This is a genomic window from Gemmata sp., from assembly GCF_051859125.1.
Lineage (GTDB): Bacteria > Planctomycetota > Planctomycetia > Gemmatales > Gemmataceae > Gemmata.
On sequence record NZ_JBHYGG010000024.1, the window covers coordinates 1 to 57,671 of the forward strand.

Annotated in this window: 43 protein-coding genes and 1 pseudogene; 21 read left to right on the forward strand and 23 right to left on the reverse strand. The window is 68.7% G+C overall.

Annotated features, from left to right (window positions below):
- Window positions 1–143: 143 nt before the first annotated feature.
- The 6 genes from ACTIGN_RS03565 to ACTIGN_RS03590 form a co-directional block, all read right to left on the reverse strand.
- The gene (locus ACTIGN_RS03565) at window positions 144–1,472 is read right to left on the reverse strand and encodes a UDP-glucose dehydrogenase family protein (RefSeq protein WP_439621383.1); all 1,329 of its coding nucleotides are present in this window, start codon (window positions 1,470–1,472) and stop codon (window positions 144–146) included.
- Window positions 1,473–1,509: 37 nt separating this feature from the next.
- Window positions 1,510–2,475 (reverse strand): GDP-mannose 4,6-dehydratase, encoded by a 966-nt coding sequence (locus ACTIGN_RS03570; RefSeq protein WP_439621385.1) that lies wholly within the window; start codon window positions 2,473–2,475, stop codon window positions 1,510–1,512.
- 78 nt (window positions 2,476–2,553) lie between these two features.
- Complete coding sequence (gene gmd / locus ACTIGN_RS03575; protein WP_439621387.1) at window positions 2,554–3,549, reverse strand: GDP-mannose 4,6-dehydratase; 996 nt, start codon at window positions 3,547–3,549, stop codon at window positions 2,554–2,556.
- 200 nt (window positions 3,550–3,749) lie between these two features.
- Window positions 3,750–4,931 (reverse strand): hypothetical protein, encoded by a 1,182-nt coding sequence (locus tag ACTIGN_RS03580; protein WP_439621389.1) that lies wholly within the window; start codon window positions 4,929–4,931, stop codon window positions 3,750–3,752.
- A 156-nt stretch (window positions 4,932–5,087) separates the two neighbouring features.
- Window positions 5,088–6,389, reverse strand: coding sequence for a hypothetical protein (locus ACTIGN_RS03585; RefSeq protein WP_439621391.1), 1,302 nt, complete (start codon window positions 6,387–6,389; stop codon window positions 5,088–5,090).
- Window positions 6,390–6,442: 53 nt separating this feature from the next.
- Window positions 6,443–7,444, reverse strand: coding sequence for an NADPH:quinone reductase (locus ACTIGN_RS03590; protein ID WP_439621393.1), 1,002 nt, complete (start codon window positions 7,442–7,444; stop codon window positions 6,443–6,445).
- Between the two features lie 119 nt (window positions 7,445–7,563).
- Here ACTIGN_RS03590 and ACTIGN_RS03595 point away from each other — a divergent pair, with 119 nt between their 5' ends.
- The 11 genes and pseudogenes from ACTIGN_RS03595 to aspS all read left to right on the forward strand — a co-directional run bounded on the left by ACTIGN_RS03595 (window position 7,564) and on the right by aspS (window position 18,331).
- Window positions 7,564–8,460 (forward strand): phenylalanine 4-monooxygenase, encoded by an 897-nt coding sequence (locus ACTIGN_RS03595; RefSeq protein ID WP_439621395.1) that lies wholly within the window; start codon window positions 7,564–7,566, stop codon window positions 8,458–8,460.
- 84 nt (window positions 8,461–8,544) lie between these two features.
- Window positions 8,545–9,645, forward strand: a complete 1,101-nt coding sequence (hppD, locus tag ACTIGN_RS03600) for a 4-hydroxyphenylpyruvate dioxygenase (RefSeq protein WP_439621397.1) — start codon at window positions 8,545–8,547, stop codon at window positions 9,643–9,645.
- Window positions 9,646–9,781: 136 nt separating this feature from the next.
- Window positions 9,782–10,474: pseudogene (locus ACTIGN_RS03605) on the forward strand (fumarylacetoacetate hydrolase family protein); the annotation flags it as partial.
- The gene (locus tag ACTIGN_RS03610; RefSeq protein WP_439621399.1) at window positions 10,471–10,686 is read left to right on the forward strand and encodes a hypothetical protein; all 216 of its coding nucleotides are present in this window, start codon (window positions 10,471–10,473) and stop codon (window positions 10,684–10,686) included. The pseudogene ACTIGN_RS03605 and the gene ACTIGN_RS03610, both read left to right, overlap by 4 nt.
- Before the next feature lie 163 nt (window positions 10,687–10,849).
- A complete protein-coding gene (locus ACTIGN_RS03615) occupies window positions 10,850–12,025 on the forward strand; it encodes a homogentisate 1,2-dioxygenase (RefSeq protein WP_439621401.1) in 1,176 nt (391 codons plus the stop codon).
- A 5-nt stretch (window positions 12,026–12,030) separates the two neighbouring features.
- Window positions 12,031–12,636, forward strand: a complete 606-nt coding sequence (locus ACTIGN_RS03620; protein ID WP_439621403.1) for a flavin reductase family protein — start codon at window positions 12,031–12,033, stop codon at window positions 12,634–12,636.
- 31 nt (window positions 12,637–12,667) lie between these two features.
- Window positions 12,668–13,282, forward strand: a complete 615-nt coding sequence (locus ACTIGN_RS03625; RefSeq protein WP_439621405.1) for a Uma2 family endonuclease — start codon at window positions 12,668–12,670, stop codon at window positions 13,280–13,282.
- A gap of 537 nt (window positions 13,283–13,819) precedes the next feature.
- Window positions 13,820–14,317 carry a GNAT family N-acetyltransferase gene (locus tag ACTIGN_RS03630; RefSeq protein ID WP_439621407.1) on the forward strand — a complete coding sequence of 166 codons (498 nt, stop codon included), beginning with the start codon at window positions 13,820–13,822 and terminating at the stop codon, window positions 14,315–14,317.
- 618 nt (window positions 14,318–14,935) lie between these two features.
- Window positions 14,936–15,511, forward strand: coding sequence for a helix-turn-helix domain-containing protein (locus ACTIGN_RS03635; RefSeq protein ID WP_439621409.1), 576 nt, complete (start codon window positions 14,936–14,938; stop codon window positions 15,509–15,511).
- Between the two features lie 117 nt (window positions 15,512–15,628).
- Window positions 15,629–16,336, forward strand: a complete 708-nt coding sequence (locus tag ACTIGN_RS03640; RefSeq protein WP_439621411.1) for a HEAT repeat domain-containing protein — start codon at window positions 15,629–15,631, stop codon at window positions 16,334–16,336.
- 99 nt (window positions 16,337–16,435) lie between these two features.
- A complete protein-coding gene (gene aspS, locus ACTIGN_RS03645; protein WP_439621413.1) occupies window positions 16,436–18,331 on the forward strand; it encodes an aspartate--tRNA ligase in 1,896 nt (631 codons plus the stop codon).
- A 167-nt stretch (window positions 18,332–18,498) separates the two neighbouring features.
- On the opposite strand, the gene ACTIGN_RS03650 is transcribed toward aspS, so the two are convergent.
- From ACTIGN_RS03650 to ACTIGN_RS03660, 3 genes are all read right to left on the reverse strand, one after another.
- Window positions 18,499–20,277: a multiheme c-type cytochrome gene (locus tag ACTIGN_RS03650; protein ID WP_439621415.1), complete on the reverse strand. Its 1,779-nt coding sequence runs from the start codon at window positions 20,275–20,277 to the stop codon at window positions 18,499–18,501.
- 149 nt (window positions 20,278–20,426) lie between these two features.
- The gene (locus tag ACTIGN_RS03655; RefSeq protein WP_439621417.1) at window positions 20,427–21,938 is read right to left on the reverse strand and encodes a hypothetical protein; all 1,512 of its coding nucleotides are present in this window, start codon (window positions 21,936–21,938) and stop codon (window positions 20,427–20,429) included.
- A gap of 96 nt (window positions 21,939–22,034) precedes the next feature.
- The gene (locus ACTIGN_RS03660) at window positions 22,035–24,800 is read right to left on the reverse strand and encodes a M16 family metallopeptidase (protein WP_439621419.1); all 2,766 of its coding nucleotides are present in this window, start codon (window positions 24,798–24,800) and stop codon (window positions 22,035–22,037) included.
- A gap of 174 nt (window positions 24,801–24,974) precedes the next feature.
- On the opposite strand from ACTIGN_RS03660, the gene ACTIGN_RS03665 reads away from it, so the two are divergent.
- Window positions 24,975–26,561 carry a glycosyltransferase family 39 protein gene (locus ACTIGN_RS03665; RefSeq protein ID WP_439621421.1) on the forward strand — a complete coding sequence of 529 codons (1,587 nt, stop codon included), beginning with the start codon at window positions 24,975–24,977 and terminating at the stop codon, window positions 26,559–26,561.
- A gap of 3 nt (window positions 26,562–26,564) precedes the next feature.
- Here ACTIGN_RS03665 and ACTIGN_RS03670 read toward each other — a convergent pair whose 3' ends face one another.
- From ACTIGN_RS03670 to ACTIGN_RS03690, 5 genes are all read right to left on the reverse strand, one after another.
- Window positions 26,565–28,061 (reverse strand): glycosyltransferase family 39 protein, encoded by a 1,497-nt coding sequence (locus tag ACTIGN_RS03670; RefSeq protein ID WP_439621423.1) that lies wholly within the window; start codon window positions 28,059–28,061, stop codon window positions 26,565–26,567.
- 94 nt (window positions 28,062–28,155) lie between these two features.
- On the reverse strand, window positions 28,156–30,231 hold the full coding sequence (locus ACTIGN_RS03675; RefSeq protein WP_439621425.1) for a thioredoxin domain-containing protein: 2,076 nt from the start codon (window positions 30,229–30,231) through the stop codon (window positions 28,156–28,158).
- 135 nt (window positions 30,232–30,366) lie between these two features.
- Window positions 30,367–31,467 (reverse strand): DUF1573 domain-containing protein, encoded by a 1,101-nt coding sequence (locus ACTIGN_RS03680; protein WP_439621427.1) that lies wholly within the window; start codon window positions 31,465–31,467, stop codon window positions 30,367–30,369.
- Between the two features lie 169 nt (window positions 31,468–31,636).
- The gene (locus ACTIGN_RS03685; protein WP_439621429.1) at window positions 31,637–32,467 is read right to left on the reverse strand and encodes a sugar phosphate isomerase/epimerase family protein; all 831 of its coding nucleotides are present in this window, start codon (window positions 32,465–32,467) and stop codon (window positions 31,637–31,639) included.
- Between the two features lie 202 nt (window positions 32,468–32,669).
- Window positions 32,670–33,896, reverse strand: coding sequence for a Tm-1-like ATP-binding domain-containing protein (locus ACTIGN_RS03690; protein WP_439621431.1), 1,227 nt, complete (start codon window positions 33,894–33,896; stop codon window positions 32,670–32,672).
- 96 nt (window positions 33,897–33,992) lie between these two features.
- Here ACTIGN_RS03690 and ACTIGN_RS03695 point away from each other — a divergent pair, with 96 nt between their 5' ends.
- The gene (locus ACTIGN_RS03695) at window positions 33,993–34,454 is read left to right on the forward strand and encodes a hypothetical protein (RefSeq protein WP_439621433.1); all 462 of its coding nucleotides are present in this window, start codon (window positions 33,993–33,995) and stop codon (window positions 34,452–34,454) included.
- A 40-nt stretch (window positions 34,455–34,494) separates the two neighbouring features.
- The gene (locus tag ACTIGN_RS03700; protein ID WP_439621435.1) at window positions 34,495–35,319 is read left to right on the forward strand and encodes a phosphoenolpyruvate hydrolase family protein; all 825 of its coding nucleotides are present in this window, start codon (window positions 34,495–34,497) and stop codon (window positions 35,317–35,319) included.
- Here the strand turns inward: ACTIGN_RS03700 and ACTIGN_RS03705 are convergent.
- The 5 genes from ACTIGN_RS03705 to ACTIGN_RS03725 all read right to left on the reverse strand — a co-directional run bounded on the left by ACTIGN_RS03705 (window position 35,316) and on the right by ACTIGN_RS03725 (window position 41,208).
- Window positions 35,316–35,741: a hypothetical protein gene (locus ACTIGN_RS03705; RefSeq protein WP_439621437.1), complete on the reverse strand. Its 426-nt coding sequence runs from the start codon at window positions 35,739–35,741 to the stop codon at window positions 35,316–35,318. The genes ACTIGN_RS03700 and ACTIGN_RS03705 overlap by 4 nt on opposite strands.
- Window positions 35,742–35,809: 68 nt before the next feature.
- Window positions 35,810–36,727 carry a DUF1559 family PulG-like putative transporter gene (locus ACTIGN_RS03710; RefSeq protein ID WP_439621439.1) on the reverse strand — a complete coding sequence of 306 codons (918 nt, stop codon included), beginning with the start codon at window positions 36,725–36,727 and terminating at the stop codon, window positions 35,810–35,812.
- Window positions 36,728–36,842: 115 nt separating this feature from the next.
- Window positions 36,843–38,918, reverse strand: coding sequence for a protein kinase domain-containing protein (locus tag ACTIGN_RS03715; protein WP_439621441.1), 2,076 nt, complete (start codon window positions 38,916–38,918; stop codon window positions 36,843–36,845).
- An 8-nt stretch (window positions 38,919–38,926) separates the two neighbouring features.
- Entirely contained in the window at window positions 38,927–39,493 is a 567-nt protein-coding gene (locus ACTIGN_RS03720; protein ID WP_439621443.1) for an RNA polymerase sigma factor, read from the reverse strand.
- Window positions 39,494–39,768: 275 nt separating this feature from the next.
- Entirely contained in the window at window positions 39,769–41,208 is a 1,440-nt protein-coding gene (locus tag ACTIGN_RS03725; protein WP_439621445.1) for a hypothetical protein, read from the reverse strand.
- A gap of 198 nt (window positions 41,209–41,406) precedes the next feature.
- On the opposite strand from ACTIGN_RS03725, the gene ACTIGN_RS03730 reads away from it, so the two are divergent.
- The 3 genes from ACTIGN_RS03730 to iscX all read left to right on the forward strand — a co-directional run bounded on the left by ACTIGN_RS03730 (window position 41,407) and on the right by iscX (window position 44,516).
- Window positions 41,407–42,273 carry a hypothetical protein gene (locus ACTIGN_RS03730; RefSeq protein ID WP_439621446.1) on the forward strand — a complete coding sequence of 289 codons (867 nt, stop codon included), beginning with the start codon at window positions 41,407–41,409 and terminating at the stop codon, window positions 42,271–42,273.
- Window positions 42,274–42,345: 72 nt separating this feature from the next.
- Window positions 42,346–44,184: a molecular chaperone DnaK gene (gene dnaK / locus ACTIGN_RS03735; RefSeq protein WP_439621448.1), complete on the forward strand. Its 1,839-nt coding sequence runs from the start codon at window positions 42,346–42,348 to the stop codon at window positions 44,182–44,184.
- Window positions 44,185–44,303: 119 nt separating this feature from the next.
- Window positions 44,304–44,516, forward strand: a complete 213-nt coding sequence (iscX, locus tag ACTIGN_RS03740; protein WP_439621449.1) for a Fe-S cluster assembly protein IscX — start codon at window positions 44,304–44,306, stop codon at window positions 44,514–44,516.
- 10 nt (window positions 44,517–44,526) lie between these two features.
- On the opposite strand, the gene ACTIGN_RS03745 is transcribed toward iscX, so the two are convergent.
- The 3 genes from ACTIGN_RS03745 to ACTIGN_RS03755 all read right to left on the reverse strand — a co-directional run bounded on the left by ACTIGN_RS03745 (window position 44,527) and on the right by ACTIGN_RS03755 (window position 47,780).
- A complete protein-coding gene (locus ACTIGN_RS03745) occupies window positions 44,527–45,246 on the reverse strand; it encodes a DUF4349 domain-containing protein (protein WP_439621451.1) in 720 nt (239 codons plus the stop codon).
- 358 nt (window positions 45,247–45,604) lie between these two features.
- A complete protein-coding gene (gene malQ, locus ACTIGN_RS03750; RefSeq protein ID WP_439621453.1) occupies window positions 45,605–47,140 on the reverse strand; it encodes a 4-alpha-glucanotransferase in 1,536 nt (511 codons plus the stop codon).
- A gap of 73 nt (window positions 47,141–47,213) precedes the next feature.
- Window positions 47,214–47,780 (reverse strand): hypothetical protein, encoded by a 567-nt coding sequence (locus tag ACTIGN_RS03755; RefSeq protein ID WP_439621455.1) that lies wholly within the window; start codon window positions 47,778–47,780, stop codon window positions 47,214–47,216.
- 278 nt (window positions 47,781–48,058) lie between these two features.
- On the opposite strand from ACTIGN_RS03755, the gene ACTIGN_RS03760 reads away from it, so the two are divergent.
- The 3 genes from ACTIGN_RS03760 (at window position 48,059) to ACTIGN_RS03770 (ending at window position 50,722) form a co-directional block, all read left to right on the forward strand.
- Entirely contained in the window at window positions 48,059–48,490 is a 432-nt protein-coding gene (locus tag ACTIGN_RS03760; protein ID WP_439621457.1) for a 3-keto-disaccharide hydrolase, read from the forward strand.
- Between the two features lie 684 nt (window positions 48,491–49,174).
- Window positions 49,175–49,648 (forward strand): hypothetical protein, encoded by a 474-nt coding sequence (locus tag ACTIGN_RS03765; RefSeq protein WP_439621459.1) that lies wholly within the window; start codon window positions 49,175–49,177, stop codon window positions 49,646–49,648.
- 456 nt (window positions 49,649–50,104) lie between these two features.
- Window positions 50,105–50,722, forward strand: coding sequence for a hypothetical protein (locus tag ACTIGN_RS03770; RefSeq protein ID WP_439621461.1), 618 nt, complete (start codon window positions 50,105–50,107; stop codon window positions 50,720–50,722).
- Between the two features lie 1,740 nt (window positions 50,723–52,462).
- On the opposite strand, the gene ACTIGN_RS03775 is transcribed toward ACTIGN_RS03770, so the two are convergent.
- Complete coding sequence (locus ACTIGN_RS03775; RefSeq protein ID WP_439621463.1) at window positions 52,463–53,155, reverse strand: hypothetical protein; 693 nt, start codon at window positions 53,153–53,155, stop codon at window positions 52,463–52,465.
- A gap of 949 nt (window positions 53,156–54,104) precedes the next feature.
- Here ACTIGN_RS03775 and ACTIGN_RS03780 point away from each other — a divergent pair.
- The gene (locus ACTIGN_RS03780) at window positions 54,105–57,380 is read left to right on the forward strand and encodes a DEAD/DEAH box helicase (protein WP_439621465.1); all 3,276 of its coding nucleotides are present in this window, start codon (window positions 54,105–54,107) and stop codon (window positions 57,378–57,380) included.
- Window positions 57,381–57,671 lie beyond the last annotated feature (291 nt).

Sequence of the window (57,671 nt, forward strand, 5' to 3'; positions counted from 1 at the left end):
CCTTTGGTGGGGCAAGGCATTCGTGCCTGCCTCAGGAGGCGGTTGGAGGCAGGCACGAATGCCTTGCCCCACCAAAGGCAACTGATCTACGCAATCCGGTATCCCACCCGTTGCGCCGGGGCGCGACGCGAGGAGCGAGTCGCCTACTTCGAGCCGCGGCCGATGCCGTAGTAGGTGAACCCGAGCGCCGCCATATTCCTCGGCTCGTAGATGTTCCGCCCGTCGAAGATCACCCGGTCCTTGAGCAGCCGGCGGATCACCTCGAAGTCCGGGTTCCGGAACTCCTGCCACTCGGTGACGATCACGAGCCCGTCGGCCCCCTCGAGCGCGCCGTAGGGGCGGTCCGCGTAGTGCAGCTTGTCGCCGTAGATCGCGCGGATGTTCCCCATCGCCTCGGGGTCGTGGACCCGGACGCTCGCACCCGCCGCGAGCAGCGCGTTCACGAGGGTGAGGGCCGGGGCCTCGCGGACGTCGTCGGTCCGCGGCTTGAAGGCGAGCCCCCACAGGGCCAGCGTCTTCCCGGCGAGTTGGCCGGAGAAGTGCCCCCAGACCTTCTGGAACAGCACCTCCTTCTGGGCGTCGTTCACCGCGTCAACGGCCTGCATCAGCCGGAGCGGCAAGCCGGTGCGGCGGCCCATCGCGACGATCGCCTCGACGTCCTTCGGGAAGCACGACCCGCCGTACCCGGGGCCGGGGAACAGGAACTGGAACCCGATCCGCTGGTCGTGGCCGATGCCCTTGCGGACGTCGTTGATGTCGGCCCCGAGCCGGTCGCACAGGTTCGCCATCTCGTTGATGAAGCTGATCTTCGTGGCGAGCATCGCGTTCGCGGCGTACTTGGTCATCTCGGCCGACTCGGGCGTCATCGTCAGGAACGGCCGCTCGGTCCGCAGGAACGGGGCGTACAACTCGCGGAGCACCTCGCCGACCTCGGGGCCCCGCACGCCGACGACCACGCGGTCCGGCTTCATGAAGTCCTCGATCGCCGCCCCTTCCTTGAGGAACTCCGGGTTGCTCGCGACGTCGACGTGGCCGCACCCCTTCGCGGCGAGGCGGGCCGCGACGGCCGCGTTCGTGCCGACGGGAACCGTGCTCTTCGTGATGACGACGCGGTCCCCGGGCTTGCCCGGGGGCAGGGACTTCAGCGCATCGCCGATCGCGTCGGCGACGGCGAACACCGCGGTCAGGTCGGCGTCGCCCTCCTCGGACTGCGGCGTGCCGACGGCGATGAAGATGAGCCGGGCGGCGCGGACCGCGGTCGCCAGGTCGGTCGTGAACGAGAGCCGCCCCTCCCGCTTGTTCCGCTGCACCAGTTCGAGCAACCCCGGCTCGTAGATCGGGATGCGGTTGTCGTTGAGGACCTGGACCTTGGCCGCGTTGTTGTCCACGCACGCGACGTCGTTGCCGCTCTCCGCGAGACAGGTGCCCGTCACGAGCCCGACGTACCCGGTGCCGATCACAGCCACCTTCATTCGCGTCCTCCGCAGTGCGAGCGATGCCGCTGGTGCTTCACGCCGGCCGGGTGCCGGTCGCCTTCCGCCAGTCGTCGAGCGTGTCGGCCAGGGTCTGTTCCAGGGAGATGCGCGGCACCCACCCGGTCGTGTCGCGGAGCTTGCGGGCGTCGGCCCGGGTGACCGCGGTGTCGGCCCGGCGCTCGGGCTCGGGCTTCTGCCGCACCTCGACCTTCACGTGGGCCAGGGCGATCATCTTGTCGAGGAGGTCGCGGATGCTGTACGTCTCGCCGCGGCCCGCGTTGTACGCCTCGCCCGCCCGGCCGCGCTCCAGCAGCGGGGGGAACGCGGCGACCATGTCGCGGACGTCGGTGATGTCGCGGTGGGCGCTCAGGTCGCCCGTCTCGATCACCGGCGGCTGCGTCCCGGCCTCGGCCGCGGCGATCTGGCGCGCGAAGTTCGCGACGGCGTAGTCCGCACTCTGCCGCGGGCCGATCTGGTTGAACAGCCGGACCCGGACGATGTCGAGCCCGGGGCTGCGGGTGTACTGGTAGCTCAGAACGTCGGCGGCCGCCTTGCTCGCGGCGTAGGGCGTGGCCGGCTTGATCGTGGTGCGCTCGTCGCACGTCGCCCGGCCCTCGTCCGGCTCGCCGTAGATCAGCCCGGTCGAGACGAACAGGACGCGGGGCCGCAGCCCGGTGCGGACCACGGCGTCGTAGAGGACGCGGGTGGCGGTCAGGTTGTCCCGCCAGCACGCGTCTTGTTCCAGGAACGAGCGGCCCGGGTTGGCGTACCCGGCGAGGTGGACCAGCCAGTCGGGGCGGGTGAGCTTGAGCACCGCCTCGACCCGGTCCGCGTCCGCCACGTCGCCGGCGTGGAGCTCGACCCGGCCGGCGAGGTGCGCGAGCGGCGCGGGCCAGGCGCTGCCGCGGCCCAGGCCGAACAGGGCGTGGCCGAGCGGCACCAGGGCCTCGACCAGGTGCCCTCCGACGAACCCGGTGATCCCGGTGATCAGGATTCTCATGACAGCAGTTCGGAGCGCGGGGTGCGGAACGCGGGGTGCCGCACGGGTTTCACCGCCGCTGTCCGCACCCCGGTTTCCTTAGATTCCCTTGGCCTTGAAGTCGGGGGTGTTCTGGCCCTGGAGCCGCGCGAGGTCGGCCTTGACCATCATCTCGACCAGGTGCTCGAACGAGACGTCGGGCTTCCACCCGAGCTTCTCCTTCGCCTTCGCCGGGTCGCCGATGAGCAGGTCCACCTCGGCCGGGCGCACGAGCGACTGGTCGATCTCGACGTACTTGTTCCAGTCGAGCCCGACCGCCCCGAACGCCAGCTCGACGAGCCGCTTGACCGTGTGCGTCTCGCCGGTCGCGACGACGTAGTCGTCGGGCTTGTCCTGCTGGAGCATGAGCCACATTGCCCGGACGTAGTCGCCGGCGAAGCCCCAGTCCCGCTTCGAGTCGAGGTTCCCGAGCTTGAGCGACTTCGACAGGCCGAGCTTGATGCGGGCGACCCCGTCGGTCACCTTGCGGGTGACGAACTCGCGGCCGCGGCGGGGGCTCTCGTGGTTGAACAGGATCCCGCTACAGCAGTACATGTCGTAGCTCTCGCGGTAGTTCACCGTGATCCAGTGGCCGTACACCTTGGCGACGCCGTACGGGCTCCGCGGGTAGAACGGCGTGGTCTCCGTCTGCGGCACCTCCTGCACCTTGCCGAACATCTCGCTCGACGACGCCTGGTAGAACTTGATCGTGTCGCGGCCCAGGAGCTTGACGGCCTCCAGGACTTGCGTCACGCCGAGGGCGGTGAACTGGCCGGTCAGCATCGGTTGCTTCCAGCTCGTCGGCACGAAGCTCATGGCCGCGAGGTTGTACACCTCGTCGGGCTTCGTCTCCTTGATGACGTCGATGATCGAGAGCTGGTCGAGGAGGTCGGCCTGGTGCAGTTGGATCTTGCCCGACAGGTGCGAGATCCGCTCGAAGTTCTCCGTGCTGGCCCGGCGAACGACCCCGTGGACCTCGTACCCCTTGGAAAGGAGGAGTTCGGAGAGGTAGCTCCCGTCCTGGCCCGTCACGCCGGTAATCAAGGCCCTCTTCATACCGCATCCCTTTGTCTACGTGGGGCATCCGATGCCCGGCCGAACGGTCGGTCGGGGTCTCTCGGGGACAGTTATAACCCCGGAAGGCAAAACGACCAAGCCCCATCCGCAGAGGGTGGGGCGGGCGGGGGATGTCGGGAAAGTGCGAAGTGGAGCGGGCGGGACCGGGGCGGGTGCCCCGGTCCGCGGCGGCCCTGCCGTTACTTCTTCGGTTGCGTGAGGACGAACAGGTACGTGGACAGCCCCTTGTGGAGCGCGGCGTACGACTCGCTGGAGTCGGCGGGCACCGGGCCGAACTGGAGCTTAAATTTGGCCATGTGCCGGACCAGCTCCCCGATGCTGCCGCCCTCGGACGTCCACGCCGGGTTGAACATCAGGAACGAGTTCGGTGCCTTGAACGCGGTCAGGGCGACTTCGAGCCGGTTCAGGAACCGCCGCGCGGCGACCGCGTCGTCGAACGGTAGCTCCCGGATCACGGGACCGGCCAGGTCCCCGACCCGCTGGACCGCCAGTCCGAACTGCATGACCCTCCCTTGCTCGGGCAACTTCCCGTCCCGCAGCACAGCCGCGACGGCGGCGAAGTCGCGGTCGAGTTCCTCGCGGGCCTCCTTGAGCCGGGGGTCATCGAACGCCGCGGGGAAGTTGAGCCTCGCGCCGGTGATGAGGAAGTTGACCGCGTCGGCCGCGGGCGGGCCGGCGAACCGCACCTCCGAGATGAGTTGCGGCGTCAGGAACGCCGACGGCCCCTTGGCCCCCTTCCCCTCGGCGGCGACGACGGCGGCGAGGATCTGGTTCAGCGCCTGGCCGGAGACGAGTTCGTACTCGTCGGTGACGCCAAGGGCCCGGACGAGTTCGTCGGGCCGGTCCGTAACCCCCTTGAACCCCCCGGGCAGGGGGACCGCACCCTTCTCGTAGTTCCACTCCTCGTCGATGGCGTTCTTCGCGGCGACCGCACCGGCCCGCGCACGGGTACCGGCGTCCCGCTGCGCCCGGTCCATCTCGCGCTGGGCGTGTAGCAGGACGTTGGTGTTCGACGCCCCGCCCGACATGTACCCGTTACTGACGCGGTTCGCGGTGGAGCCCGCGGCCCAGGGCACGAGCGGCGGCGCCGCGTACTGGGGCGGGGCCGTCCAGTTGTAGAACGGCGCGTTCGTGATCCGGTTCAGCGGGTTGTTGAACGGGATCGGCTGCCCGATGGTGATGTTCCCGTAGATCGACCGCGTGTTGACCCCGAGGTACGGCGTGTTCCGGTACGGGGTAAGCGGGCCGAACGGGCTGTTCGGGGCGGGGTTCGCCGGGATGAAGCCGGGGGCGACGAACTGCGCCAGTGTGACGGCGGGGGTCAGGGCCACGGCGAGCCCGCAGAAGGCGATCCGGTACATGCTGGATTCCTCGGTTGAAGGATCCGATTGGCTCCGCCGCACGGGGTAAGGACCAGAGGGCAGAACTCCAGAGGACAAACGGTCAGAAGTCGAAATGGTCTCGTTCGTTTCTCTGGCCTCTGCTCCTCTGACGTTCTGACCTCTGGTCCTCACGAATCAGGGCTTCTTGACCACCCCCGGGAGTTGGCCCGGGGGGATGATCTTCTTCCACTCCTGCTGGTACTGTCGCGCCTCGGCCTCGGTCGCGGTCGGCTTGTACGCCAGCGCCTTCCCCTGCGGGGCGAGGCGGACGAGGTGCCAGGCCGCGAGGCTCCGGACGGCCGGCTTCGGGCTCCCCAGGTAATCGATCAGCACCTCGAACGTCTCGGGCTGCGCCAGGTCGTCGGGCGCGAACCCAAGGAGCAACTGGAGGACGATCCGGGCCTGGCCCTCAGTATAACCGCCGCGGGCGGTGAGGTGTTGGTACAGTTGCTGGTCGTGCCCGCGGGCGCGGCCGAGCCAGTGCCGCAGGACCGTCACGCCGAAGTCCCATTGTTCCTGGGTCTTCGCGGTCGCGAGGCTCTTTTCGAGGCGATCCAGGTCGTCGAGGCCGCACAGGGCCAGGAGCGCGACCCGTTGATTGGCGGGTTCGGTCGAGGTCAGATAGGTGTCGAAGGCCGCGGCCCCGTCCCCGGCCCGGCTGTTGCGGAACCGCTCGCAGGCCCCGGCGACCTTCTGCCCGTCGGCCGAGAGCGCGGCTTCGGGGTCGGCCCACGGCGGGATCTTGTCGAGCCGCTGCGGCTGCGGGACGGTTCCGGTGAGGCTGTTCCAGCGCAGTTCGGCCGGCCCCGGCGGGGCTCGCATCGCCACGGTTACCCCGCCGCGATCGACCGACGCCGAGCCGGTGAGAACGAGGAACAGCGCAGTCGCAACCGGCGCGGGGGTCTTTGTCGCGTCGGCGTTCGGGTCCGCGGGGCGGAACCGCGTTCCCGCCGTCCAGCGGCCACTGAGTTCGAGCGTCACCTGAGTCTTGGGGGCGTCGAGCACGACCTTCCAGTTCTGGTCCCAGAACCGGACGCGGACGGTCGCCGCGCCGTCCGGCTTCACGTTCGTGATGTTGATCCGCCCGCGGTCGAGCACGAGTTCGAGGTCGACGTCCTTCTCCGCGGGGCTCGCGAGCCAGTACCCGGTGTCGAGGACCGGGAGCGGAGAGCGCGCGTCGAAGTCGGCCAGGGTGCGAACCGCGACCGCCCCGTTCTTCGAAGTGAGGGTCGCGCCGGGCAGGCTCACGAGCAGGTCGCCCGACGACACCTCGGCCTTGTCGGGGAGAGCCTGGAACACGGTGCCGTTCGCGGGGCGGGCAGAGAACGCCCCCGCGGGCGAACTCGACTGCGCGACGACGACCCGCACTCCCGGGTCGGCGTTGAGGCCAGAAACCGCGAGCGCGAGGCCGAGCAAGCTCAGTAGACGAGCGAACATTCGCACCCCGTGGGCAGGAACCGGGACTTTGCTCGATTCTACCGCGGCGTCTGTCACGCTGCCGGCAAAATGACGATCTTTCCGGTGAGCGTCCCCGCCTTGCGCCCAGTGTTGTCTTCCTGAAGGGTGTGCGCCGCGGCGGTCTGGGAGAGCGGGAACGTCTTGCCGATCAGCGCCTTCAACCTTCCGGCAGCCGCCCAGCGGTTCATGTCGTCGGCGCAGGCGCGCTGCTCGTCGGCCGGCATGTTGAACATGGCGAAGCCGAAGAGCGACAGCCCCTTCACATAGAAAGGGCCGTTCGGGAAGACCGGCCGGGCAGCCCGACCGGCCATCACCACCACGCGGCCGCGCGGGGCCACCAGGTCCACTGTCCGGTCGAGGTCGGTGGGCGGCTGCGTCTCGAACCACACGTTGATACCCGACGCGCCGGCTGCCTCTTTCACCCGGGCCGCAAAGTCCTCCGCCTTGTAATTGACGACCGCATCGGCCCCGAGTTCACGCGCCATCATCCCTTTTTCATCGCTCCCGGCGCTGGTGACGACCCGCGAACCGACCGCCTTCGCCATCTGAACGACCATCGACCCGACCCCGCCCGTTCCGCCGTTGACGAAGACCGTCTCGCCGGACTTGAGGTTCGCACGCTGGAACAGGCCGAGGTGGGCGGTGATCCCCACGAGCGCAAGAGCCGCCGCCTGCTCGTCCGAAACACCGTCGGGGGTCGGGTACGCCCACTTCTCTTCCACACACACGAACTCGGCGCAGGTCCCCTGCCGGCCGAGGAGCCCCTGGTTCGAGCCCCACACGCGTTCCCCGACCTTGAACCGGCTCGCGCCCGACCCGACCGCGTCCACGACCCCGGCGAAGTCGGTCCCGGTGATCGCGGGCTTCGGCAGCGGCATCGGCGCGGCCCCGCTGCGGATGTAGGTGTCGATCGGGTTGATCGACGCGGCCAGCACCTTCACCCGGACCTCCCCGGCCTTCGGGTCGGGCGTCGGAACCTCGCCCACGGTGATAACATCCGGAGCCCCGGTCGTCTCAAAGTACGCGGCACGCATTTTACCCCTCCCCGTGGCCCGGTGTCTGGTCCGGGTCGTTACGCGGCACCAACACTTGTCCGGCCGCCACGGGATAGAATAGTCGGAGCCTCCGCCCCACCCACCGGGAGTCGGCGAACATGAAGGAACCGGGCACGCTGGTCGAGTACGGGGCGGCGATCGACGCGAACGCGATGGTGGTGCCGCCGGACGCGACCGAACTCGAGCTGGAGCCCGGGCACCCCGGGCTTGGCGACGCGGGGTACGTCGCGAGGCGCAAGGAGCTGTTCTCCCTGTGCCGCAGGCACCGCCTGGAGCGCCTCGGCCCCCCGACCGTGGACTACACGCCGGAAGAGACCCGGATCTGGCGGGAAGTGAGCCCGAAGCTCCACGAGTTGCACGACAGGTACGCCTGCTCGATCTATCTGAAGGCGAAGCACGACCTCGCGATCAACGAAACGGAAATCCCGCAACTCCGCACGATCAGCGAGCGGCTCGAGCGCGAGACGAACATCCACCTCGTTCCCGCGGAAGGTGCCCTGCCCTACCGGACCTTCTACGAGTACATCGCCGCCCGCGGGTTCCCGGTCACGCAGTTCATCCGGCACGGGTCGCACCCCGAGTTCACGCCCGAACCGGACATGATTCACGACTGCCTCGGCCACGTCCCCCCGCTGATGAACCAGGACTACGCCGAACTCCTCACCCTGATCGGCAAGGCGGCCGCCACGACGCCCCGCGGCGAGCAGGTGCTCGCGCTGAAGCGGTTCAGTTGGTTCAGCATCGAGTTCGGACTCATTGAGGAGGCGGGTGAAACGAAGGTGTTCGGGGCCGGTATCCTGTCGAGCACGGGCGAGATCCCGCACTCGCTGTTCTCGAAGGACGCGACCCGGCGGCCGTTCGTGACCGACACCGTAATTGCCACGGACTACGACCCGTCGCAGATGCAGAAGGACTTCTTCATCGCGCCGTCTCTGCCGTTCCTGCGCCGCGAGTTGGAGGCGCTGGTGCGGCGGTTCGGGATTCCGGTGCTGTAGTTTCTCGTTTCGCGTCGAATCGCTTCCCATCTCAGATCGTCTGCCGTCTTGTTTTGAACGTGAGACGTTGAACGAGTACCTCCGATGCAAGACATTCCGCTCCGCAAGATCGACCACGTCCGGTTCTTCGTGGGCAACGCCCGCCAGAGCGCGTTCTTCTACCGGAACGCCTTCGGGTTCGACGTGATCGCGTACGCGGGCCTCGAGACCAAGGTGAAGCACGAGGCCGGGTACGTGCTGCGGCAGGGCGACATCACGTTCGTGTTGACCTCGCCGCTCTCGAAGGAGCACCCCGAGAGCCAGCGGCTCGTAACGCACGGCGACGGCGTCATGGACATCGCGCTCGACGTTCAGGACGTCCGCGGGTGCTTCGAAGAGGCCGTGAGACGGGGGGCGACCCCCGTAAGCGCGCCCGAGGCCCGCGAGGACGAGCACGGCGTGTTCGAGTGCGCGACGATCCTCGCCTACGGCGACACGACGCACACGTTCGTGAACCGCGACCGCTACCGCGGAGCGTTCGCCCCCGGCTACCGCCCCATCGACCCGGAGCGGTACCACCCGGGCACCGCCCGGCCCGTCGGGCTGGCGGCGATCGACCACATCGTCGGGAACGTCGAAGAGGGGAAGATGAACGAGTGGGTCGAGTTCTATCGCAAGGTGCTCGGCTTCTCGCAGCTCGTCTCGTTCGACGACAAGGACATCTCGACCGAGTACTCGGCGCTCATGTCGAAGGTGGTTCAGAACGGCACGGGGCGGGTCAAGTTCCCGATCAACGAGCCGGCAAAGGCCAAGCGCCGCAGCCAGATCGACGAGTACCTCCAGTTCTACGGCGGCCCCGGGGTGCAGCACATCGCGCTCATCACCGGCGACATCGTGAAGACGGTGCGGGCGATGCGGGCGAACGACGTGTCGTTCCTCCGCGTGCCGAAGGCGTACTACGACACGCTCCTTGAGCGCGTCGGCACCATCAAGGAGGACATCGACGAACTGGCCGACCTCGGCATCCTCGTGGACAAGGACGACGAGGGGTACATGCTCCAGATCTTCACCAAGCCCGTCGCCGACCGCCCGACGCTGTTCTTCGAGGTGATCCAGCGCCGCGGGAGCAAGAGCTTCGGCAAGGGCAACTTCAAGGCGCTCTTCGAGGCGATCGAGCGCGAGCAAGAGATCCGCGGCACCCTGTGAGAAGGATTCACCGCAGAGAACGCGGAGGACGCAGAGGAAAAAGACTTTAAGGCAATGGACCGTTGTCGGATTTCTCCGCGTCCTCCGCGTTCTCTGCGGTGAGTAAGTGTGAATTATGCCCGCACCGTTCCCCGTCGCGAGCCTGCGTGACTTCTATGCGTTCGAGCAGCACGTCAGGACGTGCCGGGGGCACCGCGGGCTCGACATGGTGCCGCAGTGGTACCAGGTACCGGTGTTCTACTTCTCGAACCCGGTCGCCATCATCGGCGACGGCGACTCGGTTTGGGCTCCGCACGGCAGCGAAGCACTCGACTACGAACTCGAACTCGCGTGCGTCGTCGGCACCGCGGCGCGCGACCTCCCGGCCGACGACTCCGCGATGGAGTGCCTCGCCGGGTTCACCATCATGAACGACTGGTCGGCCCGGGACATCCAGCGCGCCGAGATGGCAGTCGGCCTGGGGCCGAGCAAGAGCAAGGACTTCGCCACCTCGCTCGGGCCGGCCCTCGTGCCGTACCACGAGTTGCGTGACCAGTACCGTAGCGGCCGGCTTCACCTCGAAATGACGGCGATGGTCAACGGGAAGACGTACTCCCGCGGCAGCGCCGGCAGCATGTACTGGACTTGGCCGCAGATTCTCGCGCACGCGAGCCGGGACACCGAGCTGCGCCCCGGCGACGTCATCGGCTCTGGCACGGTCGGCACCGGCTGCATCCTCGAACTGACGCCCGATGCGGTCGGCGGGTGGCTCAAGTCCGGCGACGTGGTCGAGCTTGAAATCGAGCGCCTCGGCACCTTGCGAAACACCGTCGTGGAGCGCCCCTCGTGAACTACGCCGAACAACTCGCCGACCTGACCGCGACCGACCCGCACCTCGGCGCGCAAGTCGCGGGGCTGCGGAACCTCGAGGCGATCCTGAAGTGGGCACCGGGTGCGGGGGTCGCGTTTGCGGGCATCGACCTGCTTCAGCAGGACGAGTACAGTTACGACCTGTTTCTGCCGCTGCCCGATTCGCGGTGGCTCACGTTCGGCGTGTCTTGATTCGGGGAACTGGCGGCGGTCGCCGTCTGGGACCACAAGCCGAGCGCCGACGAACTGCTCGCCCGTCGGGTGCGGCTCGGTTGGACGCCGACGTGTTCGCTCCTCAAGGGCGGCCCGCGGGTGCTGGGCCACGCCGCGAGCCTTCAACCCCAAGGGTGACTTCATGCCGCGCTACCTCTCCGTCGGCAGCGTCCCGAAGAAGCGCCACACGGCCCACCGCGTCGAGCCGGGGTACAAGGGCGAGGGCATCTACTACGAAGAGGTCATCAGCACGCACGGGTTCAGCCGAGCGCACTCGATCGCGTATCACCTTCGGCCCCCGACCCGCGTTCGCAAGGTCGAGGCCGCGGGGAGCTGGGCGGTCGAGCGGTCCGAGCAGCGGGCGCTGCGGCACCACCACCTCAAGAGCGGCGGCATGGCGGCGACGGGCGACCCGGTCACAGGCCGCGTTCCGATGTTCACCAACAACGACGTGACAATATGGCGGTGCCGGCCGACGCAGCCGCAGCAGGAGTTGTTCCGCAACGCGCTCGCCGACGAGATCGTGTTCGTTCACAGGGGCCGCGGGAAGCTCCTCACGCACTTCGGGGAGCTACCGTTTAAGCCGTTCGACTACGTCGTCGTCCCCCGCTGCACGACCTACGAACTCGCCTTCGACACCACCGCGGGCCAGCCCGATTTGCTAGTCATCGAGTCGCCGGGGTTGATCGACTTCCCGCGGCGGTACCTGAACCCCGAGGGCCAGTTCAAGCTCGGCGCGCCGTTCTGCGAGCGCGACCTGCACGGCCCGTCCGGGCCGCTCGTGATCGACAAGGAGAAGGACGTTCCGGTGCTCATCAAGGACGGCGAGCGGCTCACGCGGTACACGCTCGCGAACCACCCGTTCGACGTGACCGGCTGGGACGGGTTCGTGTACCCGTTCACGTTCAACGCCGACGACTTCGAGCCGATCACCGGCACGATCCACCAGCCGCCGCCGATCCACCAGACGTTCGAAAGCGATGGCGGGTTCGTGGTCTGCACGTTCGCGCCGCGGATGCTCGACACGCACCCCGATGCGATCAAGGTGCCGTACGCCCACAGCAACGTCGAGAGCGACGAGGTGCTGTACTACGTCCGCGGGAAGTTCGGGAGCCGCCGCGGGGTCGAGGAGGGCTCGTTCACCCTGCACCCGCACGGCATCCCGCACGGCCCGCACCCCGGCACCATCGTCGCCAGCCGCGACGCGACCCGCACCGACGAACTGGCCGTGATGGTGGACACGTTCCGCCCATTGTTCCTGACGAAGCAAGCGGTGGAACTCGACGACCCGAACTACCCGATGAGCTGGCTGGACTAACGCACATGCAGATCGACCCGTCCACGACGCCCGTGCCCGAGGTGTACCAGTACGTCGTCGGGGTCGTCACCCCGCGGCCCATCGCGTGGGTGACGACGCTTTCGCCCGCCGGCGTGGTGAACCTCGCGCCGTTCAGCTTCTTCAACGCCTTCGGTGCGAACCCGCCGATCGTCGTGTTCTCGCCGACACTGCGCCGCGACGGCACCAAGAAGGACACGCTCCTGAACCTCGAACGGCTCGGCGAGTTCGTCGTTCACGCCTCGGTCGCTTCGCTCGCCGAGAAGGTGAACCTCACGTCGAAGGAGGTTCCGTCCAGCGAGAGCGAAGTCTCGCTCGCCGGCCTGACAACGGTGCCGAGCGTGAAGGTGAGGCCCCCGCGGATCGCGGAGTCGCCCGTGGCGCTGGAGTGCGTCGTGAAGCAGATCGTTCCGTGCGGGACCGGGCCGATCGCGGCGAACCTCGTCGTCGGCGAGGTCGTGATGATGCACGTCGCAGACGAAGTTCTCGACGGCAGGGGCGGCGTCGACCCGCGAAAGCTCAGGACCGTCGCCCGCCTCGGCGGCGCGTTCTGGTGCCACACGTCGGACCTGTTCGAGCAGCAGCGGCCGTGATATGCTTGCGAGACTTTTGGAGGGACCGGCCGTGACAACCGCCGTTGAAACGCCCCCGCCCGTGAAGAAGGTGTACACCGAGGCCGACCTGCTCGCGATGCCGGACGACGGCATCACGCGGTGGCTCGTGGGTGGTCAGATCGTGGAGAAGGGCCGCGACTCGGAGAGCGCCACCGTGACCGCCCGCAACAAGCACCACACCCGCGTTCAGACCCGCATCTCGTACCTTCTCGAAGCGTGGTGCGAAACGCAGCCCGAGCCGCGTGGCTCGGTTCACTCGGGCGAGGCCGGAGTTCGACTGGGCGAAGACCCCGTCCTGACGGTCGGCATCGACCTCGTGTACCTCGCGCCCGACATCTCCGCTAGGGTCATGGCCGACGAAGAATCGACGATGATCCGCGCCGTACCAACACTCGCGGTCGAAATCCTATCCCCGTCGAACACCGTCGAAAGCAACCAGGAGAAGATCGACCTCTACCTGGCGGTCGGCGTGCCACAGGTGTGGATGCTCGACAGTCACTTCCGCACGGTGACGGTCCACCGACCCGGCCACGAACCCGTGATGCTCAACGCGACGCAGGAACTCCACGGCGGGGCCGACCTCCCGGGGTTCCGCACGCCGGTCTCTTCCATCTTCCGCACCTGACCGCTCACGGCTGCGCTTTCCGAAGAGGGATCAAGACCACCAATTTTGCCTGCCCGGTTCCGGTGCTCATTGCTGTCCCGCGGCGTTGTCCGGTGAGCGTGAAGTCCTCGATTCCTACATAACCTTCGGCCCGCACCGACAATAACCAGTCTCGCGGGGCAACGCTCCGGGTGTCGGTGAATCCCAGCCCGCTCTGTTGGCCTGCGGTGGTCGCCGACGGACACTCGTGTCGGACTGTCCCGTCACGGTCGGTCCGCATTCGGACGGGTTGGTCCTCCGGTTCGAGGCCTCGGTTGGACTCTGCGAATATAAGGATTTCCGCGTTGTCGATCGGCTGCTGTGTCTCGGCGTTGGCGACCCGTAGTTCAACGGTAAGTCGGGTGCTCCCGACCCAGCGAACGCTGACGGTGCGGTCGTAGGCAATCGCTCCAAGGAGCAGGAGCGAGAGAACGACCAGGCCGGATCGCAGGCAGTTCCGCACGCGGCACTCGGGTTTTCGGCTTTTACATTTTACCTTGTTCCATTTACATTGCCCCGATGATCCGACCCGTTACGCCCGCCGACACCGACGCGCTCGTGCGGCTCACCGCCGCCACGGGGTTCTTCAAGCCGCTCGAACTCGACGCGCTCCGCGAGGTGCTCGACGACTACCACGCCGCCAACGAGACCGACGGGCACCGGGCGTTCGCGTGGGACGAGGGCGGCCGCCTCCTCGGGTACGTCTACCACGCCCCCACCCCGATGACCGACCGGTCGTGGCACCTGTACTGGATCGCGGTCGATCCCTCGCAACAGGGCCGCGGCCTGGGCGGGAAGATGCTGGCGTTCGCGGAGGACGATATCCGCGGGCACGAGGGCCGGCTCCTCATCATCGAGACGTCCACCACCCCGCACTACGAGCCGACTCGCAGGTTCTACCTCAAGTACGGGTACACCCACGCCGCGTCGGTCCCGGACTTCTACGCCGACGGCGACGGCATGGCGGTCTTCACCAAGCATCTCGAACTCCCCAGTTCCCACCCGCGCGGATTGTAAATTCTTCCCTTGTCCGGTCGCGTATGATACGACGCGGACCCGTCAGAACCGGACCAACCGGACCGACCGGTCCCCCTGCCACGGAAGGCACGTCACGGCGAAGAGTTCACACCCAAGTTACGCATCCATCCCGAACGATCATTTGAACTGACAGTGCGAGTGCCCCGGACCGGCGAACAGGCCCGGCGCGGCGGGCAGCGTGTGGAGTTCCGTGCCCCGGAACCCGCCCCCTGCCCGCCCAAACGCCCCAGACCCCGCCGGAACGCTGGAACCCGACGACCTCCCCACTTTCGCAGGTCTTGTGAAAGTCGGGCAGTCGGTCTGGTCGAAACAGTTAGCGTCGGAGCTGCCCCTTACGGAACCGGGTGACCCAACCCGACCCCCCTGACCCGCCAGCCTTCCCCGGCTGAAGGGTCGACCGAAGGGCAGCTTGCTACGCCGGTTCAGGGCTTCGCGCTGAGGTTCCTTAACCCATGAGCCGGTCCGCGGCCCCGCCGCGCCCGATTCAGCCCCTCGCCCCGAGGAAGCCCCACGGGCAGACACGCCGCCCGCCACGGATGGCCGGCAGCCGCCGGGGCGGGGCGCGGGGTCGAGCGAGATCTAACGGAGTCACTCGCGATGAAAAAGGTGTTCACCACCGGTCAGGTGGCCAAGATTTGCAAGGTCGCCCCCCGCACGGTGTCGAAGTGGTTCGACTCGGGCCGGCTCAAGGGGTACCGGATCCCCGGGAGCCAGGACCGCCGCATCCCGCGGGAGCAGCTCATCCGGTTCCTCAAGGAGCACGGGATGCCCCTGGGGGAACTGGAAGAGGAGGAGTGGCACAAGGTGCTCCTCATTGGCACCGAGAAGCTGTTCAACGACCGGCTCAAGGACCTGCTCCCCGAGGCCGACGACTTCAAGTTCGAGTACGCGAACAGCGGGTTCGAGGCGGGGATCCTGGCCGGGAGCTTCCACCCGGACACGATCATCATGGACCTGAGCCTGGGCCGGGCCGAGTCGATCCAGATCACCGCGAACCTGCGGAAGGACGAGGCGTACGCCACGACCCTGATCGTGGGCCTGGCGAGTGAGGACGAGGCGGCCCCGGAGCAGCTCGCACAGTACGGGTTCAACGACATCTTCAAGAAGCCGTTCGACCTGGCCCTGCTCGGCGAGAAGATCAAGAGCATCGCCGACGCGAAGCGCGAGGACTGAGCCCGCCTCCCCCCGGCGCGACGCGGCCCACCCGTTCCCCCGGGTGGGCCGCGGTCGTTCGCCCGGAAGGCCGCACGGGACTACACTGAGCTGAATACGCAAGAACCGGAGGCAACCATGACGCGGACGGCCGGTTGGTGCGCCCTTCTCACCCTGGTCGGGGTCGCAACGGGTGCCGGTCAGGACAAGAAAGAGCCACAGTACAACAACATTAAGCTGAGCGCGTGGCTGGAGCAACTCAAGAGCCCGGACGCGAGAACCCGGTACCAAGCGGCCAAGGCGATCAAGGAGATCGGCCCGGACGCGAAGGCTGCCGTCCCCCTGCTGGTGCCGTTGCTGAAGACCAGCACGCCGGAGGAACGGGAAATGGTGGCGTTCGCTGTCGGGGCGGTCGGCCCGGCGGCCAAGGACGCCGTCCCCGCCCTCACGGACCTCTTGAAGGACCAGCCTTCATATGTCAAGTACGCCGCGGCCGTGGCACTCGGGCAGATTGGCCCCGACGCGAAGGCCGCCCTCCCCGCCCTCACGCCGCTCGTTGAGGGACGCGATGACTTCAACCGCATCGGTGCCGCATACGCGAACTGGCAGATCAGCGGAGAAACGAAGACCGCGATGTTCGTGTTGCTCCACACGATTACAGCCGTTGATCACCACACCCGGGGAGTGACCATCAACCGGCTCGGTCGGATGGGACCAGCCGCGAAAGAGGCCGTTCCCGCACTCGTCACTGCGCTCAAGGACGCGAACAAGGACAACCAGCGCGCCGCTGCCGCGGCGCTCAAGCTCATCGACCCTGAGGCCGCTAAGGCCGCCGGCGTGAAGTGACGGCCTTCCCCCGGCCGGTCGTGCGAACCGCCCGCCGCATTGCCTCCTCCGTATATTGACCCCTTGCTGAGCGTCGGGGTCTTTCCTTGGAGAGAGTCAATGGCTGAGTGGCAGCGGACACACACCTGCGGACAGCTCCGCACCGAGCACGTCGGACAGACCGTCACCCTCAACGGCTGGGTGCTCATCACCCGTACCTACGGGAACCAGGTGTTTGTCGATCTCCGCGACCGCTACGGCCTCACGCAAGTGGTGTTCGAGGCCGACGCCGCGGACCTGTTCAAGGAAGGAAAGGAACTCGGTCGCGAGTGGGTCGTCTCGATCACCGGCCTGGTTCGGAACCGGCTCCCCGGGGCCGAGCGGACCGACATTGCGACCGGCACCGTCGAGGTCGAGGCGAAGGTGCTGCGGGTGCTCAACGCCTGCCCGCAGCTCCCCTTCTCCGTCACCGAGTTCCCGGACGAGGAACTGCCGAACGAGGACCTCCGGCTCCAGTACCGCTACCTCGACCTGCGGCGGCGGTCGATCCAGCGCGTCCTCACCCAGCGCCACAAGGTGTGCAAGACGATCCGCGACTTCATGGACGCCAACGGGTTCCTCGAAGTCGAGACCCCGCTGCTCGGCAAGAGCACGCCCGAGGGCGCGCGCGACTACCTCGTGCCCAGCCGCGTGTTCAACGGCGAGTTCTTCGCGCTCCCGCAGTCGCCCCAGTTGTACAAGCAACTGCTGATGATCTCGGGGTACGACCGGTACTTCCAGATCGCCCGGTGCCTCCGCGACGAGGACCTGCGGGCCGACCGGCAGCCCGAGTTCACGCAACTCGACGTCGAGATGTCGTTCGTCGAGCGCGAGGACGTGCTCGCGGTCATGGAGGAGCTCTCGGCCGACATCTTCGAGAAGTGCCTGGGCGTGAAGATCCCGACGCCGTTCCCGCGGCTGTCCTACGCCGAGGCGATGGCGAAGTACGGCTCCGACAAGCCCGACCTGCGGTTCGGCCTGGAGATCGTGGACGTCAGCGACATCGCCGCGGCGAGCGACGCACAGTTCATGAAGGCCGCACTGGAAACACCCGGCGCGGTCGTTCGCGCGATCAACGCGAAGGGTGCGGCGGCGACGTTCAGCAACACGCAACTGAAGCCCGGCGGGGAGCTGCCGAAGGTCGCCGAGACGTACAAGGCCAAGGGGCTCGCGTGGATGAAGGCCGAGAGCGGCAAGCTCACCGGCAGCATCGAGAAGTTCTTCACCGACGAGCTGAAGGCGAAGCTCAGGGAGCGGCTCGGCGTCGCCGACGGCGACCTGCTCCTGTTCGTCGCCGACAAGGAAGCGGTGGTGTGCGACGCGCTGGGCGCGATGCGGACGCACCTCGCGGCGAAGATGAAGCTGTACCAGAACTGGTGGGAGGAGAAGGCCGCGCACGACGAGGCCCAGAAGAAGAAGGTGGACGCGGCGAAGAAGCGGAAGGAGCTGTACGCGCCCGTTCCGTTCCAGCCGCGGCCCGAGCACTTCAACTTCCTCTGGGTGCTCGACTTCCCCATGTTCGGCTGGGACGAGGAGGAGAAGCGGTTCGCCGCGATGCACCACCCGTTCACGGCCCCGATGGACGAGGACCTGCAGCACCTGGCGAAGGACGAGGACCTCGGCAAGGTGCGGGCCAAGGCCTACGACCTGGTGCTGAACGGGTACGAGGTCGGCGGCGGGAGCATCCGGATCCACCGCCAGGACGTGCAGAGCCGGGTGTTCCAGATCCTCGGCATGGAGGCGGCCGACGCGCAGGCCCGGTTCGGGTTCCTGCTCGACGCGCTCAAGAGCGGCGCGCCGCCCCACGGCGGCATCGCGCTGGGCCTCGACCGGTGGTGCATGATCCTCGCCGGGACGACGAACATCCGCGACGTGATCGCGTTCCCGAAGAACCAGCGGGCGCGCGACCTGATGACCGGTGCGCCGGCCGCGGTCGACGCCCGACAGCTCAAGGAACTCGGCGTGAAGCTCGGCTAACGGATTTATTGCGCAAGGTTCGCCCGGGGTCGCGTTCCCGGGCCGACTCGATGCGGGGCAGTCACGCCCCGCCCCGAGTCACTCGACACCAACTCTTCCCCGAGTTGTGCCCCCCGGACGTTCCGGGGGGTCTTTTCATTTCCGGGCAACCGAGGAGCGGCCGACGATCACTTCTCGGGCTTCTCGCCCTGGGGCGGGTCCTTCGGGAACGTGTGCGCGACCTTCGGCCAGTACACGAAGAAGTCGAAGTTCGGGTCGTTGTCGTGGTCGTGGCACTTCGCGCACATCGCCGACACGCGGTTGATGATGAGCGACTCCTGCGGCTTCAGCGCCACCTTCCCCCGGTCGATCGACGGCAGCGCGCCGATCTTCTTGATCACGTCGAGCGGCGGGAGCCGGTCCCCGGCGTTTTGCGCCCAGGGGATCTGCAGGAGTTGCAGCCCGGCATTGTCCTTGTTCGTCGCGTGCCCGCTGCCGGGCCCGTGGCAGCTCTCGCACCCGACGTGCGCGAGGTGCGGCGTCGCCTTCTGGTCCTCGTACCCGGTCTTGTAGTGCAGGCCGACGACGTGGCACTGCACGCACTCGCCGTCGAAGTTCCGGAGCGACGGCCGCTTGGCGATCTTCTCCAGCGCGTCGAGCGCGTGACTGTGGGGCGTCTCCTTCCACCTGGCGAACTGCGCCTGGTGGCAGTTCTGGCACTTGTCCGAGCCGACGAAGCTGAGGTTCATCTTCGGCTGCTGGATCTGGGACGGGTGCGGGGCCTTCGGCGTCCGAATCAGGAACTTCCGGTCCCGCACGGTCTCGGAGTACGTCTCCAGGAGCGGCAGCACGAAGTTCACCTTGCGCGCCTCTTCTTCCTTGCCCGGTGTGAGGAAGTCTTCCGTGAGCGGCACGAGCTGGTAGCGGAGGTCGATGCCGCCGCCGGGCTTCTTGAACACGCCCACGACGCCGACATACCGCCCCTTGTGCCCGACCTGGACGATGAGCGTCTTGCCGTTGTTCGCCGTGACCGGGAACTGCGGCGGCTCGGGGTCGTCGGCCTGGCACAGGACGATCTGGAACTGCGGCCACGCGGTCGCGAGCAGCCCGGCCTCGGTCGAGGTGCCCTGGTACAGCAGCACGTTCACGAGCGGCTTCTTCGCCTGCGCGTCGAGCGCGGCGACGGCCCCCTTGAGCACCTCGCCGTTGTCGGCGAACGTGACGCTCGGGTCCTCCTTCTTGAGCTCCTCGGCGAGCGACTTGCCGACGATCCCCACGACCCCGACGGTCGCGCCGCCGACGTTCGCGAGTTCGGCGAGCCCGACCATGGGCCGCTTCGAGCCGGGCGGCGGCGGGTACCGCTCCTCGCGGGGCTGCGGCTTGTCGTTCGCCAACCCCATGAGGTTGCCGGCGAGCAGGTACGGGGCCTGCTCCTTCTGGACCGCGTACTCGCCGAGGAGCTTGTCGATGCCGGCGGCGAAGTCGGTCTTGCCGACGCCCACGGCGACGTAGTCCATCTCGCGGAGCGCGTCCATCGTGAACTTGTACTTCAGCCGGGCCTGGTCGTCGATCGCCGACTTGTGCGGGTACAGGTCGCCGAGGTCGAACCCGACGAGCGACCACCCCTTTGCCTTGAGCGAGTTGAGGAACACGGCCCGCCGCTCCAGCCCGCCCATCTGCGGGCGACTGCACCCGCACGGCTGGAGGAACCCGAACGTCTGGCCGGTGAGGACGATGGCGACCTCGGGCTTCTGCTTGGGCCACCCGGCGAACAGCGGCTGGCCGCCGATCATCGGCTCCGTGCCGGCGGCGGCCGCCGGGTCGGTGCCCGTGGCGGTCGACGGGGTGCGGCTCCACCCGCACGCCCCGAGCGCGGCGATTCCCAGGGTGACGCCGCCGAGGGCGATCGCCCCCAGCACCCGCACCGCCAGCCCCTTGCCGGGCGGCGTCGTGTCGGCTCCGGTCATGGCAATCCTCCTCTGGGTTCCGTGGCTCACCCACTCCGATTCGGCACACCGGGCGGAGGTTGTGAAGTGATCGTGGTGCCCCGGTGGGCGGGGGGGAGGAACCGGGGCGAATTGGTCCAGTCGTGCCGGTCGCGCCGACCGGTGCGGGCCTAGCGGGTCCCGTTCCCGCGGACGGGAATGCGGATCCGCTGCGGGTTCGGCCCCTTCAGCTCGAGCACGATGTACCCGGCCCACGCCCCGCCCTTGGCGTTCGCCGGCACCGACACCTTGAGCCGGTAGTAACCGAGGTCCGGGGCGGCCGGCTGCTTCTCGAGTTCGACGACCAGGCCCTCGGGGAGCGACGGGTCGTCCCTGACGAGGACCAGCTCCTGGGCGGGCTTGTCGGTGATGACCGTGGTGGCCGGGGGGAACGAGCCCTCGGAGTACTTGTAGTTCCCGATGGCGATTTCTTTCTGGTTGTTGTCGAGCCAGACGCTCCCGCGGACGAGGGCCTTCACCCGGACCGACTTCGCGGTGTCGGCGGTCGAGATGTGAACGTCCCGCTCGAGCGGCCCGAGGTCCGCCCGGCGGTCGCCGACCTTCGGGCTCACGGTGACCGTCATCCGGTACGCGGACTCGACCCGCACGTTCCGCTTGACCTCCTCCGGCACCCGCTGCATCTCCTCCTCGGTCAACCGGACCGGCGGGCCGACCGACACGAACGGCCCGGCCTCACCGACGGCCCCACCGACGAGGCGGACGTCCGCCCTGGGGGCGTCGAGGTCGCCCGTCGCGCTCCCACGCGGCCCGCGGGTCGCGGAGTACACGACCACGTCGTAGGTGCGGGCCTCGGAGGTTTCTTGCAACTCGCCGGCGTCGATGGATGTTTTGGTGAGGTCGAACGGCTCGACCCCCTCGAACGCGATCGCGAACTCGGCCGAGCCGATCTGCTGGGTGCCGTCCACCTGGAGGTTGAACAGCGACTTCAGCTCCTTCGGCGCGACGGCCCCGACCGAGAACCGGAGTTCGAGGATGCCCCACTGGGGCGACCACCCGTCGGGGTTCGAGCCGGCCGGCACGCTGTACTCGGCGTGCGGGTGGTCGCGGAACACGTACGACTGCCAGGGGAGGCGGTCCTCGGCGAGGTTCGCGGCGGGCCCGGCGAGCCCGGCCGGCAGCGGCGAGAACAGCCCCCCGGGGAGCGCCGATACGGCCGTCATCTGGAGCAACTGACGGGTGACGTCCTGCGGGATGGCGGCGACGCGGCCGCCGCTGCACGCGCTGCAACTCACGCCCTTGAGCTGCATGGTCACGGACTTGGTGTTGCGGTTCTCGAACCAGAACGCGGCCCCGTTCGGGGTGCCGGCCTCGGTCCGGGTCGCCTCGTAGAACCCGGGGAAGGTGCGGTCCTGGAGCGAGCCGTAGGGGTCCCAGTGCCGGGTGCTGGTAAAGAACCGCAGCGGCGGCTCCCCGGACGACTCGGGCCCCTTGACGCCGCCCACGTCCTGCGGGGTGTACTGCGAGAAGAAGGTGATCGCGAAGATCACCGCCATCAGCACGCCGACCGGGACGGCGACCTTGAGGGCGGACGTCAGGCCCCCGGCGGCCGGCTCGGGGCGCGGGGCGGGGGCCGGCTGCGGGGGCGGGACCGCGGCGGGCTCGTTGCTGTTCGGGGGAGTCATGTCCGCGGCTCCAGAACACGTGGCGGCGTCAGAGCGTTCTACGCCGTTGGCGGGGCCGGGGTTCGGCCGGGGGCGGGCCGAACGAACCCGCGGCCGTCACTTCTTCCCGAGCGGCTTCCCGTCCTTGTCGATGGCACCGACGACGACGATCGTCAGCGTCTTCGGGTCGAGGTACTTCTTCGCGACCCCCTGCACGTCGGCCGGGGTCACCGACGCGACCTCCTTCTTGTACTTCTCCAGGAAGTCGAAGCCGAGGCCGTACTTCTCCGCGGCGAGGAGCTGGTCCGCGACCGACGACGTGGTCGTGAACCGGAACGGCAGGCTCCCGAGGAGGTACTTCTTGGCGTCCTCGACCTCCTCCTTGGAGGGGGCCTCGTCGCGGATCCGGTTGAACTCGCGGAGGAACCCGTGCCGCACGTCGAGGTACTTCTCGGGGAACGTGCCGATGTACCCGGTGAACGTGCCGGGCTGCGTGCCGGCCCCGCTCGCGATCGTCGCCCGGACGGTGTACGCCAGCCCCTGGCGGTCGCGGAGCGTGGCCGAGAGCCGGTCGGTGAACCCCGGGCCGGTGCCGAGGACGTTGTCCATCACCAGGAGCTTGTAATAGTCCGGGTTGTCGCGGGTGATGCCGAGCTGGCCGATGAAGACGTGGACCTGTGCCGCGGTCGGGTCGCTGATGATCTTCTCGACCACGACCGTGCCCTTCGGCGGCGCTTCGACCGCCGGCTTCCCGGCGTCCGACTTCTTCCATTCCTTGGTGAGCGCCTCGATCCTCTTGAGCATCTCATCGGCCTTGAAGTCGCCGACGAGCGCGACGGTCGTGAAGTTCGGGGCGAACGCGAGCTTGTGGAACGCCCTGCAGTCGTCGGCGGTGAGCTTCTCGACCGTCTCCCGGGTGCCGTGGCCGGGCCGCCCGTAGGGGTGCTTGCCGTACACCAGCGCCTGGAACGTCTCCGACGCGAGGCTCTGCGGCTGGGTCGCGGCGTCGTCGATGGCCGCGAGTTGCTGCTCCTTCTGGCGGGCGAACGCCTCGGCCGGGAAGCTCGGCGCCTGGAGGCACTCGAACAGAAGTCCCAATGCGAGGTCGGTGTCGGGCGTCAGCACCTTGAACGACCCGCCCGAGCCGCCGAGCGAGAGGCTGCCGCCGGTGTCCTCGATGAGCGCCGAGATCTGCTTGCCGGTGTGCTTGTCGGTCCCCTCTTCGAGCAGCCCGCCGACGAGCGCCGCGACGCCGTTCTTGTCCGCGGGCTCGCGGAGCCCCACGTCGTTGACGCTGACCGCCCCGACGACGACGGGGAGCTTGTGGTCCTCGAGGAGGATCACCGTCATGCCGTTCGGGAGCACGGTGCGCTTGGCGTCGGTCAGGGAGAACGTAGCGGGTCCGCCGGCCGGCTTGTCGGCGGCACGGGCCGCGAGCGGCTTCGCCGGCCCCGCGGCGCCGGCGCGCTTGCCGCCGCCCTTCTCTGCGTCCTTCTTCTCCGCGTCCTTCTCCTTCGGGTCGTCCTTCGGGACGCTCCACACGATGCACGCCTTCTTGCGGCCGAGGTACTCCTTGGCGACCCGCTGGACGTCGGCCTTGTTCACCTTCGCGATGCGGTCGAGGTAGTCCCCGAAGAACTTGGCCACGTCGTCGCCGTCGGGGTAGGTGCTGGTGCGGGCGACGGCGTCGGCGAGGTTGTGAACGCTCTCGCGGGAGAACACGAACCGGGCGAGGAGCTTCTTGCGGGCGCGGGCAAGTTCCTCGTCGGACACCGGCTCGGTCGCGAGCTTCTCCAGCTCGGCCAGCACCATCTCCTCGGTCTGCTTCCGGTCCTTCCCCTTGAGCAGGTCGAGGCTCACCGAGAACCAGCCCGGGTAGCGGCCGGCGTAGTTGCCGGCGTCCACCGACGACGCGACCCGCTCGTCCTCGACCAGCTTGCGGTACAGGCGCGAGGTCTTCCCGTCGGCGAGGACGTACTGCACCACGTCGAGGATCGGGTCCTCGGCGGTCCCGACCGCGACGGTGTTGAACCCCATCACCATGCGGGGCTGGTCGAACTTCGACTCGAACTCCTTGCGGGCCGGGCCGTCGCGGTCCTTGAAGTACGTCGGCACCTTCCGCTTGGGCAGGTCGCCCTTGGGGATCGCGCCGAACATCGTCTTGACCTTGGCCATCGTCTCGGCGGCGTCGAACCCGCCGGCGATGACGAGCGCGGCGTTGTTCGGATGGTACCACTTGTCGTAGTGCCGCTTGATGACCTCGGCGGTCGCCGCCTGGACGTGCTCGCGCTGGCCGATGACCGGGTGCGAGTACGGCGACTCCTTGGGCCACAGCATCGCGAGGACGGCCTTGTACTCCAGGTCGCCGGGCTGGTCCTCGTTGCCGTTCAGCTCGGAGATGACGGCCCCCTTCTCCTGCTGGAACTCGTGCTTGGCGTCGATGCGGATGTTCCGCATCCGGTCGGCCTCGATGTCCAGGGCCGACTGCCACCGGTCCGCGGCGAAGTCGAAGTGGTAGACGGTCATGTCCTCGGACGTGTACGCGTTGTTCCGCCCGCCGTTCCGCTGGGTGGCGCGGTCGATGTCGCCGGGCATCAGCTTCTCGGTGCCCTTGAACATCAGGTGCTCGAGGTAGTGCGACAGGCCGGTCTGGTCCTTCTCCTCGTCCGCGCTGCCGACCTTGTACGCGACCATCACCGACACGGTCGGCGAGCCCTTCACCGGGAGCAGGTACACCCGCAGGCCGTTTTCGAGCGTGGCGGTCTTGAGGTCCTTGAACACCGCCTGGGCGGTCTTCACGAGTTCGGCGCTCGAGACCGGCTCGGCGGCCCGGGAGATCTGGGGGGCGAGCACGAGGCAAAGCGCGATGGCGGCCCGAGACATGCGTGATCCTTTCCGTCCTGGCACAGGAGTGTGCACGTTCAGTGTATCGCGCCGGACCGGCCGGTGAGAACGCCGCGGGCGGCAGAATCGTTCAAGTCCCGGGGGCGCGGGGCCGATGACTCCTGCGCTTACCGAAACGGGCCAGTCCGCCCATACCGCCCGGAGGGGCCCGCGATGGCCACCGCCGCCGACCCCGTGCCCGCACCCGCGGGGGCCGCTTCCGCCGCGCCCGAGGTGACGCCGCGGGGGTACGTGGCCCGGCTCCGCCAACTGACCCTCTGGGTCGTCGGGGTCGGGGTCGTCGCGCGCCTGTTCCGGTACGCACTCGACGGATCGATCTGGAACGACGAGGCCGCGGTCGCGCTGAACCTCCTCCGCCGCGACTTCGAGGGGCTGACGCACGCGCTCGACGAGCGGCAGGTCGCCCCGGTGCTGTTCCTGTGGGCCGAACGGGCGGTGATGCTCCTCCTCGGGAATTCCGGGCTCGCGCTGCGGCTGGTCCCGCTGCTCTTCGGGCTGGCGGGTCTCGTCGTCTATTGGGACTTCGCGCGGAGGGCCGCGCGGCCCACCGCGGCCGCGTTCGCGATCGGCATCGTCGCCGTCGCCCGCTGGCCGGTGATGATGTCCTCGACGCTGAAGCCGTACACCGCGGACATGCTCTGCTCGACGCTGCTGATGGCCCTCGCCGTGCGGTGGCGGCAGAACCCCGAGCGAGCGTGGCCGCTCGTCGCGCTCGCGTTGGTGGTGCCGTTCTGCCTGGGACTGTCGTACCCGACCGTGTTCGTGGCGGGTGCGGTGAGCCTGTACCTGCTGCCGGCCGTATGGCAACGGCGGGACCGGCGGTCCGGGGCGCTGTTCGCGTACTACAACTTCGCGGCGCTCGCGGGGTTCGTCGCCGTGTACGCACTCGTTCTGCGCCAGGCGAGCGACCCGCCGGCGGCCGACCTCAAGGAGTTCATGCGGGACTACTGGAAGCACGGGTTCCCGCCGACCGGCCCGCTCGATTTCGTCTGGTGGGCCGTGAAGATCCACACGGGCCGGCTGATGTCGTTCCCGTGGGGCGACGGCAACGGCGGGAGCACGCTCACGACGCTCCTGTTCCTCACCGGCATCTGGGCCTGTTGGCGGTCGGGGAACCGCTCGCTGCTGGTGCTGTGCCTGACTCCGTTCGCGCTGAACTTCGCGGCCGCGGTGCTGCGGCAGTACCCCTACGGGGCCTGCACGCGGCTCTCGATGCACCTCGCCCCGGCCATCTGCCTGATGATCGGGACCGGCCTGGCGCGACTCGTCGAGGCGGTGCCCCTGCTCCGCAAGCGGCTCGCGGCCGCGACGACGGTCCTGGTCGTGTTCGCACTGTTCGGTGCCGGGGAGATGATCGCCGACGCCTGCAAACCGCACCGCGAGCAGTACGGCCGCTGGATGCAGGGGCTGTACCGTGAACTGGAACCGAAGTTGCGACCCGGCGACACGGTCGTGTACCGGTGCCCGATCCCGAACCAGCGCGAGACGTTCGACTGGTACGTCGGCCGCGTCGCGGAGCGCGCCGCTTCGATGGGACCAACAGCCGGCACCGGCCGCGTGTGGGTGATCGTCGTCACCGCGACCGCCCCGGGGTACGACCACGAGCGGGAACTCGTCGCGGGGCTCGGCGACGACTGGCGAACGGTGACCCGCACCGAGTACATGACCGTACCCGTCTCGCGTGGTCACGCCACCATCCACGGCGTCGTTCACTGCCTCGAACGCTCCGACCCGGAGTGAGGCTCAGTCGCGCACCAATCGCACGATCCCGAGCCGGCGGGCGGTCGGGTTGGCGGGCGTGATCGGCTCGCCCACGAACCGGGCCCGCGCTGTGACATCGGGGCGAAGTCCGTGTTCGCGGGCGAGCGCCGCGGCGGTCGTCTCGGGGACCGCGACGCCCTTCGAGGCGTCCCACACGAAGATTGCACCCTCCCGAAGCTTCGGCCGCGCCGCCTGGGGCGTGCCGAGAACAGCGATCGCCGACCGCGGGTGCGCGAGGCGCAGGTTCCCCGCGTCGCGGAGCGATTCGCACACGTAGCTTGCGTCGGCGGGCACGGCTCGCGCGACCTCCGCGGCGATCCGGTCGCGCTGGCGGAGTTCCCGCCCCTGTCGGAGCCAGTCGGTCGTGCCCACCGCGCCGGCCAGGATCGCAGTGGCGAAGATCCCGACCCCAACCGCGGCCCCGAGTCGCCGCGCCGCTCGGGAACTGCCGGGTGCCTCTCCGAGTCGCGACACGAGGTAGGCCGGGAGCAGAACGGCGAGCGGCGTGAACCAGTGCGGCTTGAACCGCGTGCCGCCGGCGAGGACCACGACGGCGACCGCGGCGCCCCCGGCCAGCGCCAGCGCCCGCCCGAGCACCCGCTGCGCCGGCCGCTCGCTCACGCGGCGGAAGACGTGGGGGGCGAGGCACGCGAACGCGACCAAGGTGACGCCGACCGACATGACCGCCACGTCGCCAGCCGACACCGCGAGCCGACTCAACGTGCGCTCGGGCCGGTCGGTGATCGAGTGCGTGATTCCCTCGGCGAGGTCGGCCCGGTTCGCAACCACCCAGGCGGCGTGCGGCAGAAGCACGACGAGCGCCGTGAGCCCGGCGGCCGCACCGCGGCGCGAGAGCACCCAGTTGCGGTACTCGGGTACGCTAAGCGCCGCAGCAACGAGGCCGGCGACGAACGGCAGGAACGTGTACTTGCTCAAGACGCCCAGCCCGACGAGCAGCCCGACGCACACCGCGGCCCGGCGGCTCCCGGTGCGGACGGCGTTTACGAGCGACGCGACCGCGAACGCCGCCATCGCGCAGGCCATCGGCGTGTTCGTCTTGTCGAGGACGAAGTCCCACGACACGGCGGGAACGAGCAGCGCGCCGGCGGCCGCCAGCGCGGCCCGGTGGCGCAAGCCGCCCAGCGAGCGCCCGCAGGCGTAAAGGCCGGTGTACATCAGCCCGAGCACGACGAACCGCAGGCCGAGGATTGTGGCGGTCGAGACGCCGAAGACGGCGACGGCGCACCACGCCACCCAGATGAGCAGCGGCGGCTGCGTGCCGTAGCCGAGGGCGAGGACCTGGGAGAGCGCGAGTTGCTCGGACTCGTCGAACATCAGGCTCCGCGCGACGAGCGTGCGGAGCCCGGCAACGAGCAGCAGGTACGCCCCGAGGGCGGCCGGGAACCAGTTTCCCGCGAGCGCCGCCCGTGCAGTCGAAGGCCGGACGAGGGCCGAGGTGAGTTCGCGGGCCAACCGCATGTGCGATCCCCGTGATTGAGGCACCGACCCTGCGGGCGACTCCTTCTGTATCGGTTGTTCGGGCGCGGCGGTTGAACCCAACGTCGATTTCAGCTCAAGTCGTGCGGTGTGCGAACGCGCGTTCCACCGCTTCCGCCCCCACGAGCGGAGCCTGGCAGGCGTAGTTCTCGCAGACGTACACCGTCACCGCGGCATCGAGTGCGGGCTTGTCCTTGAACAGCGGAATGTCGCCGGGTGCCGGACCGGTGGCGGGGTCGTGGGCCGCGACGACGCGGTTCGGGCCGAAGCTCGCGTGGATCGTTCCGACCGCCGTCCGGTACGCCGCTTGGGCCGCGGAACAGACGACGGCAATTTCCTGCACCGGGCCGAAGTAGAAGTCGAGCGCGATGAGCATCTGCCCGGCGGCGGCGGGGTGTTCGGCCATCGTGTCGCGGTAGCCGCGGAGGGTTTCCTCGGCCTTCGCGAGGTAGTCGCGGCGGTCGAGGAGCTTCGCGAGCCGCAGCAGCACCGTCACCGCGACCGCGTTGCCGCTCGGGGTCGAGCCGTCGTGGACGTCCTTGGTGCGGGCGATGAGCGCCTCGTGGTCGTCGGCCACGAAGAAGAAGCCCGGCCCGCTCGGGTCGGCGAAGTGCTTCAGCATCGCGTCGGCGAGTTCCGCTGCGGCGCGGAGGTACTTCATCGCGAACGTCGCCTCGTAGACCGACACCAGCGCGTCCGCGAGGCAGGCGTAGTCTTCGAGGTAACCGTTGAGTTTGGCGGTGCCGTCGGCACTCGCGCTGCGGAACAGGCGGCCGTTCGCGTCGCGCAGGTGCTTCAGGCACCAGTCCGCGGCGGTCGTCGCCGTCGCGACATGGTGGTCGTTCCCGAACGCCGCCCCCGCCTTCGCGAACGCCGAGATCATCAGCCCGTTCCACGCGGCCAGGATCTTCTCGTCGCGGCCCGGCCGCACGCGCCTCGCGCGAACGGGGATCAGCTTCCGCTTCACCTCGGCCAGCTTCTCGCGGAACGCCTCGACGGAGAGGCCCAACAGCGCGGCGTCCTGCTCGTCGCTCCGGGCGCGGAACAGGATGTTGTGCCCCTCGAAGTTGCCGCCCGTTGTGACGCCCCACACCTTCACGGCGATGTCGCCGAGATCTGCCCCCAGCACCTCCCGCAGTTCGGCCTCGGACCAGACGTAGAACTTCCCCTCCTCGCCCTCGCTGTCGGCGTCCTCGGCGCTGTAGAAGGGACCGTCGTCGCACATCATGCCGTCGTGCACGTACCCCAGGGTTTCCTCGGCGATCTGCTGGTAGAACGGGTCGCGCGTGACCTGCCACGCCTCGACATAGGCGCTGGTCAGCAGCGCGTTGTCGTAGAGCATCTTCTCGAAGTGGGGGACGAGCCACTTCGCGTCCACGCTGTACCGGGCGAACCCGCCGCCGAGCTGGTCGTTCATGCCGCCGCGGGCCATCTTCTCCAGCGTGTGCCGGACCATGTGAACGGCGGTCTTGTCCCCGAACCGCCCGGCGAGCCGCAGGAGCAGCATGAGTTCGAGGGCGTGGGGGAACTTCGGCGCGCCGCCGAACCCGCCGTGCGTCGCGTCGAAGCTCCGCCGCAGCGCGTTCAGCGCGTTCGAGAGTAGGTCTGGTGACAACGGGCTGTCACCGGCTTCGAGCGCGCTCATGCCCTTCAGGTACTGCGTGACGTTCTGGCCGACTTCGGTGACGTGCGAGCGGCGGTTCGTCCAGGCGTCGTGGATCGCGGCCAGGAGCCGCTTGAAGCTCGGCCGCTGCGGGGCGTAGCGGTCGTCGGGCGGGTAGTAGGTGCCGGCGTAGAACGGCGTCAGGTCGGGGGTGAGGAACACGCTGAGCGGCCAGCCGCCGCCCTCGCGGGTCAGCACCTGGAGCGCGTTCATGTAGATCGTGTCGAGGTCCGGCCGCTCCTCGCGGTCCACCTTCACGCACACGAACTGCGCGTTCATCACCGCCGCGGTACTTTCGTCCTCGAAGCTCTCGTGCTCCATGACGTGGCACCAGTGGCACGCCGAGTAGCCGATCGAGAGGAAGATGGGGCGATCGAGTTGCTTCGCGCGTGCCAGCGCCTCCGGCCCCCACGGGTACCAGTCCACGGGATTGCTGGCGTGCTGCTTCAGGTAGAGGCTGGTCTCGCCGGCGAGGCGGTTGGTCGGCATGGTGTCGCTCGTGGTGCGTGACGCGGGCGACAGAATTGTAGTGGGACACGCAGATGGGGAGACGGGGAGTCACGGAGCAAAGACACCCTTGGTCTTCACTCCGTGTCTCCCCGTCTCCCCGTCTCCCCCTCCGGATTACTTCGCGATTGCCTCGGCTTCGACGGGCAGCGACACGGTGCTGCCGTCGAGGTCGGTGCGGAGCTTCAGGACCGGCGACACGGCCCCGGGCTGCTTCGGGTCGAACTTCACCGTGAGGAACTGCACCTGGAGCGGGGCGCTCGCGGCCGGGAGGTCCACCGACACGCCGTCGGCCGCACCGTCCACGCCCAGGATCTTGAACGGCTTCGCGGCCCGGACCAGCACCCGCTGCGTGACCGACTGCCCCACGGGCACGCCGTCGAACCGCACCTTGTTCGGGGACAGCTCGATCGGGGCGGCGATCGTACCCGTCACCGAGATCTGCACCGTGGGGTGCGCCGGGTCCGTGGTCTTGATGGTGATCTGCTCGGAGAGCGGCCCCGGGGCCGCGGTCGGCTTCAGGGACACTTCGACCGAGTACTCGGCACCGCCCCGGAGCGGGCCGCCGCGGCTCACCTCGGCGAACTTCACCTCGAACGGCCCCTGCGGGGGGACGACCTCGGTGAGCTTCCAGTCGCGGGTGCGCCCCGAGTACTTCACCCCAACGGCCTGGCTCGTCTTGCTCCCCAGGGGCACGGTGCCGAACGCGATCGAGCCGGGGGTGAGCGTCACGTCGGTGCGGCTCGTGGCCTGCACCCGGATCGCGGCCGTGGAGACGTACTTCGGGCCGAAGGTGACGTAGAACGTCTGGGCGTTGTGGCCCACGAACTTGCCGGCGTTCATCGTGACGGTGAACTCGGCCGTCTCGTTCGGCTGGAGCGTCCTCGTCATCGGGACGTAATCGAGGCACGTGCAGCTCTTCCGCACGTCCGTGATCTGCACCGGCACGTCGTAGATGTTCGTGATGGTGAACTTCTGGACGCACAGCGTGCCGTGCGGCACCTCGCCGAAGTTGTGGGTGATGACCGCGGGCGGAACCTGCTCGCGGTTCGTCGCGATGTCCGGGAGGAAGAACTTGTTGGCCCACGGGGGGCCGGACTGTGCGGGTTGTGCCGAGCCCGCAGCCGGTGCCGCGGGGGGCGATTCGGCGGGGTGCGCGGCCGCCCCGAGCGAGATGCCGAAACCGCCCGCCGCCGCCAGCCAGAACGACCGTCGCATCCGTTGCCTCCTGCGGGTCCGATGTGGGGCGTCCGCCCCGGGTGTCCGTGCGACACATCGTACATCGGCCGGCGGGCCCGCCCCGGATGGCACACTCTCGGCCCCCGGGGCGGTCAACGGGCGGGGACGCGCGGCGCACCTCGCACCGCCCGCCCCACTGGCCCATCCCCTACTTCCCCCACTTCGACCTGATGAACGCGGCCCCGCGGGTGTACACGTCCTCGGGGCTCGGGAATAGGTCCCGCCACACCTTCGTCGCGGCCGCCAGGTCCGGCAGCGCCCGGCCGAACGCCTCGATCGTCAGCCACCCGTCGTACTTGATCTCCTTGAGCGCCTTGAACGCCTCGTCCCAGTGGACCTGCCCGGTGCCCGGGGTGCCGCGGTCGTTCTCGCTGATGTGGACGTGCGCCACGACCGGGGCGACCGTGCGGATCGCGCTGGCCTGGTCCTTCTCCTCGATGTGCGCGTGGAACGTGTCGTACATCGTGCGGAAGTTCGGGTGGTCCACCATCTTCACCAACTCGACGGCGGCCTTGGCCGTTGTGAGCAGGTAGCACTCGAACCGGTTCAGGTACTCGATCGCGAGCATCAGGTTGGCCTGCTTCGCGAACTCGGCGGCCTGGCGCAGGACGTCGGCCGAGCGCTTCTTCTCGTCGTCGGTGGGGCCGGCCCCGGTGAACTCGCCGATCGCCGAGTGGTACGGCCCGCACAGCGTCTCGCACCCGAGCACGTGGTTGATCTCGATGACGTTCTTGAGCCACTCGACCGCCTTCTGGCGGACCGCGGCGTCCGGGCTCACCGCGTTCGTGTCCTTCGTCAGAATCGTCACCGCGGTGCACTTCAGCCCCTGCTTGTCGAGTTCGGCCCGGATCGGCTTGTACTCGGCCGGGGTGCCGCCGAAGATCGGCAACTCGACCCCGTCGAACCCGGCCGCCTTGAGCTTGCCGAGGAGCGGGAAGTGCTCGGCGGTCACCCCGCCGGTCCACAGCAACAGATTCATCCCGAGCTTCATGGAGAGTCCCCTTGGCGAGCGGCGGGCGCAGCCCGCGGTGGTGGAGTCGGAACCGTGGCGGCATTGTCCGGCCCGCGCCGCGCCGCGGCAACGGAGAGTACGAAAATCGAGCGTGGAGCAATCGTCGGTGGGCCGCGGCGGGATCAGGACCGTGCAGGGCAAGGAGGTCCCGAAGGAGTGACACCGAGCGTCACCGCGACCGCATCAGGTCCAACAACTTGTTGGCGCACGCGGCCGCGAACGCCGGGTCGTTGATGTGCAGGTCGAGTTCCACCAACTCGACGTTCGGGGCGATCCAGTTCCGCACGCTCTGGACCAGAGCCGCGTCCGCTTCCGGCCACCAGAACGGCTGCCCCGCGGCGTCGAGGGCCGACACCCCCAAGAGCGGCAGGACCACCGCCGCGGGGCCGCCCGATGCACTCGCCTTCTGCGTCAACTCCAGGCCCAGGCGGTCCATCTCTTCGGGCGTCGTGCGCATCAGCGTGACCGTCGGGTTGTGCTGGTGGAAGCGGCGGCCCTTGAACTTCTCGGGCACCGTGTCGGCAGGCCCGAAGTTCACCATGTCCAGCGCGCCGACCGAGATCACCTGCGGTACCCCCTTGAGGCTCGCGGCCGTGAGGCGGTCGGGGCCGGCCGTCAGAACGCCCCCGACGAGTTCGTCGGCGAGTTCCGTCGTCGTGATGTCGAGCACACCCGCAACGAGGCCGTCGCGGATCAGCCCCTCCATCGTCCGGCCGCCGGTGCCGGTTGCGTGGAACACCAGCACCTCGTACCCCGCGGCTTCAAGCTGGGCACGAGCGGCTTCGACGCACGGCGTCGTGACCCCGAACATCGTGGCGGCGATCACGGGCTTGTCGCTGCCGCTACTCCGGTCGCTGACGCTCCCGGCTCGCCGGGCGAGTACCATTCCCGCCATCGCAGCGGCGGCGTTGTCGAGGACGGTGCGGCTGACGCGGTTCAACCCGGCGATGTCCACGACCGAGTGCATCATCATCACGTCGCGGGTGCCGACGTAGTGCTGCACCTGGCCCGACGCGAGCGTGCTCACCATCAACTTCGGGACGCCCACGGGAACCGCCCGCATCGCCGCGGTGCCGATGGTCGTGCCGGCCGAGCCGCCGAGAGCCAGCACCCCCGTCAGCTTCCCTTCGGCGTGCAACCGCGCCGCGAGTTTCGCGGCCCCGGCGGCCGCGAGCGCGACCGCCCGGCCCCGGTCCCCGGCCGCCTTCACCGTGGCCGCGCTCGTCCCCGCGAGTTGGAACACCTGCTCGCGCGAAACGTCCGGCGCGACCGTCGGCGGGGCCACGACGCCGGCGTCGGCGAGCGTGACCGCGACCCCGGCCGCCCGGAGGCGGTCGCGCACGTACGCGAACTCGGCCCCCTTGGTGTCGAGGGTTCCGATGAGTAACACAGACATGCCACGCCCCCGGTTCGCCCGGTTTGCGACTGCTCGGCCCGGGACCGCGTGTTATGTTACTGGCTCTTCCGCCGGCGTCGCTCGTGGGGGGTACGCATGAGTCCCGTCGTGAAACGGATCGCGGTCAACGGCACCCTCGCCGCAATCTTCCTCGCGGTCCTCGGCTACTTCATTGCAAACATCGCCGTCATGTTCCTACCGGCCGCGGTGCCCGGCACGGAGGACGTCGCCCCGCCGGACGACGACCTCGCTGCCACGATGAAGGTCCGCCTGCCGCTCACCCTCGCGGTCTGGGGGTTCGGGTTCGTCGCCGTCGGGGAGTTGATCCTGTGGGCCGTGCGCGGCAACCGCCCCCCCGCAGTCGGCGCAACTCAGGCCGAGCTGGACGCGAACGAGCGGATCATTCAGGAATTGCTGGCGAAGGCCGACGCGGAGGAGCGCGCGAAGACCGGCGACGGCGCAAAGCGGTCGGGCCACCGCGACCTCGGCGGCGAGAGCCGCGAAGTGGTCATCCTCCCGGACGAGCCGAAGCCGGCGGACCCGTCGAAGGCCCCGTGACGCCGCGGGCCGCACCAGAACCACTCTCCCCCGGGTCGCCATGTTCTCGCGTAGTGACATCCTGGCTCGCTTCCGTGCCCAGGTCGCCGAAGGCCGGCCGATCATCGGCGGCGGGGCCGGAACCGGCATCTCCGCGAAGTGCGCCGAGATGGGCGGCATCGACCTCATCATCATCTACAACTCGGGCCGGTTCCGCATGGCCGGCCGCGGGTCGCTCGCCGGGCTGATGCCCTACGGCGACGCGAACCAGATCGTCATGGACATGGCCCGCGAGGTGCTGCCGGTCGTCGAGAGGACGCCGGTGCTCGCGGGCGTGTGCGGGACCGACCCGTTCCGCGTGATGAAGCGGTTCCTGCTCGACGTGCGCGACGCCGGATTCAGCGGCGTGCAGAACTTCCCCACCGTCGGCCTCATCGACGGCACCCTGCGGGTCGGCCTCGAAGAGACGGGGATGGGCTTCGCCAAGGAAGTCGAGATGATCGCGCTGGCCCGCGAGATGGACCTGCTGACGTGCCCCTACGTGTTCACGCCCGAAGAAGCGACCCAGATGGCAAAGGCCGGGGCCGACGTCCTGATCCCGCACATGGGGCTGACGACGAAGGGCAGCATCGGGGCGAAGTCGGCGGTGTCTCTCGAAGACGCCGCGAAGCGGGTGCAGGAACTGGCCGACGCCGCGAGGGCCGTGCGGCCCGACGTCCTGGTCCTGTGCCACGGCGGGCCGATCTCCGAGCCCGCCGACGTCCGGTACGTGCTCGACCACACGACGGGCATCGTCGGGTTCTTCGGCGCGTCGAGCATCGAGCGGCTCCCGACCGAGGTCGCCATCACGAACTGCGTCAAGCAGTTCAAGGCGCTCGGCGTCTAGCGGCTCTTCGCCGGGTCGGCGTCGGTCGAGGCCACAATGTCGAACACCTGCGTGCCGCCGGTGAACTCGACCACCAGTTCCGCGTTGTTGCCCGAGTACCCCGCGGGCACGTACCGCGGCTCCCGTGACGCCCCGGCCCCCTTGACGCGCGGGTGCGGGGGCGGCGTCGCCGACGAGAGCGAGATCCGGAGCGGGCCGACCGGCGGGTTGTCGATCCGGTACTTTCCCGTCGTGTCCGACACGCCGCTGTAGTCCTTGCCGTCGCTCCCGTGGGCCACGATCATGACGTCCCGCGCCGGCTGCCCCGCGACCGTGACGTTCCCCACCAGCGCGTGCGTCCCGTTGGCCGACCGCTGGACCCCGCACCCCGCCGCCAGAACCCCGCCGAACACGATCAGACCCGTTGCGACCCGCCGCTGCATGGTGACCCCTCTGAGGTGACGTGAGACGAACCGCGGCCCGGTCCGGACCGGGCCGCACGCGGGCGGGGTCAGTTCCAGTCGTTCGTAAGGACCATGCCGTCGTTGGGCATCACGGCGGTCCAGAAGGTCAGGATGTTGGTGCTCTGGTTCACCCCGCGGACGCTCCCGTCGGCCATGGCGAGTTGCACCGTGGCCGGGTGCGACGAGTTCGCGCCCCAGCGGGTGCCGGTCGTCCCCGAGACGTTCGGTTGGATGCTCTGCGAGTTGAACCACCACTGCGACGTGCTCCAGTATGCCGGGTACGAGGTCCGGTAGTAGCCCATCGACTGATACATGCCGAACGCGGCCGAGTTGTACTTGTCCTCGCTGTTCCACTCGTGCGGCTTGTCGCGGGCGCACAGGACCGAGCCCTCGGTAATCATCTTCCGCTCGGCGAACGCGACCGTGTTCGAGGTGCCGTCGGTGATGCCGGTGATGGTCATCTGAGGCGCGTCCACGTCGGTCACCGTGAACCAGGCGTACTTCGCGACCAGGAGCGAGTTGACCGCGTAAGAACTGCCGGCCCACCCGTTCGCGCCGACCCCGGTCCCCACCGTGCTGTCGGCGGGGCACAGGAACGTCTTGACCACCACGCCCTTGTTCACCGTGACGTCGCCGGCGGCGACGTGCGCCTTGAACAGCGGCTCCTGTTCGAGGTACGGGAGCAGCGCCGTCATCGCGCTCCCCTGTCCGTTCCCGGTTGCGCCCGCGGTCAGCGAGTACCGGAGCGGGGGCAACTTGTCGCCGTTGACCCCGGCGTAGTTGTGCAGCCCGAGGGCGAGCTGCTTGAGGTTGTTGGCGCACTGCGTGCGTGCCGCGGCCTCGCGCACCTTCTGCACGGCCGGGAGCAACAGGCCGATCAGGACCGCAATGATCGCGATCACGACGAGCAGTTCGATGAGGGTGAACGCGCGGGCGCGCCGCCCCGAACGGGTTGTGCTGGTCACGTGGGTCTCTCACGGAAATGGAAGGATTAAGCCCGAAGCCCGACAGAAGGGGAGAGGCCGTCAGAAAGGGCTTCGAGGAGAGAACTGTGAGTTGGACACCGGACCCGAAGTTTTTTCAGCGCGGTGGGGGAACGCGGGACCGGAACTCGTTCGCGGCGGCCCCGTTGATCGTGGTAAGTTGCGGCATCTGCTCCAGAACCTTCAGGTCGCCCCGGTCCCGCTTCAACGTGAACCGGAGCTCCCGGAGCTTCGAGCCGATCAACGGCTCCAGGGTGGCGATCGGGCACCCGTCGCACCGGAGCAGGCGGACCCGCGGCATCGTCCGCACGGGCGACAGGTCGGTCACCGCACAGTTGTTGACCGCCACGACGTCGAGCGGCATTCCTTCGAGGGGGGCGAGGTCGCGGACCGCGGTGTCGCCGCTCTGGAACATGGTCAGGCTCATCCCCGCAGCGGGCGAAACGTCGGTGAGGCCCGGGTTCTGCCAGACGTTCAAGGTCGTCAGCGGGAGCCCGCGGATCGGCGACAGGTCGGTCAGCTTCCCCTTCCCCGGGGTGCTCCCGACCACCGTGAGGTGCCTGAGGCCGGCGAACGCCCGGACCGGGCCGATGTCGGAAACCTCGTCGGTGAGGATGCCGAACTCCGTCACCTTTCCGTCCGACAGGCCGAGGCGCGACACCTCCCCGTCGAACCCCGGGTTCAGTTCGACGAGTTTCGCAACGACCGCCGCCGCGTGCCGGTTCGGCGCGAGCGCGTGGACCGCACGGACCCAGGCATCGTCGGGCGGGCCCGCCGGAAGACCGTCGGTGTCGGCGGGGGCGCGCGACTCGGTCCGGGGCAGCGCCGCCCACACGCTCGCCAGCCCGGCCGCCACCAGCGCCGTGCCGATCGCCGCGCGAACGCCCCGGCCCCGTCGCTCCCGTGCGGACCGCTGTGATCGCACGGCGTTGGTCGGACCCGGCACCGCAACGACCGGCCCGGTCGGGTGCGCGAGCGCCGCCAGGGCCGCCGCCACCTCACGGGCCGAACCCGGGCGCGCCGCCGGGTCGGTCGCGAGGAGGCGGTGGACGAGATCCGCCAGTTCCGGCGGCGCGCCCGGGGCCAGGGTGCCAACGGGAACGGGGTCGGGGTACGTCGGCACGCTGAGGCGGCCCGGTCGCGGGAACGGCAACCGGCCGGTCAGGAGTTCGTACAGCACGACCCCGAGGCTGAAGAGGTCGGCGCGGGCGTCCAGGTCGCGGCCCGTGGCCTGCTCGGGGGCCATGTAGGCGGGGGTGCCCAGCACCACCTGCGACCGGCCCGCGTCCTCCTCGCCCGCCGGCTGCGCCAGCCCGAAGTCGAGGATCTTCACCCGCCCGACGGCCGCGAGCGGGGGCCGCTGGTCGGAGTCCGCGTCGGCCCACCCGGGGGGCGATTCGAGCCACAGGTTTCCGGGCTTGATGTCCCGGTGGACCACGCTACGGGCGTGCGCCGCGGCGAGCCCCTCGGCGGCCTGGGTGCCGAGCCGCGCGACCCGGTCCGGGGCCATCACCCCGTCCCGGCGGACCCAGTCCGCGAGCGTCTCGCCCTCCAACCGCTCCATCGCGAGGAACGGCACCGACTCGCCCCGCGGCCCGACCGCGTCGCCCACCTGGAACACCGTCACCACGTTGTCGTGCTTGAGCGCCGCCATCGCGCGGGCCTCCCGCAGGAACCCGTCGCGGGCGCGGGTGTGCCGCGCGAGCCGGGGGCGGAGCACCTTGATCGCGACTTGGCGGCGGAGGGCGTCGTCGTCGGCCAGGTAGACGAGCCCCATCCCGCCCGCCCCGAGCAGGCGGACGATCCGGTACCCGACGACCCTGACCGATTCGGCCCCCGGCACGGGGTCGGGGGGCGCGCCGTCCGGGCCGACCGAGGCGTCGCCGGACACGCTGAGGTCGAACCCGGCCGGCGTGAACTGACGGGCCATGTCCTCCAACCGCGCGACCATCTGCCCCAGGCCCGGATCGGAGGCCGGGACCGGTTCGGGGGCCGGCGCGGCGCGCAGCAGGCCGGTGAGGCGGTCGTCCACGGCCAGCCCGTCGAGCGCCTGCTGGCACGCACCGCACTCCCCGAGGTGCGCTTCGAGGACAGCGGCGCGGTCCTCGTCGAGCCGGCCCCGGAGCATCGCCTCGTACTCGGCCCGGGCCGGGCAGGGGTTCGTGGGGTTCATGGGTGGGCTCAATCGGTGACGAGGTCCGCGAGCGCCTTCTGAAGGGAGGCCGTGACCCGGAGCTTCGCCTTGTACACCGCGGCGACGGACAGCCCCTCCTCGGCGGCGACCTCGGCCACCGGCCGGCCCTCGACGACGTGCTTCCAGAACGCGCGCCAGGTGGAGTCGTGGAAGTTGCCCCGCAGCGTGGGGACGACGTGCTTGAGCATGTACGCCCGGAACTCGGCCTCGTCCAGTTCGGGCTCGGGCGGTGCGGGGGCCGCGACGTCGTTCGGGTCGCGGCCCGGGTCCAGGGGCAGGACGGCCCTGCGGCGCCGCTCGACCCACCGCCGCCGGGTGACCGTCCAGAGCCACCCGCGGAACCGCTTGTGCGAGTCGTAGTCGAACTCGGGGAGCTTCTGGACGAGGACCGCGAACACGTCCTGGACGAGGTCCACCGCGTCGTCGTGCTGGAGCCCCATGTGCCGCGCCCACCCGTGGAGGACCGGCGAGTAGGTGCGGACGAACCGCGTCCAGGCCTCGACGTCGCCGAGGTGCCGGACCCGCACCAGCAGACTTGCGGACGTGGTGTCCATGCGGAACGTGAGGGGTTACGGGACGAGTCGGGCGAACTCGCGCCGGTTCCGGGGTCGCGTCACGGTCGGAGAGGACTCAGACGATTCGCCAGCCGTCAATCCAACCGATCCTAGCGGTGGGTCCCGGGTTCGTCAACCGAACGGCCCGCGGCGCCCGGGCCTTTCAAGGGCCCACAGGGTGGTCCGCTGGCCCCGCGAGCGGGGTTCGTTGACCGCTCGCGGGGCGAGCGGACCACTCTCAGGATCCCGGCACGTGAAACGCTGGGCGGCCTGGGTCAGTACCGCAGGATGAAGTCGAGCGTGACGCGGTACTGGAACATGTTCCGCGGGCCGGCGAGCGGGAACTCGAAGGCGGCACCCAGTTGGGCGCTCTCGGTGATCTTGTACCGCGCACCGAACGCCCCGGTGAGCAGCCCCGAGTTCTTCGCCTGGCCGCCGAGGTTGAACAGGTCGCGGCCCTCGTTGCCCGTCGGCAGGCCGGTGCCGTTGTTCGTGTAGTACAGCCAGTTCAGTTCCACCAACGGGTAGAACTTGTGCTTGTTCATCACGTCCATGTCGAGGTGGGCGGACAGGTAGTAGTAGTCGCTCCGCACACTGTCGGTCGAGTACGAGTACCCGGTGCCGATCAACGTATTGAAGCCGCCGAACTTGAAGTCGCGGCCGAAGTTCTGCCCGTAGGTCACGTACGGCACGATCGACAGGTTCCCGGTGTTCTGGTACACGCTGCTCGACCCGATCGGTACCTGGAACTGCAACCCGCCGGCGAGCAGCGTGCCCGTGTCCTCGTTCCGGATGAACGTGTACTTCGGCCCGAGCCACAACTCGGCGAACCCGGTCCCGCCGTCGTAGAGCGACGCGCTCCCGGGCGACAGGGTGATCCCCGCGAGCTTGTTGAACGTGAACGACAGCCGGTCGGTGACCGCGAGCCGGGCCTGCACGCCGTAGTAGTACGCGCTGCCGCCCTGGAAGTCCGGCTGGTTGCCCGGGATCTTCTGGTACATGAAGATCGGCCGCAACTCGGTCAGCGCCCGCGGGTCCTCGAACAGCAGCGGGTTCGTGACGGGGGAGATGAACCCGTCGAAGGCGTGGTCGCTCTTGAACCACTCGGTGCAACTGCCGAGCGCTTCGCCGATCTTGTCGCCGAACTTGCCCGACGAGCGCTCGGGGTGGTCGTCCGGACCGCCGGCCCCGACGGGTCGCGCTTCCGAGTCGCGGTCCACGGCGGGGGCGGGACGCCGCCGGGGCGAACGCTGGGTGAGCAGGTCGTTGACCGCGTCGTCGGCGTCCGTTGAGGCGTAGGACGTTCGCGACGCCGGCTCGACGCGATGGGCCGAAACCGGCGTGCCCGCCGTGACCGGAGCACCGAGTGCGGCTCGCCGACCCGATGGGGCGGCCGGGCTCGTCGCCGATGCCGGCACAACGGGTGGCGTGGTTCGCTGCGGGGCCGGCGCGGCCCACGGGGCATCGGCCTGGGAATCGCGGTCCGCCGGGCCGACGGGGGAGCCCATCACGGGCGGACCGAGTACATTCGGGGGGCGGTCCGCGGGCGGCCTGACGACGGTGCCGAGCGGCGGTTCGGGGGGCAGGTTCGGGTCGTAGTCGGGTTGCGCCTGCGGCGGCCCGCCCACCGGCGCGAGCGGACCGGGCTGCGCGGCGGCAGGGCTCACCGAGCCGGTGACGACCGCCGCCAGAAGCACCCAGGCCGAGCGCCGCATCCCGTGTCCTCCTTAACTCCACCCACCGACCCGGCGTCCGTGCCAGGTTCACCAGTTCGCCCACCTTCACGCGGGAGATCCGGTTATCCCTTCCATCGACCCTCGGGCACCCGCGGGTTCACGGTCTTCTCGAAGAAAACACACCCGAACCGGAATCGTGCCGGGTATAACCGATGCCACATCACGCGGAGTTCATCAATGAGAAAGCGGACACTCGGGACCGGGGCCGCCCTGGTCGTCGCGGCGGTTCTGGGGGGCGGGCTCGCGCTCGGCTGGTGGGGCGGCGGCCACGAGACCGTCACCGAGGCCGCGGCCGCCCGGCTGCCCGACGCCGTCCCCGACTTCTTCCGCCGCGGCGGCAAGCACCTGGCCCACTTCGCCGTCGATCCGGACCGCTGGAAGAACCGCGAGATGAACTTCCTCCGCCGGGCCGAGGAGGGCAACCACTTCCTCGACATCGAGGACCTCGACGGCAAGGAGCTCCCGGCCACGAACCGCTTCGATGCGATGAAACTGGTCTACACCGATCTGAAGAAGGACCCACACAAGACCGGCCTGCTCCCCTACGCGATCATGGAGAACTACGAGAAACTGGCCGTCGGGTTCTACGACTACCGCAAGTCGCCCGAGAACGCGGCGGTCCCGATGAAGTGCCTCGTCCACGGCGGCACACTCGCCCATTACACCGGCGACGCGGCCATGCCGCTCCACACCACCCGCGACTACGACGGCCGCGTCCAGGCCGACGGCACGGTGAAGCAGAAGGGCATCCACGCGAAGCTCGACGCCTTCCCCGAGAAGTTCGGGATCCGGCCCGAGGAGGTGTCGCGGGGGCTCGAAGCCAAGAAGCTCGACGACCCGTGGGCGCACGTCATGAAGTTCATCGCCGAGTCGCACACCCACATCCCCAAGTGCTACGAGTTCGACGCGGCCGGCGCGTTCGAGAAGCCGACCGACGAGAGCCGGGCGTTCGTCCTGGCCCGCGTCCGGGCCGGGGCGCAGCTCACCCTCGACCTGTGGTACACCGCCTGGCTCCGCAGCGAGAAACTGCCGGGGCACTGGTGATGCGTTGTGCGGGCCTACAATGGGTGTGAGCGGAGAACTGGCCCGCTCGCCCGTTGACCCAGCGCTCCCACCATGACGAACAACGCGGTAGTCGGCATCGACCTCGGCACCACCTACAGCCTCGCGGCGTTCGTCGAGGACGGCCGCCCGCGGGTCGTGCGCGACGCGGCCGGTGCGGCGCTCGTGCCGAGTTGCCTCAGCTTCCACGACGACGGCACCGTCCTCGTCGGCTCGGCCGCGAAGGCCCGCGCCCTGTCCGACCCCGAGCACACCATCTTCAGCGTGAAGCGGCTCATGGGCCGCACCCTCGCGGACCTCGAACGCGAACTGACGATGATCCCGCACCAGATCGTCGAGCGCGAGACCGACGGGAAGCGGAAGGTGCTGCGCGTCAGGATCGCGGGCCGCGAGTACACGCCCGAGGAACTCTCGGCGATGATCCTCAAGGAGGTCCGCACGCGGGCCGGCAACCCGACCAAGGCGGTCATCACCGTCCCGGCGTACTTCGACGACTCCCAGCGCCAGGCGACCCGCGACGCCGGCCGCATCGCCGGACTGGACGTGCTGCGGATCGTCAACGAGCCGACGGCCGCGGCACTCGCCTACGGCCTCGACCGGCGGAGTGCCGGCACGGTCGCGGTCTACGACCTCGGCGGCGGCACCTTCGACTGCTCGATCCTCGCGCTGTCGGACGGCGTCTTCAAGGTGCTCGCGACCAACGGCGACACGTTCCTCGGCGGCGACGACTTCGACCGGGCCATCATGCAGGTCGTCGCGAGTGAGATGGGCGTCGATCTCGCGGCGCGCGACGCCGAGCTGCTCCAGCACCTCCGCGACGCCGCCGAGCGCACCAAGATCGCACTTACGACCTCCGACGGCGCCGAGTTCGTGGTGAACCTCCCTGGTGCGACGCCGCGCAGCTTCAGCCGCACGTTCACGCGGGCCGAGTTCGAGGCGCTGATCACGCCGCTCGTGGACCGCAGCATCGATCGGTGCCGCTCGGCGCTCCGCGACGCGGGCCTCAAGCCGGGCGACGTTGACGAGGTCGTGCTCGTCGGCGGGTCGAGCCGCATCCCGTTCGTTCGCGCGCGGGTCGCCGAGTTCTTCGGCCGCACCCCGCACACCGACCTGAACCCGGACGAGGTCGTCGCGCTCGGCGCGGCCGTGCAGGCCGACATCCTCACGAGCGGCCGCCGTGACATGCTGCTGCTCGACGTGGTGCCGCTGTCGCTCGGCATCGAGACGCTCGGCGGCGTCGTGGACAAGGTGATCCACCGCAACAGCACCGTGCCGGCCCGCAAGACGACGCGGTACACGACCGGGGCCGACAACCAGACCGCGATCCTGCTCAACATCTACCAGGGCGAGCGCGAACTGACGAAGGACTGCCGGTTCCTCGGCACGTTCAAGCTCGGCGGCATCCCGCCGATGCCGTCGCAGTTCGCCCAGGTGGACGTGACGTTCCTCGTGAACCAGGACGGCATGCTCACGGTGTCGGCGAAGGAACTGCGGAGCGGCGCGGCGGCGACGGTGACGATCCAGCCGGCTCACGGGCTCACGCCCACCGAGGTCGATCAGCTCGTCACCGAGAGCATCGAGAACGCCGAGGCCGACTTCACCGAGCGGCGGTTGGTCGAGCTGCGAAACAAGGCCGCCGGCGACATGCGGCACACCGAGAAGGCGCTCGCGTCGGCCGGCGACCGGCTCACCCCCGAGCAGCGCGCGGCGATCGCCGCAGCGACCGACGAGTTGACGCGCGCCGCGGCCGGAACCGACCTCGCGGCGCTCCAGCACGCGATCGACGCCTTCGCCGGCGCGACGAACCCGCTCGCCCACCTGCTCATGAACGCGGTGCTGAAGCAGGCGCTCGGCGGAGCGAACCCCGAGACCCTCGACGCAACGAAACTGTGACACGCGTCGCGGTTGGTGGCGTTCGATTTTGGTGGCACAGGCCTCCGGCCTGTGATTGCGTGCACAGGCCGGAGGCCTGTGCCACCGGACCAGATCCGACCGAGAACGAGGAACAGGCGATGACGTGGTACGACGCACGCGAGATCGGCGAGGCACTGTTCGACCAGTTCGACACCATTAACCCGCTGACCGTCCGGTTCACGGACCTGCACAAGCACGTCCTGAACCTGGAGGGGTTCACCGGCACGCCGACCGACTCGAACGAGAAGCTCCTCGAAGCGATCCAGATGGCGTGGTACGAGGAGTGGAAGGACGAGTACGGCGGCAAGTGACACCGGCGTGTCACGGAGCGGCCGGGCGCGACGCCCGCACCCACCGGCGGTAGCCGAACCGGAGCGCGAGCGCGACCGGCACCAGGATGGCGACCCAAAGCGAGATCCCGACGGCGAACAGCACGACGCCCTGGCCGAACGTGACGAGTGCCTCCCACGACTCGGTGAACGTGTCGCTGATGCGGTTCCCGAACGTCGGGGCGGTCGGCGGCTTGTAGTCCTTCACCTCGCGGAGCGTGAGGTTGATCGTCGCCAGCGTCGTCATGCTCGCGAGGTAGTTGAGCCGCCCCTGCACCCGCTCGACCTCGCCCCGCACCTGGGCGATGCGGTCGCTGACCTTGATGATGTCGTCGAGCTTCTCCTCTTTGCGCTTCTCCTTCAGCAGTTCGTTGAGCTTGTCCTCCTGCTCCTTCAGGTTCTTGATCCGCGCCTGGACGTCCACGAACTCCTCGGTCACGTCCTGCGAATCGACGGCGTTCCGCTCCGGGGTGCCGAGCGCCAGGAGCCCGTCGCGGGCCGGCTGAAACCCGCCCACCGGGATGCGGAGCGAGAACGTCGCGCTCCGCCGCTTGCCCGAATCCTCCCGCACCTCGGACTTCGCGACGTACCCCTTCTGGGCGGCGACGAGCTTCTCGACCTGCGGCAGCGCCTCGTCCAGGTTCGAGACGACGAGGTCGATGGTTCCGGTGTAGATGATCTTCCGCTCGGCCGGGGGAACGGCGGCCTTCACGGCCACATCAGCCGGGACCTGGCCCGGTGGGGCGGCCTGTCCCGCGTCCTTTGGGTCCGCTCGAAACCCGGCGGTGTCGCGACTCTGAGGTGCTCCGCCGCCGCAGCCCGCGAGGGGGGCCAGAGCGAGGGCAGCGGCACACGTTGCGAGGAGAGCGCGCATCGGGATCACTCCTGCCGGAACCGGCGTCGGACGGGTGGCCCCGCCGCGTGTCGCGACGCGGGGCTACCAAGGAGGAGTGAGCTGCGGGCGAACTTATTCCGCGGGAAGTGGAGTTTCGCGTGCCGAGTCGGTCGCGTCACGCGGGCCGCCACGGAGGGCGGCCCGTACAAACCAAAGGCGTTCGGGCGTTCGCGCCTCACCCCGCGGTCTCGGGGCCGGTCTCCTTCGGCACCGCGGACGGGATGCGGTTGTAGAGGGCCGTCAGGTCGCGGAGGCGGTCGATCACGTCCGGCCGGAACTGGTCCACCCGGAACCGCCACCGCCAGTTCCCCTCCGCGATCCCCGGCTTGTTCATACGGGCCTCGTTCCCCAGGCTCAACACGTCCTGGAGCGGCGCGACGGCCAGCGCCGAGACCGACGCCCACCCCAGCCGGATCAGCTCCCACGCGGGGTCGCCGATGTAGTGCCCGAGCGTCAGCCCGAGGTACCGCTTGTTCTCCTCGTTCAGGCCCCCGAACCACCCGTTCACCGTCTCGTTGTCGTGCGTGCCGGTGTAGCACGCGCTGTTCGGGACGAAGTTGTGCGGCCAGTGGAGGTCGTACGGGCCGTTGAGCGCGAACTGGAGCACCCGCATCCCCGGCAGCCCGAGGCCGTCGCGGAGCGCGACCACGTCGGGCGTGATCAGGCCGAGGTCCTCGGCGATCAGCGGGAGCCCCTTCAGGACGGCGCGGAGCTTCGTGAACAGCTTCATCCCGGGGCCGTCCACCCACTTCCCCTTCCGGGCCGTCTTCTCGCTCGCGGGGATGTGCCAGGCCTGCGCGAACCCGCGGAAGTGGTCGAGGCGGATCAGGTCGACCTGCTTGAGCTGCCGGACGATCCGGGCGACCCACCAGGCGTACCTGGACTTCTCCATGCGGTCCCAGTCGTAGAGCGGGTTGCCCCAATGCTGGCCGTCGGCCGCGAAGTAGTCGGGCGGCACCCCGGCCACGACGGTCGGCTTCAGTTCGGCGTCGAGCAGGAACTCGCCCGCGTTGGCCCACACGTCGGCCGAGTCGCCGGCGACGAAGATGGGCGCGTCGCCGATGATCTTGATGCCGCGCTCGGCGGCGAACGCCCGGAGCTGTGACCACTGGCGGTCGAAGAGGAACTGGCCGAACTTGTGCATTTGCACGGCGTCGGCGTTCTCCTTCGCCGCGGCCGCGAGTGCGGCGGCCTTGCGGTGAAGGAGGTCCTTGGGCCAGTCGGGGAGCGCGAGGCCGCCGAGCGCGTCGCGGATCGCGGTGTACAGCGCGAAGTCGTTGAGCCACGCCGCCTCGGCCGCGGCGTACTCGGCGAACGCGGCCTTGAGGTGGGCCCCCTTCCCCGCCTTGTAGTTGTTCCAAACCTCGTGCAGCAGCGCCGTCTTGAACGGGTTCACGAGGCCGAAATCGACCTCGTGGTCGGGGAACCGCTTGCCGGCCCAGAACGACGCCTCGACGAGCCCGTCGCGCTCCAGCATCTCCGGGCTCAGGAGCTTGATCGCCCCGGCGAACGCCGAGAACGACTGGTACGGCGAGTCGCCCGCCCCGGTCGGCCCGAGCGGGAGGATCTGCCACCACGACTGCTTCATCGCCGCAAGGGTCTCGACCCAGCGGTACGCGACCGGACCCAGGTCGCCGACGCCGAACGGCCCCGGCAGGCTGGTCGGGTGCAGAAGGATGCCGGAGGTTCGCGGGACGGTCGGCGTGGACATGAGCGGCTCTCGTGACGGCGGGTCGGCTCCCATTGGGAGTATCGGCCGTCGCGGGAAATGCCAGTGGAATCGGTCACGTCGCCGCGAGGGCCGCGATGACCGCACCGAGGCCGCCGTCACCGGTCAGTTCCCGCACCGGGAGCATCCCGAGGTAGCGCCGGCGGGCCTCGTTCACCACCGTCAACGCCATCGGATCGCCGCCCGTTAGACGCGCGTGAGCGTGGGCGACCACGGCGCTCCGTAGCGTGTTGGCCTGCACGCGGATCGTGTGCGGCACCCACCGGCCCGGGTGCAGGTGCAGGTAGCGGCCGTCGGCCGGGCCGAGCCGCACCGTCCACTGCGAGCCGTCGGTGACCGTGAGCATCGAGAACTCGCCCTGCGCTTGCAGGAACGCGGCGAGCGGCTCGAACGCGAACCGGCCCGCGGCCCGCAACTGCGCCGCGACCTGCTCGCCGATCTCCGCGGGCGTCAGCGCGCCGGTGTAGAGGTCCATGAGCCGCGAACCGACCACCGCCATCTCGGGCACGAGCGCCTCAACACCCGCACTGCCCCCCGCAACGGCACGCTCGATCCGCCAGCGGATCCAACCGGCGTGGTGCTTCCAGGTGTTGAGCAGAACGGGGTGTCCGGGGTCGTCCACAGCAGTGTCCTCGGGCCCGGGAGCCTCCAAGAAAAACGCCCGGGGAGCCCCGGGCGTGAAGAGTGTCGACCGCCGCAAGTTTACGAAGCGCTGTTGCAAGTCCTGTTCTTGCGAACAGAACCCTCTTATGCAAAGGGGTTGCGTGTAAGCCTCGTTGGTGGGTCAGCGGTCAACGATTGAGGGACGCCGCGGTCGGCGTGCGGGTTCGCGAATTCTGGACAAACGCGCATGCGGCCCCGATACTGGCGGCGCACCATCCCCGAACGTGAGGACTCTCCATGCGACCGCTCGCCGCCTCGGTTCTCCTGTCCGCCGCCCTCGCGGCGGTGCTGACTTCGCCCCCGGTCTGTGCCGAGATCCCCAAGCCCGAGAAGTTCGACGAGACCGGGTTCGTCGCGATCTTCGACGGCAAGACGCTTGACGGGTGGAAGGTCTCGGCGAAGACCGGCCACAGCGGCAAGAGCAAGAACAAGAGTGGCGGGAAGTGGGTCGTCGAGAGCGGCGCGATCGTCGGCAGCCAGGACGAGCCGGGCAACGGCGGCATCGTCATCACCGAGAAGCAGTACGGCGACTTCGAGGTCGCGCTGGAGATGAACAACGACGACGGCCCGGACAGCGGCCTGTTCCTCCGCAGCACCGACACCGGCAAGTGCTACCAGGCGATGATCGACTACCATAAGGGCGGCAATCCCCGCTTCACAAGTTGGTAGTCTGGTCCTCGACTTCAGCACCTCTCCTCCGCTCCCCTCCCCGGCTCAGATCTCGGAGCGCCCCGTTTAAGGGCTCTGGCGCGCGCTCTGTTGCGCGATCCCGCCCGGGGTGAGGGTTTACCCCCTCGGGCGTGATCGGCGCTCCTGGGGCCATTTCTGCGCGAAAGTTCCACCAGTCTCATTCACAGTTTCAGAGCCCCCCGGCGGCCCCTTCGCGCTGCGGGCAGGGGAGCGCGGTTGCTGAGCGCGTGAGCAGCGCCCCCGACCCGCGCGGGTGGTGTTGACCGTCGGAAGGACGAAGGGGGGGCTTCCCGCATCCCCGGCGCACACCCCAGCACCAGGGCGATGAACCGTAACGGGCCGCCGAGCCATCAGCGCCGCGGGGTGCTGAGCCGCGTGACCGGGGCCGACCCTCTCTTCACTCCGACGGTCAACACCACCTCTCCCTCTCCGCCCGCTTCGGTGTGTCCCAGTTAGCCCCTCAGATACCAGAGTCTGTTCTTAATACAGGCTAACTGGGACACACTCGGGCTGCTGGGTAAGTCGGTAAACAAGTGTTTCGGAAAGATCTTTCGGAAAGATCTTTCCTAACGACCGCACGCCAAAGCGATGGTCTTGAAGAATACTGTCACTGCGTATAAGATGCCACCGTGGAAACCGTGCGGGATTCCGGGGGGTAAGACGATGCGCGAGAGCGAGCCCGAGGGGGTGCGGATCGGTGAGTTGTGCGATGCGGCCAGCACGCCGTTCAAGGTGGTCTGGAAGGGCACATACAACGCAGGCCTTCACCCCATGCGCCCCGCGCTCCCGGGGCAACGCGACTCGGCGCGCTACTCCGTTCCCCAGGTCGTCGCCGTGCGTGTGGCCCGGCTGCTCCACCAGAAATTCGGCGTGGCCCCGGCCGACCTGCGCGATTTGATCTCGCGCATATGGCACATGTCCAAGGACGACCTCCGGGCCGAGTTCGCGGCCGGTCGGACCTGCTGCGTGATACTGGGGCGCGCGGCCGCAGGCTTGCTCTTTCGGCCGACCGCCGTCTACGACTTCGACGCTGCCCTCAAGGCGCAGGGCTACCGCGCCCAGGTGGTCGCCGTGAGTGTTGAGCGGGAGTACGAGCGGGTGATAGAGCGGCTCCAAATCACTCAGGAGGTGAACTGATGGACACACCTCATCCAATGGCGCGGGTCTCCTCCGGATGGAGTGCTACGGTGCAGTTCCTTGCGCCGTCCGGGGCGACAGTCGTGTTCGCAATTGACAGGGACGGGCCGCGTGGCGCGCTCATGCCTGCGCTAGCCCACTTGTGCGCGCAGCGGGCTGCGAAGCGAGTAGCGCAGAATTCTGAGCCGGTTGGGGATGGTCCCCGGTCGGAGGAAGGGTGACTGAAACGAAGATGCCACGAGCAAACTTTCCAGGGCCGCTCGTGGCATCTTGAGGTGAACATCAGTGAGTCTACCAAGCCGGGGCGCACCGTCAAGCGCCGCAGATGAACTCACCCCGTGGGCCGTGGAACGGATCAAGGGGCTACTCGGGCTGCCTGACCCTCATGGCTCGTGCCGTCGGGCTGGGAGACCGGCGCACCTGCGAAGCATCAGCGATCCGAGTCGCGAGAAAGTCGTGCGGTTCGAGTGCAAAAGCTGGACCTGCCACGTGTGCGTCGCTCGGCTCAGGTGGCGGGCCGGCATCCACTACTCGATGCAGATCCTCCGGGCCGACGGTGACCTGTTCTACAAGCGGTCCGAGGCGGGTGAGTGGGGGCGGGACCGTAAGGGGCTTCAGCGCGAGCGCGCGTCGTGGGTCCGCATCGGGGCTGCGGGCGAGTCGGGGGTGGTCTTCGGGTGCATCCCGGCCCGCTTCGGGTCGGCGTTCAGCGACCCGCACGGGGCCATTCGGCGGCTCGGGCAGGTACTCCGGGCGTTGAGACCGCAGCTGCCCGTAACGGGTCGGCGGAACCGGCCAGTGAGAAGCTCGACGGACTGGAAGCTCCCGTCCGCGTCGCCCCGGTTCGAGCGGGTCGGCTGGGTGACCGTGACCGACCCGGGCGAGTTGGCCCGGCGGCTCGACGCCCTGGGCGTGCGCTACGGACTCAGGCACGGGCGGGGTTCGAAGCTGTGGGAGGTGGTCCTGCCGTACGTACCGGAGGAGATGAAGCCGAGGCTCACCGAGGTGCTCACGGCCACGCGGTCGGTGGTACGCTCGGAGGCCCGGCTCAGAGTTTTGTACTCGGCCGCGTAGCACAACAGCATACCGGCGGGCGGGCGAGAGGCGCACGCGGAGGCGCCAAGCCCCGCCGAGCCAGACCGTAATCACTCACACCGAGGTCGCGACTACCGGCGCGGCGAACACGAGCGAGAAGGTGCGGTGCAGGGAGAACCCGACCGTTCTCTCGCGACAGAGATCCGACCCGGACGCGATCCAGTGGCATCCCCCAAGGATCACGGAACCTCACCGCGTGCATTGCGGACGGCGGTCAAGCGTCGCCCGCGACAGCGTCATCTGTCGAAGCGTCCTCTGGGTGCCAGGGGTCGATGCTCTGACTGCAGGCCGCCGATGTCGGCGCCACCTTGAGCGCGTGTTCCCGTGCGTGGCTGCGGCCGACGGGGAGAAAGCCCGCCCCCGGCGTTCCAGAAGAAGGGGGCAAGGTGACCCGGTCGCGGGTTGCCGAACCGTGATGGCCGTTGCGCGTCCGACACACTGGCGGCTTCAGTCGAGAGACCTTCACGGCGGGCGGGGTGAAAGCCGCGGGTGCCCGAACCAAACACCGCGGACGGTTCCAGCATACCACAGGCTCCGGTCCGGGATGCTCGACCTCCACCGACTCCACCAGGGGTCGGTGCGCACCCACTCACCAATCGCGGGATGTTTTTCCAGAGGGCCGGCCAGGCTGCTGGCACCACAAGCATTCAGAACCCACAGGGCGCCAGGATCCGGCCGACTCCCTGGAGCAGCCGCCGAGTGCGCGCGGGCCGGCTCATGGCCGCCGGCGAAACCCAGAAGGGATACAGCTCACCACGAACACCTCAGTTTCGCGCGGCGCAAGGCTGTACCATCCCCGGTGGGTGTCGCGGCTGTCCCGGGGGGCAAACCCTTCTCCTCTCCGACGGTCCACACCACTTCTGCCGCCCTACCTCCACCAACGAGTCCCAACTCCCGACGCGCTGCCACCGTGAGACCGCCGCACAAAATCCGGATGCGGCGGTCGCGTAGAGAAGCCGGCGAGCGCCCTCTGCCTCTGAGCCTGGCCCCGACGTCTCGGCCCCAGCCGGGAAACCGGCGGCGTTCGGCTCCTCGTTCCAGGAGACACAGAACCCTATCCACGGACCCACGGAACCATAGGGTCGTCGAGATACCCGCGAGAAACAACCGATTTGTGCGGTCCCGGAAGGATGCATGGGGAGAGTTCACGCCGGGACGCCGGCCCGATACGCACCGTTACCAGTTCGGCTGAGGAGGGTGACCCGCTTGCTCAAAGTTCTGAGCCGCCAGGACCGAGGCTACGAACGCGAAGGCGGGTGTGTTGATTCGACGCAGAGACATGACGCCAGCAACCGGGTCGGTCAGCGGGATTGGGCTAGTCCCTGCTCCGCTTGGCCCGGATCGCCCCACCGCAAGAAGAGATCATTAAAACCGACGTACTTATGGAAAGGGCAATATTTGAGAGATAGTCGAAATGGAGGGCGAGAATGGGCTCAAAATTGGGACCCGTATATAAGGTCGTTCATGGGAGTATACCGCCCCACACCTTAGGCGTCGGTGAAATCGACGTAAGTCGGCGAAATTAGGGTGCTCTACACGGTACTCGAACGGGTCGACCCAGGGGCTTGGGCACGCCGGGGAATCGATCCCCGGGCAATGGTGACCAGATCAAGCGGATGCTGCGGGGTACACAACATCGGTTGCCGTTAACCCCTGGAGACGGGGGGAGTGCCGACCCGCGGGGCGGGTCGACTCTCACGTTGGTCGGCGGCCACGGTTTCACTCGGACGAGTGCCGCAGGACGAACACGGTGTTGGTTACGCCCGCCGCGGTGGTGTACTGCCGCGTTCCGGTGCACTCCACGATCCCGGGGAGGGTGATCGAGCGGCCGTCCACCAGCCCGGAGGCGTTCAGCTCCACCCAGTAGACGGCCGAGTCGTGCATCAGAAGGGCGGCGTCGCTGTTGAGGACTTGAATAACCTTGAACGTCGGCACGAAGTCGTCGTCGATGCGGAGCTTCCCGAAGTCCCCGACGCGGAGGCTCGCGAGTTGGACGCTGGGTTCCCACGTGTCCGCCCCGGCGACCGCGGCCTTGGCCGCTGCCAACTTGGTCGTCGCGTCGGCGACCGCCTTCTTCTCCTCCAACTCCTGCTTCCCGGTCGACGCCCTCCGCAGACGACCCTTGGCGTTTGCGAGTTCGGTCTCGGCGGCGGTGATGGCCGCCAACAGCCTTTCCTTGCGCGCGGCGCGTTCCGACAGGACGAACGCCTGCCAGCGCTCTCGGACCGTCGGGGCAGGCGGCTCGGGCACCGCCTTCGCGCTCTTCTCCGCGACCTTGACGGGCGCTCGGCTCGTGGACGCCTGCTGTTGCTGCGGGTCCGAGCCCCGTCTGCTGTTGTAGCCGATGAACCCCACGAACCCGCAGACGAGCACGACGGCTGCGAAGCACCCGAGCGTTCCCCCGAACATCATCCGGAATGCCCCGCCGCCGCGTGAGCTTCGGTCCCGTTCCCGGGGCCGGCGGCGTGGAGAGGGGGCATCACTCTCGGTGAGATCGAAGGGGACCGGCGGAGGAGGTGCAGCGGGAGTCGCAACGGCGACTATTGCCCCGCACCGCCCGCAGGTGAAGCCCGGATGGGGCCAAGGGTCGGGAAGGACGGCGGACGTGGCGCACGCGGGACAGGTGACGGCGGGCATGGGTGGGCTCTTGATCGGGTGCCCGTCAAAAGCGGAGCGGCGGACGCAAAGCCGCTCCAGCAGGCCCGGCCAAGAGCCTTACGAAACGGACTCTGGCCGCCGCCCCTATCGGGGCGTGGTCAGGTCCGCTTTCGTAAAACACCGTGAACCTTTCGGATCACGTTTGGCCGGTTCGCTGGAAGCGGGACCATGCTCACGCATGGTTCAGATTGTTTCGGGGCAATGCGTTTGCCCCGCTTGCGTGCGACGACTCCGTTGGCGGTACGGGTGCGGACGGCACGACGCCGTGCGCTGAGTGAGAATGATATCTCGGCAGCTCGGCGGGGGGAATGGCCGAACGCCCACTCTTTCGAAGCAAGTCTGGCCCACAGGCCGTCAGATTCCCGCGGTCAGGCTGTCAGCTCCACATGGCTCGGATGTTGCGCGCCGACCGGGTTGGTCCAAGTGTTTCATTGCCGGAGGTTCTTTCGGAAGGGCCGTCGAAAACCAACATTCAGGCATATATCATTCATCGTACCGAACCCCGATTGACCTTGTGAAGGGCGACCCGGCCTCCGAACGGTCAGGCGACTGGCGGGCTCAGACCTCTGAGCCCGCGGGTGGTCCTTCGGCCAAACCCGCCCAGTTCAGCTTCTGCGGATGTGACTTGAGGCGTACTCGGTCGCCAGGGGTGTCCAGAGCGGCGCCGGAATGAGCGGAGCGAAACCCCGACGGAGCAACGCAAGTGGTCACGCTGCACTTGCCCGAACTCTCCTGGCAGATCCCCCGGGTACTCGAGAGTCCCATACGGCGGCTGCGCTGGCCGGCGGGAGAGGCGTCAGGAACGCTCACGCCTTACAGTTCCCGCTCGGTCACCGGTGAAACCTTTACCCCGGACGCCAACGAATCGTTCGGGCAACCGGTGCTGGTCGTCGGCAAGAGCACCGGCGCCGCCGGCCTGCCCCCGAACGTCCTGTTGAGTCCGGGTGGATTGCCGACGAGTAGCTTTGCTCCCGGCCTGCGGTGGCTTGCCCCCAAACTGGAACCATTCCCTGCCGATCTGGATGCCTGCGAGCAGTTGTGCGGGAGCATCACCGCCGCCTGGCAGGGCGCGTTCCAATTCAAAGCCGAGCGGCGAGTATCAGGGCAAGTTGTCGAACGGGGCCTCCGCCCACCCCAGGTCGGTGCACTTCACGCCGTTCTCGCCCACTGGACGGTCACGCATGAACCCGCCACGGTCGTGATGCCGACGGGCACCGGGAAGACAGAGACGATGCTGGGGCTCCTTGTCGCGGAACGCCTCTGTCGGGTCCTTGTGTTGGTCCCGACCGATGCACTTCGCGACCAAATCGCCGCCAAGTTCTTGTCCCTCGGTGTGCTAAAGGCGGCAGGCGTGGTGTCAGGGGCGGCCCCCCTGCCCGTCGTCGGCGTGCTCCGCCGGAAGCCGAAGACGGTCGGGGAAGTCGATGAGTTCTTCCGGCGTTGCAACGTCGTGGTCACCACGGCGCAGATCGCCGGGCAGTGTGTCGAGCCGGTGAGCAAGAGAATCGCGGAATTGTCCACCCACCTCATCGTTGACGAGGCGCACCACGTCCCGGCGGTGACCTGGCGACGTGTAAGGACTTCGTTCGCCGGGAAGCCGGTACTTCAGTTCACGGCGACCCCGTACCGGGGCGACGGCAAACTCGTCGACGGCCGCGTGATCTACAACTACCCATTACGCAAGGCACAGGCGGAAGGGTATTTCCGGACGATCCGGTTCCTGCCCGTGGAGGAGTTCATCGAGGAGCGGGCCGACGAGCGGATCGCCGTAGCCGCCCTGAAGCAACTCGGAGCCGACCGGGCCGCAGGGCACGATCACCTTCTGATGGCTCGCTGCGCGACGATCAAGCGTGCAGCGGCAGTGCTGGACATCTACCAGCGGCTCGCTGCTGAGTTTAATCCCGTCCTGGCCCACAGTGAACTACCCGGTACGGAGAAGCGGCAGGCAGTCAGCGCACTCCGAACGCGAACGTCCCGGGTCGTGGTCTGCGTGGACATGTTCGGCGAGGGATTCGACCTGCCCGAACTGAAGATCGCGGCGATGCACGACATTCACAAGAGCCTGGCCGTGACGCTTCAGTTCACCGGCCGGTTCACCCGTACGCAGGCCAACGTCGGTGACGCGACAATCGTAGCAAACACCGCCAACCCGGAGGTAGACGAAGCCCTCCAGTCGCTTTACGGGGAAGATCCCGACTGGAACCTGCTGCTGCGAGACCTGACCGAGGAGGCGTCGGGCGTGCACACAGGGCGCTCGACTTTCCTAGAAGGGTTCACGGAGCTGCCCGAACGCGTCTCACTCCAGAACATTTACCCCAAGATGAGCACGGTGGTTTTTGAGACCCAGTGCGCGGCGTGGCATCCCGAACGAGTCGAGTCGGTGCTCAAGACGATCTACGACAAGCCGGCGCTAAACCCGAAGCACCAGGTCTTGGTCCTCGTGACGAAGGAGACACAGCCCGTCGAATGGGGCGACATTCGCGCGATCAGCAACGTGGTCTACGACCTCTACATCCTGCACTGGGACAAGGCGGCGGGACTGCTCTACATCCACAGCTCGGACAAGGGAACGGTCCACGAGGACCTGGCCCAGGCGGTCTGCGGCGCCGACGCCAAATTGATCCGCGGCGAGCAGGTGTTCCGGTCGCTTTCTGGAGTGAACCGGCTGATTCTCTCGAACCTCGGTCTCGGCCACTCACTGAGCCGTGCCGTGCGGTTTACCATGCACGTCGGGGCCGACATCCGCCAGGGCTGGACGGAAGCCCAGGCACAGAACAAGTACAAGACGAACGTCTTCGGGCGGGGATTCACCGGCGGAGAAAAGGTGACGGTCGGCTGCTCGATCAAGGGCCGGCTCTGGTCGTTCCACGCCGCGGAGGACGTGGCCGAGTGGGTGGGGTGGTGTCACGAGATCGGGAGCAAGCTGCAGGACCGGAGCGTCGCGGTCACGGACGTCCTTAAAGGGGTGATGATCCCCGACTCGGTCACTGACCGTCCGGCCAAGGTGCCGCTGGCGATCGAGTGGTCGGAACACCTGCTCAACCGGAGCGAAGACGGCGTGACCCTCGAACTTGCTGGGGTCCAGGCTCCCTTCTACGAGGTCGGTTTGGAGGTGAGCGATTTTTCGGAAAGCGGCCCGATCCGCTTCCGGGTGACCTCGGGTCGGTGGCCGTCACCTGCCGAGTTCGAGATCCGGTTCAGCAAAGACCGCGTGGACTGCGTGCCGACGGCGGTGGGCGACCCCGCCGTCCTCATCGGCAAGCGCCGTTGGGCGCTCTCGAAGTACCTGCAAGAAGAACCGCCGGTCATCCGCTTCCACGACGGCTCGTTCCTGATCTACAACGACCTGTTCGAGGCGCCGGCCGGCGGACGCCGTGCCTACGACCCGGCGCAGATCGTCCCCTGGGTCTGGACGGGAGTGGATCTCACCAAGGAGTCGCAGACGCAAGCCAAGCTTCCCGACTCGATTCAGAGGCGGGTGATCGAGACCGTATTGGCGGAAACCGCCGGAGGCCCCTTCGATGTCGTGTTCGACGACGACGCGGCCGGCGAGGCTGCCGATGTCGTGGCCTTACGCCTCGAAGTCGACCGGCTCCTGGTGAGGCTCTACCACTGCAAGTTCTCCAAGGAGCCGACCGCCGGGAAGCGGGTCAAGGACCTCTACGAGGTCTGCGGCCAGGCGCAGCGTTGCATTTACTGGAAGGGGCAGCCCGACGCCCTGCTCGACCACCTCCAGAGCCGCGAAGCCTCTCGTCTCAGGAAGGGAGGCGTTTCGCGGTTCGAGCGTGGCGATAGCCGGCAGTTGAACGTCATTAGGAAGAAGCTGCGGATGCTGGAGACCGTGTTCGAGGTCTACGTCGTCCAGCCCGGCTTAGCGGTCAGTCAGGTCGAGGAGAGTCAGCTCGAACTCCTCGCCGTCACGGAGCTGTACCTGTTGGAGACTTGGGGGGCGAAGTTCATCGTCATCGCGAGCAACTGACACAGGAAGTCTGAATTGCCACACCCGGCATCCTGGAGGGCGTCTGCGAGGATCGGCGAGCGGGCGGGCGGCTCGGACGTGCTCTGGGAGATGACCCCGGTCGATGACGTGCGCCGGGTCGGCTTCGGACGTCAGGATACAAACCGAACCTCGCGCGGGATCGCCGATTGGGCACCATCCCGCGCGGTCAGTAGGGCGACTTCTCGGTCCCCGACGGTCCGCCGCTGTCCGGCTCAGAGATCTGAGCCCGATCGGCCGGGGGCGTGGGCTCGCCCGTCGGTCCCCCCGCTG

Excerpts from the sequence above, each read along its gene's own strand:
- ACTIGN_RS03565 (WP_439621383.1), bottom strand. The coding sequence starts at position 1,472 with ATGAAGGTGGCTGTGATCGGCACCGGGTACGTCGGGCTCGTGACGGGC.
- ACTIGN_RS03570 (WP_439621385.1), bottom strand. The coding sequence starts at position 2,475 with ATGAGAATCCTGATCACCGGGATCACCGGGTTCGTCGGAGGGCACCTG.
- gmd (WP_439621387.1), bottom strand. The coding sequence starts at position 3,549 with ATGAAGAGGGCCTTGATTACCGGCGTGACGGGCCAGGACGGGAGCTAC.
- ACTIGN_RS03580 (WP_439621389.1), bottom strand. The coding sequence starts at position 4,931 with ATGTACCGGATCGCCTTCTGCGGGCTCGCCGTGGCCCTGACCCCCGCC.
- ACTIGN_RS03585 (WP_439621391.1), bottom strand. The coding sequence starts at position 6,389 with ATGTTCGCTCGTCTACTGAGCTTGCTCGGCCTCGCGCTCGCGGTTTCT.
- ACTIGN_RS03590 (WP_439621393.1), bottom strand. The coding sequence starts at position 7,444 with ATGCGTGCCGCGTACTTTGAGACGACCGGGGCTCCGGATGTTATCACC.
- ACTIGN_RS03595 (WP_439621395.1), top strand. The coding sequence starts at position 7,564 with ATGAAGGAACCGGGCACGCTGGTCGAGTACGGGGCGGCGATCGACGCG.
- hppD (WP_439621397.1), top strand. The coding sequence starts at position 8,545 with ATGCAAGACATTCCGCTCCGCAAGATCGACCACGTCCGGTTCTTCGTG.
- ACTIGN_RS03615 (WP_439621401.1), top strand. The coding sequence starts at position 10,850 with ATGCCGCGCTACCTCTCCGTCGGCAGCGTCCCGAAGAAGCGCCACACG.
- ACTIGN_RS03620 (WP_439621403.1), top strand. The coding sequence starts at position 12,031 with ATGCAGATCGACCCGTCCACGACGCCCGTGCCCGAGGTGTACCAGTAC.
- ACTIGN_RS03630 (WP_439621407.1), top strand. The coding sequence starts at position 13,820 with ATGATCCGACCCGTTACGCCCGCCGACACCGACGCGCTCGTGCGGCTC.
- ACTIGN_RS03635 (WP_439621409.1), top strand. The coding sequence starts at position 14,936 with ATGAAAAAGGTGTTCACCACCGGTCAGGTGGCCAAGATTTGCAAGGTC.
- ACTIGN_RS03640 (WP_439621411.1), top strand. The coding sequence starts at position 15,629 with ATGACGCGGACGGCCGGTTGGTGCGCCCTTCTCACCCTGGTCGGGGTC.
- aspS (WP_439621413.1), top strand. The coding sequence starts at position 16,436 with ATGGCTGAGTGGCAGCGGACACACACCTGCGGACAGCTCCGCACCGAG.
- ACTIGN_RS03650 (WP_439621415.1), bottom strand. The coding sequence starts at position 20,277 with ATGACCGGAGCCGACACGACGCCGCCCGGCAAGGGGCTGGCGGTGCGG.
- ACTIGN_RS03655 (WP_439621417.1), bottom strand. The coding sequence starts at position 21,938 with ATGACTCCCCCGAACAGCAACGAGCCCGCCGCGGTCCCGCCCCCGCAG.
- ACTIGN_RS03660 (WP_439621419.1), bottom strand. The coding sequence starts at position 24,800 with ATGTCTCGGGCCGCCATCGCGCTTTGCCTCGTGCTCGCCCCCCAGATC.
- ACTIGN_RS03665 (WP_439621421.1), top strand. The coding sequence starts at position 24,975 with ATGGCCACCGCCGCCGACCCCGTGCCCGCACCCGCGGGGGCCGCTTCC.
- ACTIGN_RS03670 (WP_439621423.1), bottom strand. The coding sequence starts at position 28,061 with ATGCGGTTGGCCCGCGAACTCACCTCGGCCCTCGTCCGGCCTTCGACT.
- ACTIGN_RS03675 (WP_439621425.1), bottom strand. The coding sequence starts at position 30,231 with ATGCCGACCAACCGCCTCGCCGGCGAGACCAGCCTCTACCTGAAGCAG.
- ACTIGN_RS03680 (WP_439621427.1), bottom strand. The coding sequence starts at position 31,467 with ATGCGACGGTCGTTCTGGCTGGCGGCGGCGGGCGGTTTCGGCATCTCG.
- ACTIGN_RS03685 (WP_439621429.1), bottom strand. The coding sequence starts at position 32,467 with ATGAATCTGTTGCTGTGGACCGGCGGGGTGACCGCCGAGCACTTCCCG.
- ACTIGN_RS03690 (WP_439621431.1), bottom strand. The coding sequence starts at position 33,896 with ATGTCTGTGTTACTCATCGGAACCCTCGACACCAAGGGGGCCGAGTTC.
- ACTIGN_RS03695 (WP_439621433.1), top strand. The coding sequence starts at position 33,993 with ATGAGTCCCGTCGTGAAACGGATCGCGGTCAACGGCACCCTCGCCGCA.
- ACTIGN_RS03700 (WP_439621435.1), top strand. The coding sequence starts at position 34,495 with ATGTTCTCGCGTAGTGACATCCTGGCTCGCTTCCGTGCCCAGGTCGCC.
- ACTIGN_RS03705 (WP_439621437.1), bottom strand. The coding sequence starts at position 35,741 with ATGCAGCGGCGGGTCGCAACGGGTCTGATCGTGTTCGGCGGGGTTCTG.
- ACTIGN_RS03715 (WP_439621441.1), bottom strand. The coding sequence starts at position 38,918 with ATGAACCCCACGAACCCCTGCCCGGCCCGGGCCGAGTACGAGGCGATG.
- ACTIGN_RS03720 (WP_439621443.1), bottom strand. The coding sequence starts at position 39,493 with ATGGACACCACGTCCGCAAGTCTGCTGGTGCGGGTCCGGCACCTCGGC.
- ACTIGN_RS03725 (WP_439621445.1), bottom strand. The coding sequence starts at position 41,208 with ATGCGGCGCTCGGCCTGGGTGCTTCTGGCGGCGGTCGTCACCGGCTCG.
- ACTIGN_RS03730 (WP_439621446.1), top strand. The coding sequence starts at position 41,407 with ATGAGAAAGCGGACACTCGGGACCGGGGCCGCCCTGGTCGTCGCGGCG.
- dnaK (WP_439621448.1), top strand. The coding sequence starts at position 42,346 with ATGACGAACAACGCGGTAGTCGGCATCGACCTCGGCACCACCTACAGC.
- iscX (WP_439621449.1), top strand. The coding sequence starts at position 44,304 with ATGACGTGGTACGACGCACGCGAGATCGGCGAGGCACTGTTCGACCAG.
- malQ (WP_439621453.1), bottom strand. The coding sequence starts at position 47,140 with ATGTCCACGCCGACCGTCCCGCGAACCTCCGGCATCCTTCTGCACCCG.
- ACTIGN_RS03760 (WP_439621457.1), top strand. The coding sequence starts at position 48,059 with ATGCGACCGCTCGCCGCCTCGGTTCTCCTGTCCGCCGCCCTCGCGGCG.
- ACTIGN_RS03765 (WP_439621459.1), top strand. The coding sequence starts at position 49,175 with ATGCGCGAGAGCGAGCCCGAGGGGGTGCGGATCGGTGAGTTGTGCGAT.
- ACTIGN_RS03775 (WP_439621463.1), bottom strand. The coding sequence starts at position 53,155 with ATGATGTTCGGGGGAACGCTCGGGTGCTTCGCAGCCGTCGTGCTCGTC.